This window comes from Dolichospermum planctonicum (genome assembly GCF_005402965.1).
Lineage (GTDB): Bacteria > Cyanobacteriota > Cyanobacteriia > Cyanobacteriales > Nostocaceae > Dolichospermum > Dolichospermum planctonicum.
In genome coordinates this window covers 1-57,671 of the sequence record NZ_BJCF01000019.1, presented here as the reverse complement: position 1 = coordinate 57,671, position 57,671 = coordinate 1, and the positions used below count along the sequence as shown (strand labels likewise).

Here is a 57,671-nt window from a genome sequence, read left to right as displayed (position 1 = left end):
GAGACGGAACAAGCATTATTGGCTTTTTTACCAGTTAGTTCACAACGACGGGACATAATAAATATCTCCTAGAGTTTTATTTTAAGACAACCCTTCTATTATATATACTCATAACCTGAATGGCTAAAATTGTTCCCCGAACAGGAAAACAAAATTTGCTATGCTGGTATAGCATTACAAATATCCCCTCAATATATCAGGAAAAGAGTTATTTACGCATCCATGACAAACCAAAAGAATTGAGAACAGATTTTTTCCGAATCAATATATAACCGTTAATTACTTTTCCCAAAACCGAAAATTGAAAGTTGCAGACTCCCGACGGAAACGCCGAATAGGTTTTTTCTTGCGTCTTTTAGCGGCTCTATCACTAGGCTGTTCTGTGTCTTCTTCCACAATTTCCTCAGATAATTGAGTTTGTAACGCTTCCTGACTGCGCCACCAAGCAATTATCCAGCCACCACCAACACCAGCAATACCGCCGAACAAAATACTCATGGGTGCTGAATAACCCAAGAAAAGACAACCCAGCATGAAAACTAACCAATATTTCAAACCAGCATCAATACCATCATTAGAGGCTACAGTAGTAGCCTGGGGGTTATTCTCATTTGCAAAAGTAATCCACCCCAAGGTGACACCACCCATGATACCTATAAATAAGCACAGAGGTACTGAAGCACCGGCAATTCTGGAGACAATGAATAAAAACAACCCGAATAGTAATTGAGACAGGAAGTTAGGTGAAGATGAGAAAATATCGCCGAGAAAATTATTTTTTGGTGCCATAAAATTAAGAGTCAGGAGTCAGGAGAAAGAATAATTATATCTCGTTATCTCATGTATATCGTACCCATACCCTGTATGGGTACAAAGAATGGGATAAGTGGGTTTTACTTGTGTAGACGCGGTTAAAAACCGCCCTTTTAATCTAGACAAAAATTAAATCAATCCTGATAATTGCGCTTCTAATGGTAGAGTTGTATCTACAACCGTTAGATAAGATTGTTCTTGATCTGTAAATGGTTGAGATTGGTTAATTTGGGATGTTAATAAATCAGCAGTAGCATCAGCAATATCACCAGTGCGGTTCAGCAGCCTTTGTGTTAGAACTTCTACTGGTGCGGTGCAATTGATGATATATAGAGGTAGTTGATGCTCTGTAGCTTGAAAAATAGCTTCTTCCCGTAAATCCTGACGATCATATTTAGCATCTAAAATTACAGACCAGCCTTGATTAGCTAGTATAATTCCCAGTGCTAACAATCGGCTATAGGTTTTTTGTGTCATTTCTGGTGTATAAATTTCATCCCCACCTCTTTCTAACAAAGAAATTCCCGCCAAATGCTTACGCACAGCATCAGAACGGAGATGAACTGCATTGAGTTTTCGGGCTAAATACTTAGCTGTGGTACTTTTTCCAGCACCGGACAACCCGGACATCAAAATCAGTTTTCCCCGTTGCGGTTTAGTATATTCCCAAGCTTGATGATAATATGCAGATGCAGTTTTTGCCGCTTCTTCCTTCACTGTATCAGGTACACTAGGATCATCTAACAAAAATGAATTTACCTTAGCCCGCACATAAGCCTGACGGCTTAAATATAAAGGTAAGACCTGTAAACCTTCCCAGTCTCCAGTTTGCTCTACATAAGCATTTAAAAAGGCATTTCCTAAATCCTTACGTCCTCTGGCCTCAATATCCATGACGGTAAAAGCTACATCATACATAACATCAACGAAGCGAAAAGGCTCGTTAAATTCTATACAGTCAAACAACATGATTTTATCATGCCAGAGAGCAATATTTCGCAGATGTAAATCCCCGTGACCTTCGCAAATATAATTATTGTCAATTCGGCTTTTAAATAATTCTGGATTTTGGACAAAGAAATTATCCGTATATTGTTTTGTTTCCTCAAACTGCGCTTGTGTCTGAGGTCCACCAATATATTTTTCAGCTTGCTGATAATTTTCATCAATAGCCAAACGCACTTGTGAGACTTCCCCAAAACTGCGAATGTAGTCATTAGTGTGTGCTTGAGCATGGTATTGAGCCACAACCCGTCCTAATTCTTCTAAGTTGCTTTCCTGTAAGTTCCCAGCAGCGAAAAGTTCACTAAATAGGGATTCTTGGGGAAATTGACGCATCTTAATAGCATATTCTACAGCTTCTCCTGTACTACCTAAATGGTATTCTTCACCCACGCAAGTTAAAGGTATCACTTCTAAATATAATTCACCAGCACCGCGTTGATTTAAGCGCAACTCCTCCTCACAAAAATGTTTTCTTTTTTCTAAAGTGGAAAAGTCTAAAAAACCGAAATTAGCTGGTTTTTTCAGCTTATAAGCATAATCTCCAGTTAAGAGGACATAAGAAATATGGGTTTGAATTAGTTGAATTGGTTCGGTTACACCATGAGGATAAAATCCAGGTTGTAACATTTGTTCAATTAAAGCGGGAAGATTTGTTTCTGTCATTGGTTTGTTGTCAGTGGTCAGTAGTCAGAGGGATTTTGATAGTCTTTTTCACAAAAAAACCAGGTTTAACCCTGGTCTTCTTAGTTATTATTACCTAAATTCTAGCCTTTAGTGCCAGCGAAAAAACTTAAATGGTAAGGTGTACCTTTAGCTGGGTGAATCTGAACTTCACGAATTACAGTTGTACCAGTCCATTCTAATTCAGGAATGCTTAATTCCACTTCGGTTTGATTAGGAGCAGCTTGCTTGAGTAAACGTTCTACAACTTTAGCGTCAAGAACTAAAGAAATTGATTCAGTTCCGTTGTGACCGTACAAATTAGCGGGAATTAAGCCAGAACGGCGCAAAGCTCTGGGTTTGCTACCTTCTGGACGGGTTTTAGATTCGAGTGTAATAGCCATACTATTTTTAGATGTTAGATGTTAGATGTTAGTTGTTAGATGTTAGTAGTCAATTATCAGTTATTTTACTACTGACCACTGACCACTGACCACTGACTAAACGGGAGTACCATTTGGATGCAACAGAGCGCGTTTTGGACCGTGAATAGGGTCTTCTACAATGATAGTCTGATCACGACTTGCTCCCAAAGAAACGATCGCAATGGGGACATCCATCAATTCTGCTAAGAATCTTAGATAGTCTAGTGCTTGCGGTGGTAACTCTTCGAGGGTACGACAGTGACTTGTTGACACTTGCCATCCTGGTAAGGTTTTATAAATAGGACGACAACGGGTGAACATCCGGGCGCTAGTGGGGAAGTGTTCGCAACGTTCACCATCAATTTCATAAGCTACACAAACATTAATTTCCTCTAATTCATCGAGAACATCAAGTTTAGTAATAGCAATACAATCCATGCCGTTAATGCGAACCGCATAGCGTCCAATTACCGCATCAAACCAACCACAACGACGTTTGCGCCCCGTAGTTGTGCCAAATTCCGCACCGCGATCGCCTAATAAGTCGCCAATTTCGCCATTTAGTTCCGTAGGGAATGGGCCTTCTCCTACCCTTGTAGTGTAGGCTTTGGATACACCAATCACCCGATCTATCATTGTCGGTCCTAACCCACTGCCAACGCAAGCCCCGCCAGCCACTGGATTAGAGGATGTAACATAGGGATAAGTCCCGTGATCCAAGTCAAGTAAAGTCCCCTGTGCGCCCTCAAACAAAATATTTCGTCGTCTTAAAACCGCATCATAGATTTGTAACGAAGTATCAACCACAAAAGGACGCAACCGTTCAGCATAACCTAAATACTCCTCAATTACCGCTTGCGGATCAAGGGGCGGCAGATTATACAGCTTTTCCAAAATGGTATTTTTATAGTTGATCGTCCACTCCAATTGCTCACGCAGTCCATCGGCATCCATCAAGTCTAACATCCTGATGCCTGTCCGTTCCGATTTATCAGCGTAGGTCGGTCCAATACCTCTACCAGTTGTCCCGATTTTATGATTCCCCCGCACTTCCTCCGAAGCCTTGTCAATCATCCGATGATAAGGCATGGTGACATGAGCCGTTTGTGAGATCAACAAGTTAGCCGTGGAAATATTTAATTGTTCTAGTTGATCCAGTTCTTTGATTAAAACCTGTGGGTCTATGACTGTTCCACAGCCAATAATACATTCGGTTTTTGGATATAAAATACCAGAGGGGATTAAGTGCAGCTTAAACGTCTGACCTTGGACTACGATTGTATGCCCAGCGTTAACTCCTCCTTGGTAACGTACCACCACATCTGCGGAGCGGCTGAGTAAGTCAGTTATTTTACCTTTTCCTTCATCGCCCCACTGGGCACCTATGACAATGACGTTAGCCAAGAGATTATATTAAAGGGTAAAGTTTCCACAAATTATCACTTGTAACAGATTTTTTATCTTTTGTCAAGGATTTAAAAAACTTTTGCTTTTCCCCGGACTATCCATAATTTAGGGGATAATGGCGGGTCACGCTGCGCTAACCCACCCTACTACTTTTTTGTGTCGGTTGTCGCTTAACCCTTTTCAGGAGCAACTCGCCTGTATTCACTCTTACAAGCGAGATGGCATAAATAGTCCAAAAATAAAAATCTGGAATTTAGGTTTTATCCAGCTTTAAAACAGCCATAAAAGCCTCCTGGGGTACATCAACTGTACCGACAGCCTTCATCCGTTTTTTACCTTTGGCTTGCTTTTGTAACAGTTTCTTTTTCCGGCTGATGTCGCCACCATAGCATTTAGCGAGGACATCTTTTCGCATAGCCGGGATATGTTCACTAGCAATGACTTTAGCACCAATGGATGCTTGAATGGGGACCTTGAATTGATGACGGGGAATGAGTTCTTTCAATTTTTCCGCCATTGCTCTCCCGACATTATAAGCTTTATCTCGGTGGACAATCATGGCTAAAGAATCTACTGGATCACCGTTAATCATAATATCCAATTTTACCAGGGGATTTTCCCGATAACCAATCAAATGATATTCCATACTGGCGTAACCGCGAGAACGGGATTTCATTTGATCAAAAAAGTCGGTGACAACTTCCGCTAAGGGCAATTCATAGGTAAGTGTAGTCCGTCCTTGGGTAAGATATTTCATATCTTTGAAGATTCCCCGACGGTTCTGTGACAACTCCATTAAAGAACCGACGTAGATTTCTGGAGTAATCATTTCTACCTGGACGTAGGGTTCTTCAATTCTCTCCCGTTCATTGGGGCTGGGTAAACGACTAGGATTATCAATGTATAATTCCTCACCTTTATTGGTGACGACTTTGTACACCACTGAAGGCGCGGTAATGATTAAATCTAGATTATACTCCCGTTCTAGGCGTTCCTGGACAATTTCCATGTGTAGTAATCCCAAAAACCCGCACCGGAAACCAAAACCCATGGCGCTAGAGGTTTCTGGTTCATACTGTAACGCAGCATCATTGAGTTCTAGTTTTTCTAAAGCTTCCCGTAGGTCTTCAAACTGATCTGCGTCTATGGGAAACATACCACAAAATACCATCGGGTTAGCTTCTGCATAACCGGGTAGAGCCTCTGCCGCTTTGTTCTTACATAGAGTAATAGTATCTCCTACTCTAGCATCAGCTACTGCTTTAATAGCCGCGCCTAAATACCCCACTTCTCCAGCGTGAAGCTCTTCTACTTGCTTTTGAGTCGGTGCCAGAATACCTAACTCATCAATGACATATTCTTTACCTGATGCCATTAAGTAAATGCGATCGCCTTTTTTCACAGTTCCATCCATAACCCGGAAGTAAACAATTACACCCCTGTAGCTATCGTAGTAACTATCAAAAATCAAGGCTCGGAGACTTTCATTGATAGTATTAGCTGGTGGGGGAACTCGTTCGACAATAGCTTCTAATATCTCAGGAATACCAATTCCCTCCTTAGCAGAAGCTAAAATTGCCCCACTACAGTCTAAACCAATAATTTCTTCAATTTCCCCAATTACTCGCTCTGGTTCAGCCCCTGGTAAATCAATTTTATTTAAAACCGGGATAATTTCTAGATTACTCTCTAGGGCTAAATAGACATTGGCTAAGGTTTGTGCTTCTACACCTTGGGACGCATCCACAACCAGTAATGCCCCTTCACAAGCAACAAGAGAACGGGACACTTCATAGGAAAAGTCCACGTGACCAGGGGTATCAATTAAATTGAGAACATACTGCTGACCATCCTTAGCAGTATAATTCATCCGGGCCGCTTGCAGCTTAATTGTAATGCCGCGCTCCCGTTCCAAATCCATGTTATCCAGAAACTGCTCCTTCATCTGTCTATCTTCTACAGTACCAGTGGCCTGTAGTAAACGATCAGCGAGAGTTGATTTCCCGTGGTCAATGTGAGCAATAATACAAAAATTGCGAATGCGATCTGCGGGAACGTCAGTCATATACCATTTTTGCCCTCAAGCAAACCAAAGTGAAACTATTTACTTCATGTATTTTAACTCAAGTTGCTAGTTATCTAGTCGAGACTGGTAATAGGTAATGGGTAATTGGTGATAAAATCCCTGTTTTCAGGCTGTTTAATCCTTAATTTTCGACATCTTAATTCTGACACCGCGCCTAACTAGCAACTTACGTTATTATGTTAAATCTATTTATAGCTCCTAGTGATGCTGACTTGGCAGCCTACAATTAAATAGGCACAGATTATAAATATCATAACTGATTGATCACGGTTTCGAGAAAAAAAATTCACAGTATTTAAGCCCATGAATATGCAAGAACAGCCTAGAAATACAGATACCGGACGCGCTGACAAAAAAGAAATCGCGCTCCATTTAGATTCTGAATTAATAGAACAAATTCAACATCTCACCAATGATCCCAGTAAAGTGATTGAGGTAGCTATCCGTCAATGGCTACGAGGAGATTTTAACAGAGATGATGAGTTAACACGTACCCCCGTCCGCACACCTATTCCCCCTCGCGGTGAATGGAATGATTAGAACTACTGGGTCAAATTTAACGCATTGAATGTCAGAAAACTCAAAAATCCACCATTCAAAAACGTAGAAAATGTCAAAGTTTATGGGAAAATACAAGTAGCTGTAGTATCAGCACAATGGAAAGCAGTTTGTAGCCCCTTGTCTATCCAACTCGGTTAATGACTATTATTGCCAATACCCAATTTCTGAACTTAATTCCGCCAAATCTGGAATTTACACCTCTGAGTACAGATGGTTTATTCCCAACTCTGGGAGCGGAGTTGGTGTACACACAAGATAGTTCTGGTCGTTATCTACATTTTCATTGGGATCACAGCGCATATTTAGGTTGTGATACTGAGAGAATAGTTGACTTCCTGAATGAGAATGATAGCTTTGCTCCGGTAGATAAAGTTGTTTATCTAGAACATTTACACCGGATTTTAAGCAGTTCTGTACCAGAAAGGGTGAAATGTTGGTTTAAATGCAATATTGAATTATTCGAGTTGGAATTGACAATTACCCCCATTTTACCCCAATTTGGTCAACCGATAACTACAGTTTTGGTGATGGGTAGATTGTTACCATCAAAAATTAACCCTCATCCAGTCAACCAGTCAGTAAAAACACTGACATTAATTGAGTCGTTTTTGCGATCGCAGCGACACCAAAAGTTATTAACTAAAATCAGCAAAAATATCCGCCAAATCCTAGATTTAGATGTTATTTGGCAAAAAACAGTTGATAGTTTAGGAAAAACACTCAAGCTAAAACACTGTATTATTTGTCCTTGTGAACCCACTAGTAAAAAAGTACAGGTAATTGCTGAATATCTTCAGCCGGAAGAAACTTCTATACTTGGTTCGGAAATAGACATATCTTCTGAACCAGCTTTTGCTCAGGCCTTAGCTACCTTAAAGCCTGTGGTCATGGTAATTGCAGATGATCATCAGTCTCAACAGTACAAAGTTATGGCTGTTGCTACTTATTATCAAAGTCAAGCTAATAGTTTACTTGTTCTCAGTTTTGCTCATGAATGCTACCAATTGCAACAAGCAGAATTAGAATTAGCTAAAGAAGTAGCAGAACAAATAGGAACAGCGATCGCTCATGCTAATTTATATAAAGTAGTAGAAAAATATCAGCAAAAAGCTGAAGCAGCCGAACGTTTAAAAAGTGAATTTCTATCCAATATCTCCCACGAAATTCGCACCCCCCTTAACGGCATAATTGGCTTTTTACAGCTAATTTTGGCAGGAATGACGGATCACCCAGAAGAACAAAATGAATTTATCACAGAAGCCCATCAATTGTCTTTACACCTTTTAAACATCCTGAATAACATTTTAGATGCCGCCAACATCGAAACAAGCAAAATAGAGTTAGACTTTTCACCAGTTAACCTCAAGGATTTATTTCAGCATATTGAACATCTTACCCGTCCTCAAGCTGAAATCAAAAATCTCAGTTTCCAGATGGAAATACTGACAATCTCTGATAAAATCCTTGTCCAAGGTAACTATCAAAGATTATTACAGGTAATGCTGAATTTGGTGGGTAATGCCATTAAATTTACTCATCAAGGTGGTATCACTGTCAGTGCAGATTTAATACCACACAAACACCCCGCAACAGTCAAAGTTACTGTTACTGACACAGGTATTGGGGTTTCTCCAGACAACCAAGATAAACTATTTCAATTATTCTCTCAGGTTGATGGTTCTCGGACTCGTCAATATGGTGGTACAGGTTTGGGACTGGTTATATCCCAAAGACTAATACAAGCCATGGGTGGTGAGGTACATTTTTATAGTCTTGGTGAAGGATTTGGATCAACTGTGACTTTTACTATACCAGTATATTAACCCCCAATTCCGAAAATCTATGGTTTTTAGGTTAAAAGCAGTTTAATTGCTGAAATTAATTGCTGTCAATGGAGTTAATTTCTTGTAAAGTTTGCCACCCAGCGTACCATTGGGAGTTATCTTGTAATAATTTAGCATTTAACCAAAAGCGGACTTGAGGATCACAGGCTGCCACCATTTCCGCATATACCCACTTACCCTGGTTTTTGCGGTTAACGACCTGAAAATGTCTCCAACCATCAACTTTCTGTTGTGCAGTCCATTTAGAACCAACTAAGTAAGGAAATTTTTGTCTTTTCGTCATTGGTCAGTTGTTAGTAGTCAGTTGTTAAGTTTTATATCAGATATTTCCCATATTTCCTAATTTAATAAATATTTACTAATCCAGGTTTAATTCTGACTCAGAAGGAAGTCACCCTTGTCAATATCTCTTCACTTTCAATTTTCTTCAGCTTTCAGATCCCCTAATTACCCTGATTTTAACATCCTCCTTTTATGGGCAACTTATTGCTGACCATAGGTTTTTCCTAGCATACACCCGAAATTTGTCGAATATGATCAATTGAGATCACAATCAGCAAACACTATGGAATCAATCAATTTTTACATAGGATATTTTTTTTGTCTTTTGAAACTATTTTTATAAAAATACTAAATAAAAATCTTATTTTTGATATTTTTAGAGCTTTTTAGGTAATTAGCAGCTAATTTTATCATAAAATCTTAAATTTTCATTATTAAAAGCCATATATCGACATTTTTTAAATTACAACCCCCTTTGCATTCTGGAGAATTTGCACAATAATGGCACTTACATACCTCACCCATTGCTGGAGCAGAATGGATGCGGGTAAATGTTTGATTTCAAAGTTTGTCAAAAAACTATAAGAGAGGCACAAAAGTGAAACTAGCAGTTTACGGAAAAGGTGGAATCGGCAAATCTACAACCAGTTGTAATATTTCTGTAGCCCTAGCTAAACGCGGTAAAAAAGTGCTACAAATTGGCTGTGATCCTAAACATGACAGCACCTTTACCTTGACAGGGTTTTTGATTCCCACCATTATTGACACCCTGCAAGAAAAAGATTATCACTACGAAGATGTCTGGCCTGAGGATGTAATTTATAAAGGCTATGGCGGTGTTGATTGCGTTGAAGCAGGTGGACCCCCAGCCGGTGCTGGTTGTGGTGGCTATGTAGTTGGGGAAACAGTTAAATTATTAAAAGAACTTAATGCTTTTGATGAGTACGATGTAATTTTATTTGACGTACTTGGTGACGTTGTTTGTGGTGGCTTTGCTGCACCTTTAAATTATGCAGATTACTGTTTAATTGTTACAGATAATGGCTTTGATGCCTTATTTGCCGCTAACCGGATTGCTGCCTCGGTACGGGAAAAAGCCCGCACTCATCCATTGCGTTTAGCCGGGTTAATTGGTAATCGGACTTCTAAGCGTGATTTAATTGAGAAATATATAGAAGCCGTACCCATGCCTGTTTTAGAGGTATTACCTTTAATTGAAGATATTCGGGTTTCCCGTGTTAAAGGTAAAACTCTGTTTGAAATGGCCGAGTCAGATCCTTCTCTTGCTTACGTTTGCGATTATTACCTGAATATAGCTGATCAAATTCTCGCCCGACCAGAAGGTGTTGTTCCCAATGACTCTCCTGACCGTGAACTGTTTTCCCTATTATCGGATTTTTATCTCAATCCTGTCAAAACACAAGCCGTAAATCCTGATGAGGAACTAGACTTGATGATTGTCTAAAACATTTTACCTCTCAGAATGGGCGTATGGCTTTTTTTGATAGTTTTACAGATTCACTCAAGCAAAAGTGGTTGCAATTCTTTCAAGCAAATCGTGAATGGATTACTGTGCTGATGACTGTTGAATCAGTTTACACCCCTGATGGCGGTCAACGACCGTCTTCTTATCTCATTCTAGGGGTGATCAATACTTTAGAACCGAAATTAGCCCAGCTAATGCTTCCCTTTGCTAAACTCAATCCAGATGTGGATAGTTTGATTGAAGTTCTGGGCTTGAATTTTGACTCAGATATTGTCCTTGGTAATCGTCTTAGTCCCAGTTTAGAACAAGAGATATATTCCCGTCACCCGGCTGTGGTCATGGAACATATCTCTGAACCGGAAATTGCTCAGGAGTCAGAAGCAGTATCCAGTGGAAAAACCATGGATAATTCCGGTCATGTCTCCCTTCCTCCTGGTTCTAATTTGACAGATACAAGCGATAACCCGGAAGTTACTGCTCCCGCTTCAGTTAATAGCAATGCTTTGAATGGGATGAATTTATCTGTAGATAATTCCTTTGATGAACTAAGTACATCAGCAAAAAATCGGTTTGATGATGTAGTATCGGACATCTGGGGTGATAAAAAATCCTTGCACCAGGGTGAAGAAAATAACAATTTGTTAATAGAAGAATTGCCATCCGAGGTATTTAATGAATCCGAAATGGCTCGTCTTTTTCCTGACAATTAATTATTGAAAGCGGGTGATAAAAGTCAAAAGTCAAAGTTTATTATTTAATAAATATAATAAATTTAATAAATTTAATAAATTTTGGCTTCTGCCTTTTGACTTAATTTTTCATCCTCAATTATCTGTTTGACAATCTGAAAAAATGAAAAGGAGAATATTAAAATGACCGTTGCTCAACAACCAGAAGCTTTAAATTTTGAATGTGAAACTGGAAATTATCACACTTTTTGTCCGATTAGTTGTGTGGCTTGGTTATATCAAAAAATTGAAGATAGTTTCTTTTTAGTTATTGGCACGAAAACCTGCGGTTACTTCCTGCAAAATGCCATGGGGGTGATGATTTTTGCTGAACCTCGTTATGCTATGGCTGAATTAGAAGAAGGGGATATTTCCGCACAATTGAATGATTATGAAGAATTAAAACGATTATGTCAGCAAATTAAACGCGATCGCAATCCCAGTGTAATTGTCTGGATTGGTACTTGCACTACGGAAATTATTAAAACCGATTTGGAAGGTTTAGCACCTAAATTAGAAGCAGAAATTGGTATTCCTATAGTTGTCGCTCGTGCTAACGGCCTCGACTACGCATTTACCCAAGGAGAGGACACTGTGTTAGCCGCTATGGCTCATCGTTGTCCTGAAAAGTCTCCCATATCCGAAACTGAAAAAGGCGAGCGTAACGCCATTCAGAAGTTGATGAATTTCGGTAAGAAAAAAGAAGATGTAGCCCAAGATGAATCTGAGTACGTAAATCATCCGCCCTTGGTACTTTTTGGCTCTTTACCTGACCCAGTAGTTACCCAATTAACCTTAGAACTGAAAAAACAAGGTATCAAAGTTTCTGGTTGGCTCCCCGCAAAAAGATTTACAGAATTACCTGTGATTGAAGAAGGGTATTATGTCGCTGGTGTCAATCCTTTCCTCAGTCGGACTGCGACAACTTTAATGCGTCGCCGCAAGTGTAAACTCATAGGCGCACCATTCCCCATTGGTCCTGACGGAACACGGGCATGGGTAGAAAAAATCTGCTCTGTATTTGGAATTACACCCCAGGGTTTAGATGCAAGAGAAGCGCAAATGTGGGAAAATTTAGAAGAATACGTGCAATTAATTCGCGGTAAATCTGTATTTTTCATGGGTGATAATTTATTAGAAATTTCCCTAGCCCGGTTCTTAGTTCGTTGTGGTATGACTGTTCAAGAAATCGGGATTCCTTACATGGATAAACGCTATCAAGCTGCGGAATTAGCTTTGTTAGAAAAGACTTGTCAGGAAATGGGTTCACCTTTACCAACTATTGTCGAAAAGCCAGATAATTACAATCAAGTCCAACGAATTTATGAGTTAAAACCAGATTTGGTAATTACTGGTATGGCTCATGCTAATCCTCTGGAAGCACGAGGTATTAATACTAAGTGGTCTGTGGAGTTTACCTTTGCTCAAATTCACGGTTTTGGTAATGCGCGTGATGTTTTGGAGTTGGTAACTCGTCCTTTAAGAAGGAATAATAATTTGAAGGATTTGGGTTGGGATAAGTTGGTAAGACAAGAAGCGAAGATTTAGGTTTTTTCGGAAATATTCAGGACGGGCTTTTGGGTTCGTCCTTTTTTTTGTTTTATTGAACCACGAAGACACGAAGAACACGAAGGAAGAGAAGATGAATGTTATAATTTTGGTAAGTTGTTTTTTAAGTGCAGTGGTTAGGAGTTGATTATGAATAAAACTATATCTTTTCAAGAGGTAATTGAATATGTGGAAAATCTTTCTCAAGAAGATCAGGATTTTTTAGTAGAATTAATTAAGAAAAGGAAGATTGAAAAACGTCGTTTAGAAATCGCTAAGAATGCAGAGCAAACTTTAGCCGCTTTGTCAGCAGGTACAGCTAAAAAAGGTACTGTGGCAGATTTATTAAAAACTAAAAAGCCTTTTCCAGTAACTAAATTGGAAGATGTAGCAGGTTGTTTGAAATATGATGGTGAACCTGCAACACTGGAAGATATGGAAGATGCTATTCGTCAAGGTGTTGAGGAAATACAGTTTTAACCAGGTAATTCTAAAGGTTGAGAAGGAATAATAAACATTAATTCTGCACCTTCTGGTTTTGGTTCTGTAGATGGTTTTAATTGCAACCATTCATGAAAACTAATTCCTAATTGAGATATTGCTTGTATTTCTGTTTGGTAAGATTCAAATCTGTTGTTAGTTTCAATCATTGATTCCATTACTTTAAATACTTGGGGAAGTCTTTGAAAAGCTTGTTTTTCAAATCTACCTGTTAATGGTGTAGGATTTCCTCCAAATAAACCCCAGCTTATCTCATGACGATCTACAATAGACGATGGTAAGGAAGACAACCATTCATTATTGTTTTGTGCTAACTTAAATATATTCTCACGCAGAATATCAAATACAGAATTTTCATCTAATGTAGGGTTAATCCATCGGTAAATTTTGGTTAATTTACACAAATCAATTTGTCCTTTAAATTGAGGGTGTAAATATGCTGCTGGATTAGAAGTAAGCATGATCTCAATGTAGTTATTAACCAGTAACCTTATAACTTTTGTTCCTTCTTGAAAACGACGAATTGCTGTTTCATGTTCTTCTAGTTCTAAATAACAACGAGCTTCGGCAATATAAGCTAAAGATAATGTGAGTATATATTTATCAATTATTTGGCTTTTTTGGGAAAGTTCATTAACGGTGTAATCTTTGTAAATATGTTCTGCTTCTAAGAAACGATTAATAGCTTGTAACGCGCTGCTTCTCCGGTTTTCAATTTTAGTCATTGTAAAGGCATTAATCGCTAATTCGACTCCAGCACGGAAGTTAGCATAAAAACTCATATCAATTTTGCGATTGATTTTATTTAACAATTCCTGCGCTTGCTTTAGTTGATTTTCTATCTCATTTAGGCGCTGTGCTATAACAGCAAAACCCATCACAGAAACACCAAGATTGAGAATACTAGCAGCAGTAGATACTTGCAAAATACTTTGAGAACCTTGTAAAGTTTGCCCAATTGAATCTATTTGATTCTCAACACCATCTAAACGCTGATTTACATCAGAAAAACTGTCTTGCAACACATCAGAAAAACTGTCTCGCAACAAAGTTACAATTTTCTTACTTATTACCTCTTGAATTACACCCCCAACCCGTTCAAAAGTTCCATCTTGTAAGCCTTTAACAACCCAACTTGCTAATGCAAAGGTAACTTGAATTGGTAAATTCATAATTTTTCCCTACTTGTAAAAACTTCAACAGCGTTATACAATAAGCTTGTATATTATTTGATATTGCAACACATAACCATGCTTAGTTAATTATCCTTGTAGTGTTGTATCTTGACAAGATAGCGAAATGTTTTTTAACATTTGCGTGGTGTGTTGGATAAATACCGCAAAAATGCAACAAGAGCGTTACCGATAACGAGCGAAGCGATCGCAATATGGACTCTATCTTGCCGGCGCAATTGGCTATAGAATAGATATTAATGGCGGTCAAATTCCTCTGCATGATGGTGAAATAAAAGTCACTGGAGATAAATATCATGTCATTCCCCTTTTAGCAGAACAGGCGGCTTAATTTATTCAAATAATAGAGTTAGAATAAAATAAGTACATCTGACTTTATCAGAGTAATTAAAAATTATGCTCAGTGGAATTAAACAAAAGGCTATTGTCGGTAAAGATGGCAAAATCGAACTATCTACCACTGAATTACCAGCAGGGACAGTTGTAGAAGTTATTATCCTAGTTGAATCACCTATTGAAGAAGATGAAACTACCTATCTTCTCAAATCAGAAGCTAACAAACAACATCTACTCAAAGCTATGGAAAATGTAGACAAAGGCAACCTAATTTATGTTGATTTAGATGAATATGAAAAAAGTAGCATTTGAACCAGAAGCTTTTGAACAATTGGGTGAGTGGGGAAAGGAAGATAAAAAAGTCTTTAAAAAAATCTTGGAATTAATTAAAGATATCCAAAGAGAACCATTTTCTCGGATAGGTAAACCAGAACCACTAAAATATGAATTGCAAGGTTACTGGTCAAGACGAATTACAAATGAACATAGATCAGTTTACAAGATAGAAGAAGATTTATTGATTATTCTCTCTTGTAAATATCATTATGATTGATAAAAGATGATTACTGAAATAATGAAAGGAAGTTGGTACAGTTCTATTACTGAACATCGCTTTAGAATTAAAAAAGATTTACAAGAAAATCCTTCTTTTAAAAATTATCTGCATGAGGTAATTTTTATCGCTTATGCTGATGCTAGAAAACTGGCAATTAAAGAAAGTAAAAATGCTAAGTTAGGAGTGAGAAAACCAGATGAATCAGAATATCCTCTTGATTTACCTTTTACTTTAGAACAGTTATTAGATGAGGATTTTTATGGAGATATGTTATAATATGTTATAATATTTAGTTTAAAATATTTATAAATTAGTTATGTCAACATCTATGAAACGTCTTTACTACGGTGATAACTTACAAGTCCTCAGAGAAAATATTCCTGATGAATGTATTGATTTAATCTATCTTGATCCACCTTTTAACTCTCAAGCTAATTATAATATTCTCTTCAAAAATTCTACTGGTGGAAGTTCTGAAGCTCAAATTACAGCTTTTGAAGATACTTGGACTTGCGGAATTGAATCAGAAAGATTTTTAGATGAAATTCAAGATATAAAAGGTGAATTGTATCAATTATTAGATTTATTAGTGAGAACTTTAGGTAAAAATTCTTTATCAGCTTATTTGGTAATGATGGCCATTCGATTAATAGAATTACATCGAGTTCTCAAATCTACAGGTAGTTTATATTTACATTGCGATCCTACAGCAAGTCATTATTTAAAAATGATTTTAGATTTGATTTTTGGAGCGGATAAATTTAGAAATGAAATTATCTGGAAAAGGACTGGTTCTCATGGAGGTGCTAAAAGGTGGGGACCTGTTCACGATACTATTTTGTTATACACAAAAACGAAAGATTATACATGGCATAAAGTTTATCAAGACTACGACGAAAACTATATTAAAGACTTTTATAGATTTGAAGATGATAAAGGGTTTTATCGGCTTGTAACATTAACAGCAGCAGGTATCAGAAAAGGTGATTCAGGTAAACCTTGGCGTGGTATTAACCCTACAGATGTTGGTCGTCACTGGGCATTACCTGTCAAAGCAATTGAAAGCTTAATTAATGGTAATTCTAAGTCACTATCAACACAAGAAAAACTAGATATTCTAGATGCTAATAATCTAATCTACTGGCCAGTGAAAGGGCAAGTACCACAATATAAGAGATATTTAGATGAAGCTCCAGGTACACAGATTCAAGATATAATTAGTGATATTAAACCTGTTTCTTCTCAAGCTAAAGAACGGTTAGCATATCCTACTCAAAAACCTTTATCTTTATTAAAAAGAATTATCCAAGCTAGTAGTAATAAAGATGATATTGTCCTTGATCCCTTTTGTGGATGTGGTACAGCAATACACGCAGCAGAAAATTTAGGTAGAAATTGGATCGGTATTGATATTACTCATTTAGCAATTGCTTTAATAGAAAAACGATTAAGAGATGCCTTTCCTAACAAATTTATTGAAGATGAAAATAAAAATCAAAAGTTAGTTCCAGGGATTGAATTTGAAGTAGAAGGTACACCCCAAGATTTAGCAGCAGCAGAGGATTTATTTACAAGAGATCCTTATCAGTTTGAATGGTGGGCTTGTTCTCTTGTGAATGCACAACCATATAAAGATAAAAAGAAAGGTGCAGATGGTGGTATTGATGGATTGATATTTTTTGAAGATGTTATTGATATCAAAAAATCAAATAAAACTGCTGTGAAAAAGATTATTGTCAGTGTTAAAGGTGGGAAAAATCTTAACCCAGCGATGATTAGAGATTTACGCGGTACAATGGAGACAAATAAGGCAGAAATAGGATTGTTTGTGACTCTCACACCTCCTAGTCAACCAATGATTAAAGAAGCAGCATCTTCAGGTTTTTATAAAGCTGGAAATGGCAGAAATTACGCGAAAGTGCAAATTTTAACTATTGAAGAATTATTAACAGCACAGAAGCGACCAGAGTTTTTTGATATGAAACAGGGAGAATTGACATTTAAGAAAGCACAAAGGGAAAATCAAGATATAGGAGAACAGGGGAATTTATTTCCCCATTCCTGAAAATTAAGGAAAATAAATGAATATGGAAAAAATTCCAGTTAACCCAGACCAGAATCTTTTCCACAAATTAAAACACAAATCAAAAATTTATTAACCCCCCTTTCCCAACAACTAAATTCAAAAAATAATTGCTTCTAACAACTAACAACTGACGCACTTCTTAAACCTTGCACAGTAGAAATTACCTGTTGGGCAACTTGATCAATTTCCTCAACTGTATTAAATCTGCCAATCCCAAATCGCACCGAAGCATAAGCTAACTTATCTGAATGTCCCAAGGCCTTCAAAACATAGGAAGGGGCAACATTATTAGAAGAACAAGCAGAACCAGAAGATACAGCTACTATTGATTGTAAACCTAAAGAAAGTGCAGCACCATCTACACCTTCAACACTAATATTTAAGTTTCCTGCTAATCGTTTTTGAGGATGTCCATTTAAGTAAATTCCTCCGACATTAGATAACTGTTTCCACAATCTTTCTCTTAATTCTATTAATCGTTGATTTTCTGTTTCCTGTTCGGCTATTGCAATTTCTACAGCTTGACCAAAACCGACAATTTGCGGTGTATATAAAGTCCCCGAACGCATTCCTCTTTCATGTCCTCCCCCATGTTGTTGAGAAGCAAGTTTAACTCTTGGGTTACGTCTGCGAACATATAAAGCCCCAATTCCCTTTGGTCCATAAACTTTATGGGCTGTGAGAGACATTAAATCAATATTCATTTCTTCCACATCTAAAGGTATTTTACCAATAGCTTGGGCTGCGTCTGTGTGCAAAATAATTTGCCGTTGACGACACATTTCCCCAATTTCAGCGATTGGTTGTAAAACCCCAATCTCATTATTGGCAGCCATTACAGATACTAAAATTGTATCATCACGCAAAGCTTTTTCTAACTGATTTAAGTCAATTAATCCATCTTTTTCTACTGGTAAAACGGTGAGATTAAAACCCAGATTTTTTAAATATTCACAAGGATCTAAAACGGCTTTATGTTCCGTGGCAATAGTTACAATATGTTGACCTTTTTGGAAATAAGCTTCAGCAATACCCTTAATAGCTAAATTATTCGCTTCCGTTGCACCACTGGTAAAAACAATTTCCTCTGGAGTTGCGTTAATTGCTGCTGCTAAAATTTCCCGTGTTTGTTTAACAGCAGCTTCTGATTCCCAACCGTAAATATGGCTAATACTAGCCGCATTTCCAAACTTTTCTGTAAAGTAGGGAATCATAGCAGCCATTACCCGTTCATCAACCGGGGTAGTAGCATGACAATCGAGGTAGATAGGACGACTGGACATAATTAATTCACAGTTAATTCAAAATTTGACCTAGTTTTTTTAAGATTTGGAAAACTTGATAAAGTTCGTTTTCTCGACGATACAAAGTGAATTTGTCTGATAAAGCATATCTAGCTTGATCTTTTTGCATAAGTTTGATAAATTGAAAATCTTCTCCATTGATTACTAATGAATATACAGGATAATCAGGATCAGGATTAGCCAGCATATAAGTAAGTGCTTGGGGTATGGCTTCTGCAAGAGAAAAAGCAGTTCTTTTAGATTCAATTACCAATAACCATAATTGTTGTTGGATAACTAAAACATCAATTTTACCTCTGATAACTTCGTCTTCATTTTCGACCGCAATTTCTATTGATGATTCACTTCTAATCAGGAAAGGTTCATCATAAAATCCAGCTAAACTGAGTAAGGGAGATAAAACTACTAACTTTACTGTTTCTTCCGATAAAGGAGGATATTTCACTAATCGGAGAAAATGCAATTTTACTTTGTCTAGATATTGTTTTTCTAAATCAGAGATTTCTGGTAAATTTTCCCACCATTCAGGAAAAAATGCGGCATTGTCGCTTTGTTCTAGACTAAACCTTGCTTCTAAATAGGCAATGCCTATATTTCGCGCTTGGATGAATTGAACCATAATACAAAGAATATAATTGATATTCCTATTGTATAAGGTGGGAATGGTTATATTATTTCATTAACATAATTCAGTAAAGTAAAGTTTAAATTAATTAACATTTGGAAAATCAAATGTCTAACGGTGAGAAATCACAGCTATATCAACAAAATCCGACGAATCAGACCATAAAACTTTAAATAGCTGCTAATTCCTTAATTTTTTTGAGTACAGATTCAGCATGACCTTTTGTTTTGACATTAGGCCAAACGTAGGCGATAATTTTATCAGGTGAAATTAGGAAAGTTGAACGGGCAACTCCCATATATTCTTTACCCATAAACTTCTTTAAACGCCATGCACCATAAGCTTCTATTAATTGATGTTCAGGATCAGTTAATAGGGTAATTGATAAATTGTGTTTGTCTATAAATTTACAATGAGATGCGGCAGAATCTGGACTAACACCGATGATTTTTGCCCCCGCTGCGGTAAATTTAGAGGATAATTCTGTAAAGTCTTGTGCTTCGGTGGTGCAGCCCGGTGTATTATCTTTAGGATAAAAATAGAGAACTATCCACTGATTTATATCAGCAAGATTGACTAGATGATTATTTTGGTCTGGGGTAGAAAAATCCGGTGCAGGTTGTCCAATTTGGGGAATATTGCTCATAATTAGTCTAGGAAAAATTAGGGATAATTGAAAATTATTGAATAATAGGGAAATTATTCACTGACATTTAAATCAATTTCTCGTCTACGAGGGACATCATAAACCATAAAATCATGAGCCATAATTGTTTTAGGAAAAATCGCCCTTGCTTCTTTTAGTAAGTCTTTTAATTCAATGCTATTTCCTGGAGCATAACGCGGACTAAAATGAGTCATAATTAGTTTATGAACTCCCGCACCATAAGCTGTTTGTGCAGCCATTGTAGTTGTAGAATGTAGTCTTTGAAATGCCATGTCTGAATCTTGATGGGCAAAGGTAGCTTCGTGAATTAATACATCTGCATCAATAGCTAGTTGCACTGCACCCTCACAATAAACTGTATCTGTACAATAGGCAATTTTTCGTCCAATTTCTATGGGTCCACATAGTTCACTACCATTAATTACTCTTCCGTCCTCTAGTGTAACTGTTTCACCGCGTTTAAGTTTACCATATATTGGACCAGAAGGAATTTCTAAGGCCTTGGCTTTGTCTATATCAAAGCGTCCGGTTCTATCTTTTTCTGCTACCCGGTAGCCAAAGGCGGGGATACGGTGATGTAAAAGACCACAAGTAACAGTAAATTCCTCATCCTCATAAATTACCCCTGGTTGAACAGTATGCACTTTAATGGGGTAAGAAAAGTGAGTGTGAGAGTAACGGGAAGCAGCTTGCAAATACTCGTTTAAGCCCGATGGACCATAGATATCAATTTTATCCACATTACCGGCTAAACCGCAACTAGCAAGTAATCCCATTAAGCCAAAAATATGATCACCGTGCATATGGGTGACGAAAATCCGGGATAGTTGGCTAATTTTTAACTCACTTCGCAAAATTTGATGCTGAGTTCCCTCTCCACAGTCAAATAACCACAATTCTGCCCGTTGTGGCAACCTCAGCGCCACGCTAGAAACATTGCGTGATTTTGTAGGTACACCAGAACTCGTCCCTAAGAATGTAATTTGCACGGCGTTTTTTAGCTTTCCTTTTGCTCAATATAGTTCTTAATTATCTATCTTGGCACAGTATTGGCAAGGTTAGCTATTGGAAAAATCAAAACATCAATATTTTCTAATTTTTCTAATTTTAGCAATGTTTATTGCCACCAAAAAGAACTTGGTAAAGGCCAAGATAACTCACAAAGAGTACCTTGAGGATAAAGAGAAACCCGTCTAAATTTACCTTTAAGTTGTTGTGCTAATTTTTTAAATTGTTTTGTTCCCCAACCTTCTCTTGATGAATAAGTTCCTAAACCATTATCCATAATGCTGAGGGTGTAACGTCCTTGAGATACAGAATAACTAACTTGTAAACAGGTGATTTCTGTGGCGTGTTTACCAACATTACACAAGGCTTCTTCTAAAAATCGGCAAAGTCCTCGCTTATTTTGAATACTTAAATTACTGTCATGGATAGGTTCAAAATTGTGCATTTTTAGTTTCAGGGTTTTAAAGCAGGGAAAATCTCTATCTAAGGTGTAGCTATAAACTTGATAGAGAATTTCATGTAAAGGGTTTCGCAAATCTATGACTAGATTATTTCCTAGATAAAGGCTGGTATCCTGGGTAAGACTTTCTTGTTGCCAAAATTCATACATTCCTCGTAATTCTTGATTTAATTCTTCAAGTTCTGTTTCTATTAAAGGTAGTAATTTATTAACTGGTAAATCTTGTCCTTTGACTATTTTTAAAACTTTAGCTAAACTTTGTAATGGTCCATTATGAATAGTTTCTATTTTTAGTTCAATTAGATTTTGACGAACTTTAACTATGGACTTCAACGCTTTGTTGTAATAAGATAAAGCTATAAGCATAATGCAATTTATAACTAGAATAAACATTGCTGAAATCAGAGAACCTGAGGAATCCCAAATTAAAAAAAAATAGCTAATGAACTCTAAACTAAAAATAGTAATGATAATTCCTGCTAACTTTCCTCCAGAAACAAAACAAAGTTTTTTTGGGAATTTTTTAAACATTTGGGTTTGCATAAGCTGATCTTCCAGTATTAATAACTTAATTATGGAAAACACCTGATTAATTTTACTAACTTTATTTATTAGTTAATCAATTAATCCTTCCGCTCTAGCTTTGATTTCTGTTTGAATACGGATGTTTTTACCTTCTTCTGGATAAATGCTTAAAGCGTCTTGTAACTTACTCCAATAATGGCGTACCATACGTTCAGATATACACATATTTTTAGCAATTACTTTATCTTGTAATCCTTGTTCAAAAGCTAAATTCAGCACTTGCAACCACTCTGGTTTTATCTCTAACCCTGAGTGTATTCCTTTAATATCTTTTGTGTGAGTTAATCCCTGTAATGCCCAATCAACTCTAGTTAACATTTCTGCGGTAGAAAGACTTTTATCAGCGACAGTAAAGCCTCCTTGATGATTATCAATATAAGGACGAATACGCACTAGTGTTTTCACGTGAGCGCTTTGAACAACAAGATTTAGATGAGAATAATTTTCCATCAAAACTTTCAGAAATTGAATACCTGTATCAACTCGCGCTGTCATTTCTAATTTTTCAGGTATGGAAAGATCCATAACTAGCAAATCAGGTTGAAAAATAGCAATTTCCTCTAAAGCATGACTAGCATTTGTAGCAATATTAAGTTCAGCACTAGGATAGTTTTTTCGTAGTATTTCAACTGTTCCATTTAAAACTGATTCGTGATCATCAATGACCATAAATTTTAAACTTGATTTTTTTGATAAAACTTGTTTCATATCTAATCATTGTCTCCATATTTACACACTTAACAAATTTCGATTGCTATCTACTACTATCAATTGCTTTTTACTAGATTCTATTACCTATAAATGATTTACTATGGGGGGTATGACCCCTCACCCCACAAAAAAATCTTGAAAAATGCTAAGATTACCAGATATATTTATGACAATAAAGATTATCTCTATTTAACAATAGATTAGTCTTAATAACAGTTTTGACAGATATAGTATCTGGTGCTATGCAAGCTATTAAGTAATTAGATTGTGATCAATAAATTTAACTATATGAAGAAACGTAAACCACATAAAACCATCACTAAAACTGTGATTCCTGTTCTTAATATTTCCTTGTATACAAAGAAGAATTTATGGGAAACTGTTGTAAAATCATAATCGCTGATATATTTTATCCATCAAGTAAAACCTGTTCTCATTGTGGACACAAAAAAGAACATCTTTCTTGATCTGAAAAAACTTATCACGGTGAAAACTGTGGTTTTGAAATGGCTGTAGCTATAAATACAGAAATTAACCTATCGCGTTTGGCTACAGCGTGTAAGTCTACTGTAGCTTCCCTAAGGGTGGGACACATCCCAAACACTCCTGTTGAAGTAGAAAGTAAAGTCTGGTTTTGTTTAGGTTTTATATAGCAGTCTCATAACAAGAGTCGTCTCAAGACGACTGGAAAACGCTTTCAGTCCACTTTAGTGGACTTGAACTATTAGACTGGGAATTCATTCCCAGGCGGGTTAGGATACTAATTGATCACTAAGTTTCCGCTATAATGAAACCAAGAGAGTAAATATGTTTTTATATTTGTCTAAATTATTACCACTATTTTTTTACCCTTTGGGATTAGCTAGTGTGAGTTTAATTGTAGCTTTGGTGACTTTGGGGAAACGTCCCCGCATTGCGACTATAGCCATTTCTCTATCTTTAGCTATCTTACTGCTCTGCGGTAATGCTTGGGTGGCAAAATACATGGTACGCAGTCTAGAATGGCAAAATATCCCCTCGTCCCAAATTCCCAAGGCTGAAGCTATAGTGGTCTTGGGTGGAGGAACTAAATCAGCAACTTGGCCGCGTCCAACGGTAGATTTAAGTGAAGCTGGCGATCGCATTATTTATGCTGCTCAACTCTATTTTCAGAAAAAAGCCCCTATAATTATCCTCAGCGCGGGTCGTATTGACTGGCGTGGTAGTGGTTCTCCAGAATCAGCAGATATGGCAACTATTCTTACATCTATTGGTGTCCCCTCTGAGGTAATTATCCAAGAGCCAGATTCTCTGAATACATATCAAAATGCGGTTAATGTCCGTAAAATATTAGCAGAGCGTCAGATTAAAAAGGTATTATTAATAACCTCTGCAATGCACACTCCACGAGCTTTGAAAATTTTTCACCGTCAAGGTATTGATGTCATTCCCACACCCACGGACTTTCTTGTTAGTCAAGATGATTTACAAGAATTTACTAGCACACCCAAATCTGCTATTCTCAAATTATTACCAGATACTGATAATTTGCACGAATTTACAGTTGCTTTCAAAGAGTATCTGGGTATTTTTATTTATTGGCTACGCGGCTGGATTTAATAATTACTTATCCCCCATTACCTTATGAGTAAAGAATTACCACACATTTTTCCCTCCCCTCAACCCGAAGTTGAGGAAATATTTGCTGTTCATCAAACAGCGCGGGAATTTTATTATGAAGTTAATACCCGTTCTGACTTTAAAAAGCATTGTGAATGGTATTATCTAACCGCAAACCAAAACCGTCAAGACTTAGCTAAGATGCGCGGCGAACTAAATATTATGGCCTGGTTTTGTCGCCGCTAATTGGTGACTTAGATAATTTCTAGTTCAGCATCGCGTAAATGAGCTTTGAATTTTTTACTAAACTGCACCAAAATCGGGAAGTTAGCACTGACAGGTCTCCCATTCCATTGGGTGACAATGGCGGCTACTTCCCCTTCTGTACCCCGGATATCAACGGACTGACCTTTATGTTCAGGATGATGATAAACCACTACTGATTCTTTAACACGCACGCGATCGCCTACTTTCATAGTATCATTTATTTGTATCTAACTTTTGTTTTTCCACAACCATCTCCATAGCTATCTTGGCTGAATTTACTTTTCAGCTATAGATGACTAAGACAAATCCACCATGATTTCATAACAAATCTAATTTTACAACACATTCAGTTATTATTCTCATTTTGAACAAAATTACCCCAGATTTGTATTTGAGTCTGGGTTTTGTCAGTTCTTAACCTGAAATATTTGTAGTGCTTGATAATATAAAGCTTAAATCAAGTTAATTCCTCCTTAGGTATATCATTATCTACGGATGTTTATAGCTAAATTCAGAATATGTAATGTAAGTTATGGTATCCAAATAAATCTATTTTACATTCCTTTACACAGTTTGGTTTTTTCATGCCAACTTACTTAGTCAAGTTTTTCCTTGACATTTGTTACACAGTCCAAAAAACTCTAGGGTGTGATAAAAAACTTTAAATTGATGACTGGTTTGCAATTGTCTTTCTAGTTCGTGGACAGGACATTGATGAATGGGTATGGAAATACCGCATTGTAAGCAAGTTAGGTAATGTTTATCCTGTTGTACTAAGCTATAAATGGCTTCACCATTTGCCAAAGTTCGCGCCTGTACTAAGCCTTCTAGTTTCAGAGCTTCTAGGGAACGGTAAACGGTTGCTAAACCTATACTTTGATGATCGTTACGTAATTCTACGTAAATATCCTGAGCGGAAATGCTGTGTTTAATATTTTTTAACAGGTTTAAAATCCTTTCTTGACTACGGGTGCGAATGTTTCTCATGGGTATTTATAAATTTGTATCTATAGTAGGGGTAATTGATGAATTACCCCTACATTGCTAAATCCTAATTATATTTTCACTCAGTTGCAACATAAAAGTTATAGTATAGTGATCGCAGCTTTTAGCAAAGGCCTCATGCAAAGAAAATATTTAGCTAAAATTTTTGTTACCCTGAGAAATTCAGTATTAGATCCCGCCGGTGTGGCTGTACAATCTGGCCTCACACAAATGGGATATGATAATGTGGAACAGGTGAGAATTGGTAAATACATTGAGTTAATTATTGTCGCACCAGATGAAATGAAAGCGCGTCGAGACTTAAATCAAATTTGTTACGAAATGCTATCAAATCCCGTGATTGAAAATTATCGCTTTGATTTGATTGAAGTCGAATCACAAACGGGAGCATTTTGAAATTTTAATTTGGTAATTATTTCACTAATTATTTCACTACTGACCACTGACTAATTATGAAATTCGGTATTTTAGTTTTTCCAGGTTCTAATTGTGATCGTGATGTCGCCTATGTTACCAGAGAATTGCTAGGGCAACCAACTCGTATGATTTGGCACCAAGAAACAGACATTACTGATGTAGATGTGGTAATTGTTCCTGGTGGCTTTAGTTACGGTGATTATTTACGTTGTGGTGCGATTGCTCGCTTCTCTCCAGTTATGCAGCAAGTGATTGCTCATGCACAACAAGGTAAATTTGTCATCGGTATTTGTAACGGGTTTCAAATATTAACTGAGTCTGGTTTGTTACCTGGGGCATTGACGAGAAATCAAGACCTGCACTTCATTTGCGATCGCTCTCCCCTGAAGGTAGAGCGTAATAATTTACCTTGGACTCATGGTTATACGCAAGGAGAAGTGATAACTTTACCCATTGCCCACGGAGAGGGGCGATTTTACAGTGACGAAACCACTTTAGCAGAAATTGAAACCAACGGGCAAGTTTTATTTCGTTATCAAGAAAATCCCAACGGTTCACTTAACAATATTGCGGGGATTTGCAATCTTCAAGGTAATGTATTAGGAATGATGCCACATCCAGAAAGAGCAGCAGATCAAGTCTTAGGTAATAGCGACGGTTTACGCTTATTTCAGGGTTTGTTGGGGAAGGTAGCAGCTTTGGTGTAACAGATACCCGACCTCTCACCGAAGTCGGGGATTTTTCTTGGTATTATGTATTGACTTGACAAGACTTAAAGGTTTATAATTTAATAAGTGTAATTTTGATGGCGAAACCAGGGGGCATAAATGAATAGAATCATCACAAATTCAGACTTAGCTAATGTTGATTATACTGATTTATTGGACAAGATTTTAAAAGTGTTAAAAGAACAGCAAATCTTTACCATTTCTGAGGATAATCAACGGTTACTAATTGATGTTAATCAAGTAGTTAATGAAGTAATTAAATTAAACCCAACTAATCCATTAGGAAACGAAAGAGCAGTACGCGCTGCTACTCTGAATTTTAGCGCCAATTCCCAAGATTTATTTATTGAGAGAATTAAAGAAATTACTGATTATATTCAGCAACATCTAACAGCAGCAATTCAGAAAAATCCAGCAAATCAATTAATAAATAGATTTCAATTTATTCAACAATTACTAACAGATTTACAGACATTTAAAGGACAATATAATAAACATGAAAAAACCAAAGAAACCCTTTTAAACTTTACCTATCCATTTCTTCCTGCGAAAAATCTCCAAAAACAAAGATTAACAGTCAAGAGAACCGAAAATAGTCCAAATAAACAACTATTAAAAGCACATAAAGTCAAAATTTCTGTAGATAAACCTCGTGATTTTTCTGCAACATTATTAACAGGAATCAATAATTATCTTGATGTCAACTTTGCTGATATAAATTCACAAGATAGAGAAGAACTAGAAGATATTATTGACAACTTAGCCAAAAATCCCAACTCAGATATTTACAGTGTACAAAATCTAGTCAACCAAGAAACATTAGGGAAATTAAAAAAATTAGCTAAAATTAAATATTTAGAATTTCTCCTAGAAAATATTGATGAAAATGCTAGTGATGACAACTTTAAAGGTAAGATATATTTACAGGATTTAATTAGAAGACTGTACTTATTAGAAGACTATATTAACGATAGTAATAAAGCAGATGGAGAATATGAAGTTAATTATGCAGGAAAATCAGTTAATTATCAAAGTATGTTTTCTCGCAGTGAAGCGTATGATATATTACCAATTATTCCCAAGATTGAAGGTTTTTTAGGAGAAACAGAAGATCCTGGTAAAGAGAAAATAGAATTTACCTTTGGGTTAAAGTTGAAATTTGATGGTAAAGTACAAACTTATGGTGGTAGAACAGTTTTTGATTATAACCTGAATCTTTTAAATCCTAAAGAACATCAACAAGCAGTTGGGAATGAATCAGAAAACAGCGGTTTTGCGTATCAAGTCCTGAAGATTGCATTTTTATATTATTTCATATTTGCATCTCGTCAAGATCCTACCGCAGTAGATTATGATCCTCGAAAAGAATTAGAATATGATCCTTTAGCAAAAGTAAATATTATCTTATCAACTTTACAAGGTAATGATGAAGAAGCAAAAAAGAAATTATTAATAAATTTGCGTAAAGGATTTAATGATTATAAAATTCAACATAAAATTGATGTTCTCAAAAAAGTTCTCAGGAATTTAATTAAACGAGAAACTTCATTTCCCAGTGGAAACTATCCTGTACATATTTCCGTAAAAAACAGTATTTTAGAAAATGACATTGATAGGATCAATGACAGAGAAACAATATTTAAAGAAGCATTGAGAAAAAACTTTAAAGACTGTTTAAAATATATCAATGTAGGAAATGCAACCACACAAGCCAACTTACTTATTACACTTCGCGCAAATATCAATATTAGTGAACTTCATTTTTTAGAAACAGAAGATAAAGAAACATTCACAATGGAATATGATATTCCTCGATCTGTGAAAGTTTTACCAGCGATATTTTTAGGGATGCAAGATAAAAGATGTCAAGATTTTTATAACAAAAACTTACAACATCGTAAACTACTAATTTTTCCCCATCGTTTGGAAACTGAAAAACTAGAAAATCATCAACAAATAATTTACAAAATTACCTACAGTTTACTAGCGTATATTTGTCTTCATGTCATTTTAGAAAAACAAACTAAGATATTTATTCCTTTGTTAAGAATACATCTCAAACAAAAAACAGATGAAAATGTGATTATTGAGAAATTTATAGTTTCCTTAACTAAGGTATTATCCCACTTATTTAATGATGGATATCGCAGTAATGAACAGGGAATAGTAATTACTGATAGTCAAAAGCAAATTAACTTTAAAATTCCTAATGTTCTCAGTTCATTATATTCAGTTATTCCCAAAAAATTCATTTTCTCTTCAACTGATAACTGTTCATTTAAGGAACTAGATAAACTTGCAATTATCATAGTTTCCAGTCGAGAAAGTGATAGTAAATGGGGAATAAAAGAGAAAAAATCTAATTTAATGGGAGAAATTCTTACCTTACAAATGGAAGCTAAAAGTGTAAGATTTCAACTTTTTAAAACCTTTTCAGAAAATTTTAATGATCATGAAAATATGTTTGAATATCCTACCGTAATAGTTGATAATGTCAACAAACTTTATCAAAAAGGGTACAGACATTTTGTTTATATAGCAAAAGTTCCCTATAGCAGTACATTACATATTACCCAAACTGTCAAAGATGAAGAATTATTTTTCATGTCCAAAAATGTGATTACCGCATTCATAAAAGACAAACCTGATATTAAAATTTATCCCATGTTTTTTGAAAAATACTATGTTGTGAAAATGAAAAGTAAGGTAACATCTACATCATTATATATTCAAGATACCCTAGAACTGACTAGTTTAGAAGAGGATAGAAATAAACAATCTGTGATATTTTTTAATTTGTTTAATGGTTTACAAGTTGCGAATGATGTAAATTATCATGGAGTGATGTCTTATGCGACATTATTAAATATGTATGATGGGATTTTAGATGATGAAGATATCAGAAAGGGATTAATCTATGATGACGATAATAATAATCAATTAAAAAATGAAATTTTGCAATGTTTAACTTTATTTCATTTTTCTCGCTATGAAAAATCAGGTACTATTCAATTAAAATTAGATCCTTATCAAAATTTAATTGGGGATGAATCAGTAAGTCAAGCTGCGTTATTTTCCCATACTAGTAATAGAGGAAATTTTAACTCCCTGGCATTTTTAACTCACATTAAGGAAATATTAAATAAACCAAATGAATAAAAAAGCGTAATGTACACAATTATTGACCAAAGGTAAAATCATGACAGCAAAAATAGGAGATAATTTAGGAAGGTTATTTGAAGTAGGATTTAATATTGGTATTTTATCCTATATTCAACAAAATAATATTTATCATCATTTTGGTAATTTATACCGTGAAGAATTAGAACATCTGAAATTTTCTCAAATCAAAAAACTTATTACTAATAAAGTTGTTAATGAAGTATCACGAAAAATAGCAGAAAATTGGTGTCAATTTTTCCTCCAAAAAGGGTTTTTATGTGGTTTAAACTTTTTTAGGGAATATCTGAAATCTCTGGGATGTGATGAAAAGCAGAAATTCAAAAATTTAGAAATTTTATATTATCAATGTTGCTTTAATGGTGATAATAGTATTGGTACTCATCAAGTTAGTGATCAACAATGGTTTAAAAATGTTCTGTCTCAATTTGGAAATTTAGAAATTACTGCTAAGGATATCAATTTCTATAAAGAAAAAGGTGAATTTCTAAATGCTGATACTTTAGTTTTCTTAAAATATAAACGTCAATATCGGGTTTTATGTCTTGACTTATCAGTATTTTCTATTCACACAGATGAAGATATGGAAGATATTGACTATGTGCAAATTATTCGAGAATTATTACTCAGAGATGTGAATTATATTCGTTTTAAAAGTGTATTTTCTAATTTACGCATTGATACAGAATCTTTAAATCTTGATTTTTCTCCCAGTTTAAAAGAGTATTTTACTGCTTTTAAATACCATGATAAAGAAAGTGCGAAATTAATTCAAGCTGCTGGTTATATTTATAGTTTTTGTCAATTTCTTCAAGAAAATACGATAATTCCAGATATATCCAGATTAGTATGTAATGCTGTAGGATATAGCGATCGCTCATTTAATACTATCTCAATTACAGCACAAAACCTGCAAATTTTTCAAACTTGTTATCAAATCTATACAAAAGAAAATAGAACAGAAGAACTTATTTCCGCACGTCGTCGAGTTTTAGATAAAATTAAACGTAACGCTTTCTATAGTTTTCAGGAAGGAAGACAACTAGTTAAATCACTTTTAGAAATTACTCCCGATAAAATTAACATTTTACCACCACATACAGAAACAATCACAGATTTTTATAACTCCGTTGCTAAGGTACCTCCAGAACTAATTACTAGTTTAAATTTAACCGAAAATTGCAACTTTAGACAAGCACATAACCAACTAATTAAAAAGTATTTACTTTCCGAAAATACCTACATCTTCCTCACAGGAAACCCAGGAATTGGAAAAACCACCGCAATAGTAGATTTTCTCAAACAACATCAAGATGATGGTTTTTTATTATTCTATGTCAGTCCTCGGAAACAAGTCAATTTAGATATTATTGAAAAATTCAAAGATAAACACACAGGAAAATTAGCTGATGATAGAATTTTTGCTATTAACAGTGATAGTAATTTGATTAAAGATAATTCTGGTGAATATTCTGTATCATATACATCTAATATCCACGAAAATGATTTTACTTTAGGGACAGTTCATTTTCTCAACATGGAAAATATTCAAAGAACCTCAAAACGAAAAAATAGACTAGAACATATTACCGATGATACCTTTCAAGATATTGGACAAAAAACTAAAGGAGTTTTAAATAGTGTTTGTGAAGGTTTATATTATCTAATTAAGAGTGAAAAACATAATCAAATTATTGCAACTGCTTCTACTCAGTCCTTGAAAAAAACCGACTATGGAGATACTTTAAAACATTTAGAAAAAATCTTTCGTGACGCATATAACAGTAAAAATAATACGGTTTTTCCTGAGAAAATGCAGAATATTTCTCGTCGGATGAAACATCTATTTATTATGATAGATGAAATTACTGGGGATGAAGGAGGAGTAGAATTTTTAGCAGGCATTCACAAAATAGTTAAAGACTATAAACTCACACATCCTGAAAATGGTTTCAATACTAAAATCATTGTTGCTGATGCTTCTATTGTGGATAAAAATGTGATTTGTCAACATTTAGAAGACAGTACCCCCGAACCAAATAAAATCTTTTTTCGCAAAACAGAGTCAAATATTCAACCTTTATCTGTGGAGTCTTTTACATTTAATAATTTACCATCTATCATCATTAATACTAATACCTATCCTGCAAAAAGTTTAACTATCAATTATCAAATCATTATTGAATCTCGTAAATTTATCAATAAAACCAAACTCAAAGATAAATCTCCATTAGAGGAAAAAGTCAAAGAACAAATTATTAAAGATATTGAAACTTTATTCCGAAATTCTGAAATAGAACAAATTATAGTTTACATCCAAAATAAACCCAAATTAGCGGAAATAATTGATAAAATTCAACAAAAATTAAAACCAGAGAACTTTGTTAAAAATACCCATTATTTAGAAATACACGCGAATATTTCTGAACAAGAAAAACAGGAAATTAAACAATATCAAGAAAAAGTCAAAGTTGTATTTATGACTGCTTCAGGAAGTCGTGGTTTATCATTTCCTAAAGCAACCCACATTTTAGTAGAAATTCCTAAGTTTGAAATTGAAAAAAACCTCATGGAAATTATTCAAGTTATGTACCGAGGACGGGGAAATGATATCATAGACAATCAAGATAAATATCTAAATTTCTATTTAGCTGAACGTGCAACTTATCATGAAGATGAACCGCAAATTTCTGTACAAGAAAGTGCTTTAAGTTTATTAAATATTCTCTTAATTCTCAAAGCATCTATGATGACGAGAATCCAAGGTTATGGTATGATTGGAAGAAAAGAATATATTTTAATTCCTATTGGGGGAAAGTCGGTTTTTGCTGCGGGAGAAAGTTTTTCTAGTCAAATTGAAAATCTCATTTCTCAACTGAAAAAGGAATATCAAAGAAATAAAAGTCATGTATCTTTAAAACAAGCATATACCAGTTTAGAATCATTAATGAAAGATGGTGATTTTGTAGTAGAAAAAAATACAGAAGCAAGTTATTTAACTATTAGGGAAAGTTTTAATAACAACTTTTTAGAACTTGCAAAAACTTTTGATAAATTACTAGATTTTAAACCTTTGGAATTAGGTTATATTAGTGGAGGTTTATTAATAGTACCTACTAAAGACATTGAAGAGTATTATCAAATGCGGTTATTAGATATTGAGAAATATGCTAATTCTCAATTATGGGAAAATTTGCAAAATATTAGTAGAAGTAAGATTTATCCCGAAAGTTTGACTTATGCAGTGAGAGATGCTATAGAATTAGTAGCAAGATTGAGAAATGCACCTCCAAAAACTCAGAATTTCGTTCAGAAAAGTCAACATCATGATCAATATTATGCTTTACCATTATTTGCGTTTATTAGTGGTAAAGTGATGAAAGAATATTTTGAAAACGAAACTCAAGAACCAGAAGATCAACGTTTTAAAGATATTTTATCTACCTATGTTCGCTTATTATATCCTGTGGGAAACATTTTACCAATAGGTCATAATTATCAAGAATTTCCATTTGTTGTGTTTAGAAGTTATAGTTTACAAGAAATCAGAAATAAAGTTTTTACAGAAAAGTACCTGTTAAATTCCCATGAATTAAACGTTCTTAATTTAATTCTTTCCCTCTAACCTCAATTAATCAAGAAAATAGTTTCACGGTTTAAGAGTAAGAAGTATTGACAAGCATCGAAAAATCTGGTATGCTAGATACCGACGAGGAAGAACTATCCTCGTTGTATAAGCACGACAAAACTGGACAAGACGAATTAGGAACTGCTCTCGGTGTCTCCGCGAGAGAAAAAACTCCCCTAACTCAAGAAAATAGTTTCACGGTTTAAGAGTAAGAAGTATTGACAAGCATCGAAAAATCTGGTATGCTAAATACCGACGAGGAAGAACTATCCTCGTTGTATAAGCACGACAAAACTGGACAAGACGAATTAGGAACTGCTCTCGGTGTCTCCGCGAGAGAAAAAATGATTAAACAATAAACTCATCGTAAACAACGAATGGCTTCCAACATCCCCCTCGCTTTATTCAGAGTTTCCTCATATTCCCTTTCCGGTTCTGAGTCAGCTACCAAACCCGCACCCGCTTGGACAGTTACAGTCTGATTATGTAATACCATAGTTCTAATAGCGATCGCAGTATTCAATTGTCCTTCAAAATCATAATAGCCATATACACCAGAATATACACCTCTGCGACTCGGTTCTAACTGATTAATAATTTCCATAGCGCGGATTTTGGGCGCACCGCTGACAGTTCCCGCAGGAAAACACGCTTTAAGTAAATCCCAGGCGGTTTTACCAGGTGCTAACTTACCCACCACATTACTGACAATGTGCATCACATGAGAGTAGCGTTCAATGATCATTAATTCATCAACTTTCACACTACCGCTGCTGCATACCCGCCCTAAATCATTGCGTCCTAAATCTATTAACATCACGTGTTCGGCGATTTCCTTGGGGTCTTGAAGTAAATCTTCCGCAAAGGTCGCATCTTCTTGGCTATTCTTCCCTCTAGGTCGAGTTCCCGCAATGGGTCGCACTGTAGCGATAATTTCTCCTTGATCATCGCGTTCAGCTTTCACCATGATTTCGGGACTAGAACCGATAATTTGCCAGTTCTGGAAGTTAAAATAGGCCATGTAAGGTGAGGGATTGATTTGACGTAAAGAACGATACAAAGCAAAGGGATCACCTGTATATTCTGTGGATAAGCGTTGAGAAATGACTACTTGAAAAATATCACCAGCTTTAATGTATGCTTTCGCTTTTTCCACACTAGCGCAAAATTCTGGGCGGGTAAAGTTACTGCTATATTCCTCTATTCCCCCTTTACCCCTGTTTCTAGGTGCTGTCCAGGATAATTTGGTCTTTTCAGGTGATAGAGGTAAAGATAGCTTTCTGACCATTTCCTGAATGCGATCGCTCGCCTCTTGATATGCTACCTTTAAATCAATTGAATTACGTAAATCTGCGTAGGCGATCGCCCAAATTTTCCGTTTTACCTGGTCAAAAATCAATAACTGATCGACCTGCATCCATAATCCATCAGGGATATTTCGCTCATCTTGGGCATGAATTGGTACACGCTGCTCAATCCAATTTATTAATTCATAACCCCAAAACCCAAATAAACCGCCAATTCCTGAAGGTAGCTCCGGTAATTTTACTGGTTGATAAGGTGCTAAACATTCAGATAAAACTGCAAACGGATCACCTATAAAAACTTGTTGAGAACCATCTCGATGTATTTGCGTAGTTTGATCACCCCTTGCTTCCAAAATCCACAAAGGATCACAACCCAATAAACTATAACGTCCTAACTTTTCCCCACCTTCCACCGATTCCAGCAAAAAGCTATAAGGTTGATCCGCACATACTTTATACCAAGCAGATACAGGCGTATCTAAGTCGGCTATCCATTCCTGATACAAGGGGACAAAATTACCTTGGCTAGTAAGCTTCTGAAACTGCTCGAAATCGGGGAATATCATAAATAAATAATTAGAAATTAACAATTAAAAATTCGCCAACAAGTTTTTTGTCATGGGTAAGGGGGCAAAGTTTTCTCCCCATTACCCATTACCTATCACCTACTCACGATTAAACATCGTGAGTAGCTTTACCGCTGAACTTGATTTGTGCGGGATTGGGGTTTTGACCGATTCTGCGGGGTACGTGACGAACCATAGAACGTCCAGCATTTACCTTTTCAGGGAAGACACCATCAGCAGGGTGAATCATAGTGGTTTCGCCACTTGGTAAAATGCGGTAAACCTTGTAATCGGTGATTTTGAACTTGCGAAGTTGCGCGCCTAAAGCAATACCGTACTCTTTGCGAGCAATGTAAAGTAGGTTTTCGCCTTTAACCATCTTAGCCGCGCCACCAGTGGGCATTTCAAACACTTGCTCTTTGGGGCTAGTCCAGGTGATAGCGTACTTTTCTTCTACTTCGGCTTTTGTGAGTAGACCACCAGTGCTGCCACCAAAGATTGGGGTTTTGCCAGTCAGAGTTGCCATAATCTATCTCTTGTAGGTTTTTAGGGCATACTAACATCGGATCTCGACTTATGTTGCGATCGCGTTATAGACTGTAACAGTTTTTAGTAATTAGCAATTAATTCAGTGGATAACTTATTTGCCTCTTACCTCTTCCCTAGCTACCCTGGACAATGGGAATTGTAAAATGTAAGTGACTACCTTGGTCTTTACCTGCGGACTGAGCCCAAATTTTTCCGCCCCAGCCATTGACAATTTGCCGACAAATTGCTAAACCCAATCCAGTTCCACCTGTCGTCCGCCGCAATGCCCCTTCCTCCTGGTAAAAGCGGTCAAAAACGATTTCTAGACAATTTGGTTCAATTCCCCTCCCTGTATCCGATATGATGACTTCTAGAGTCTCCTGAACACTGCTAATGGCTTTAATAGTAATCTTCCCTGAAACCGGAGTAAATTTACAAGCATTATCTATAAGTTTGGCTAATACTTCCACCAACCAATCACCATCAGCCCTCACTAAAGGTAAGTTTTGGGGAATTTGGATTTTAATTTGCGGTAGCTGTTCTTGGTTAGAGCGCGTCCGTAAGCGACTCAGTGCTAAATCTACACATTCTTGGATGGTTAATGATTCAGGATGCCATTCTACTCGGCCACTTTCTAAGTTAGAAAGGGTTAAAAAGTCTTGTACCAGTTTCCGCATTCTTTCTGAATCAGAAAGTGCTGTATTCAACATCACTTGTTGCAATTCCCGAGGCATATCTGGTTCTGTTGCCAAGCTTTCTAAACAAACTTGAATGGTAGATAGAGGGGTGCGAAGTTCATGGCCAGTAATAGCAATTAAATTTCTCCGGGTTCGGTCTAAAGCTTCTAGTTGTTGGTTGAGTTCTTCTAAATTGGCAAAAGATTCCGCTTGAATCAACGCTGCACCAATTTGAGTCGCTATGGCTTGTACTAAGTCTACTTCCCCTGATTGCCACTCATGGGCAGGAAAATAGCAATGATGTAACTCCACAATTCCCAAAAGTCGTCCTTGATATAATACAGGTTCTATTAACCAAGAACGCACCCCAAAGCGCCGGACAATTTTGGATAAAGTCGGTGATTTCTTGACTTGACTATCTGTTTGCGTATCAACTACACATACTCCCTCCCCCCGCTTTACTATCTGCTGAAATAGAGGATTATGTTGTAACTCCCAACTTTGCCCCAGTACAGATGTGACATCAGAATTTAAAAATTCATGTTCAATTACGGCTTTACCATCTGTGGATTGAGCTCGATAAATTAGACACCGACAGGTTTGTAAGTGTTGACCCAACTCTTGAGCCGCAGCTTCGAGAATTTCCCGTGGATCAAGCGATCGCCTAATTGCTGTACTAATGGAATTTACTAACCTTTCTTTCCGAGCTTGAGCCGCAATTGAACGGTAAGCTTTATGTAGTTTATACTGACTAGCTTGCAGATATGTTACCAACCTTTGCACAAAGGGATCTGTATCAATATCACAAGCATATTCATGGCTAGAATTAACTCCTGACTTGTTTATTAATTCACCAATTCCAAACCGCTGCTTAACTTTATCAACCTTTACCGCTAAATCCGGCCGATAAACCTTAATTCTATCTAATAACAATTGGGCAGCCTTTAGACACGCTCCTTTTTCCGATGTCCAAATTCCCTCAAATCTTCGCGCTGTATCCATATCCAAACTAGGAGTCATCTCTGGGATATGTTGATTTTTGGACAGAGAACCAAGACTTTCACGGCAGATCAAACAGCTAGAATAGTTATCAGCAACTACTACTAAATGCCATTCTTGAGTTAACCCATCATCAGGCTCAAAAGCTATTTTTTCATAGTCATCAGCAGCTTGAGCAAACTCGGTCTCTGGTGCAGATAATACATATATTTGATTACTTTTTTCCCCAAGTCGTTGATAACGATGGGCTTCTTGACGATAGAATCGCTCTTTCTGGAAACTAGCAATGATCAAGGGTTGGTCTAAATTAGCTGCCAAAACCTGATCTTCTATGGCATGGGAGAGCGCCGTTAGTGAAGCCTTAAAATATAACTGGGGTCGCAGATAGGGAAGTGACTTGAGTAAATCACTCAGTATGGAAGTCGAAATGCTCATGAATATATTTAAACGCCCAATCTAGACAAGATTCACGTTACTGGTCAGTGGTCAGTGGTCAGTGGTCAGTGATCATTGGTTAATTAATACCAAAAATGCTAAAATCCTCAAAACAGGCGATCGCGCAAGCAGTTCGCTTTTTGAGTTCCCAACTTGCGGACACCATTTGAAATATAACATAGTCTGTATTAAATCCCCCCTCTATTTCACAATCAAGGGGGTGATTAAGTGGGATTAAGCCGTAAAATACTTCGCTGCTGGGTGATAAGCAATAATCGCCGTTGTAGACTGTTCAGGATAAAGTTGTTCACTTTCATCCATGTACATCTTCATTCTCTCAACCTCCAACAACCGTAACTGCTTAAACTGGTCCTGAATATTCGGACAAGCCGGATAGCCGAAACTATACCGAGAACCTTGATAACGCTGCGCCAGAATATCCCGAATATTATCCGGTTCAGAATCACCAAAACCCAACTCCCGGCGGATTCTAGCGTGAGTCCATTCGGCTAAAGCCTCCGCCACCTGCACGGCAATACCATGAAAATACAAATAATCAGTATATTGATTATTAGCAAACAGCTTTTGAGCAAATTCCGTGGCCACTTCTCCCACAGTCACCGCTTGCATAGGGAAAACATCCACAATTCCCAACTCCTTTGGTGCAAAGAAATCTGCAATACATAACCTATTCAAAGACTTCTGACGCGGAAACTCAAAACTAACTCTTACCTCCGTGTCCTCTGTGCCTCGGTGGTTTGTCGTTTCATAAATCAATAAACTATTCCCCACAGACTGACAAGGAAAATACCCATAAATCACGTGAGGGTGCAATAAATTTTCCTCAATAATTCGCCGTTTCCACTCCTCTAAAACCGGGTAAACTTTATCAGCTAAAAACCCTTGATATTCTTCCTTAGATTGTTCCTTGGGTTTACGGAATTGCCATTGTCCAGCCACCAAAGCTTGCAAATCCAAATACCAAAATAATTCCTCCACAGAAATATCATCAGGTTGTAAAAACTGCGTTCCCCAAAAAGGTGGTTGAGGACGTGCAATATCTACAGCCACAAAATCAGAACGCCGCGTATCAACCTCTTTTTTAATGTCAGTATTATCTATTGTGGGGTGGGAATTTTGCCCACCTTTTTCCTCAACTGATTCATGTCCATTTTCCGCAGCTTCATCCAAAAACCCTTGTAAATCATCCCAATTGCCTCCTATTTTGGCCGGCATTAATTTATCCATAAAATGCAAATCAGAAAAGGCATCCTTACCGTAAATAACCTTACCTTGGTAAGTATTTTGGCAATCTTGATAAACAAACTTAGGAGTTAAAGCCGCACCACCTAAAATCACGGGAACAGTAATACCCTTTTCATTGAAAGTCTGTAAATTCTCCTTCATAAAAGCGGTGGATTTTACTAATAATCCACTCATGGCAATACAATCAGGTTGATACTGTTCGTAAGCTTGAATGATGTTTTCTACAGATTGCTTAATGCCCAGGTTAATCACTTTATAACCATTGTTAGATAAAATGATATCCACCAGGTTTTTACCAATATCATGTACATCACCTTTGACAGTAGCAATTACAAAAGTTCCTTTGGCATTATTACCAGATTCCGACTTTTCCATAAACGGTTCTAAATAAGCAACCGCAGCTTTCATGGTTTCCGCTGATTGTAACACAAAAGGTAATTGCATTTGTCCAGAACCGAACAATTCCCCCACAACTTTCATCCCGTCTAATAAGAAAGTATTGATGATTTCTAGGGGAGGATATTGTTCTAAAGCTTTTGTCAATTGGGTTTCTAAACCAATGCGTTCACCGTCAATAATATGCCGTTTTAAACGTTCTTCAATTGGTAAATTTTCATCAATTCCAGTATTACGTTTAGTTTTGACTCCTGCAAAAATTGTTGTTAATTCTCCTAAAGGATCATAAACGCAGACATTACCATCAAATCTGCGTTCATCGTAAATTAACTGTCGACAAACTTCTTGATGTTGAGGTTCGATTTTAGTAAGTGGTAAAATTTTACTCGCGCTGACAATTGCTGCATCCATGCCCGCATTCATAGCTTCATGCAAAAACATGGAATTTAGTACCATCCGCGCTGCTGGATTTAAGCCAAAGGAAATATTAGAAACACCCAACACGACATGACTCCCGGGCAATTCTTGGCGAATACGACGAATTGATTCTATTGTCGCCTTACCATTTTCCCGATCTTCTTCAATGCCAGTAGAAATAGGTAGAGCTAAAGTATCAAAGAATATTTCTGTAGGAGCAATACCATATTCTACAGCTTGACGGTAAGCACGTTGGGCAATTTGAAATTTTTTGTCCGCAGTCCGGGCCATGCCATCTTCATCAATTGTCCCAATAATTACACCAGCACCGTATTTTTTAGCTAATTCTAGGACTTTCAAAAATCGTGGTTCACCATCTTCGTAATTAGTAGAATTGAGCAAACACTTACCACCAGCGACTTTTAACCCCGCCTCCATTTTTTCCCACTCGGTGGAATCAAGCATTAAAGGTAGTGTAACATTATTAACTATTCTAGAAACCAACTCGTGCATATCACGCACGCCGTCCCGTCCCACATAGTCAACGTTAACATCTAGGATATGTGCGCCTTCTTTGACTTGACTCCGCGCCATTGATACTAAACCATCCCAGTCTTCAGTATTCAGTAAATCACGGCATTTTTTAGAACCACTGGCGTTGAGACGTTCACCAATAATCAAGAAAGAATTATCTTGGTTGTAGGCTTGAGTAGTATAAATTGATGCCGCTGCTGGTTCTAAACTCGGCTGTCTAACTTTCGGTTTTAACTCCTTGGCAATTTCCGCCAATTGTTGAATGTGTGCTGGCCGTGTCCCACAGCAACCCCCAATCACTTGGACACCTAAGTCTTCGATAAAGTGCATCAACGACATCCGTAATTCAACGGGTGTTAATCTGTAATGTGCTTGACCACCAACGTTTTCCGGTAAACCCGCATTGGGAATACAAGAAACTACGAATGGGGAATGTTCTGATAAATACTTGATATGTGGTTTCATCAAGTCAGGACCAGTGGCGCAATTTAAGCCCAGAATATCAATGGGGTAAGGTTCTAAAATTGTGAGAACAGCGTTGATTTCTGTACCTACTAGCATTGTCCCCATGCTTTCCATGGTGACAGACACCATTAATGGTCTTCTTTCCCCTTTTTTACCAAAAACTTCCTCAATTCCATTCAATGCAGCTTTAATTTGCAGCACGTCTTGGCAGGTTTCTACCAGGAATAAATCCACACCACCATCAAACAGGGCTTCTGCGTGTTCTGCAAAAGAGGCTTTCATTGTGTCAAAATCAATATGTCCCAAGGTGGGGAGTTTGGTTGTAGGTCCAATAGAACCAGCGACAAATCTAGGTTTTTCGGGGGTGGAAAATTCCGCAGCGACGCTTTTGGCTAGTTCTGCGGCGGTTTTGGTCAGATAATAAGCCTGGTCTGCTAGGTCGTATTCTGCTAGGACTATGGACATAGAACCAAAGGTATCAGTTTCAATGACATCAGCACCAGCCGCCAGAAAATCACGGTGAACTTTGGCGACGGCTTCCGGCTTACTATGAACTAGGTATTCGTTACAACCTTCATATTGCGCACCTCCAAAGTCTTCAGCCGTGAGGTTCTGACTTTGTAGGTTTGTTCCCATAGCACCGTCAAAAACGATAACGGGACGTTCTGGACTATGTAGATGTTTGAGAAAGGGATGGGTCATAATTGTGTTAAAAAAATAGTGTTGGTTTTGTTATCTTAGACTTATTTTATGATCTTCTCAGATTTTGATGGCTATGTTTCGCGCAAAGGCGCAACTAAGCAAAGGCGCAAAACTACCAGAAGTGATATTAGCTATATTATCAGTATTGAAAAATATGAAATTTAGAGATTGGGCGACTAGAGTTTTACTGATTTTTCTTATGTTGGCTGCGTTAATTTTGGCACTATTTATTGGTGGTGCAAGAAATCCACAAGATCAGACAAATTCACGAAATTCGACAGACAAATCCTGGAATCAATATCTACCACCGCAGTTACAGTCAGTATTAAATATTAGGGAAAGGAAAAGAACACCATCTCCAGTCAACAATCATCAAATTAATCTTGTATACACAACTACTAATGAATTTAGCGAATATAAACCGGATCTTAGACAGTTTAAGGTTGATCCTAGCAATTATGGCGATCGCTATACCGCAGATATTCATGGTCTACCTCTCAATAATCAAGCTATTATAGTCCTTCATGAAACCAGTAATTCAACTTCTAGCGCCATTAATTTTTTTCAAACTCCTCATGATGATGAAAGTGTTCAAGCTAGTTATCACGCTATAATTACTTTACAAGGAACGGTTGTTTATTTAGTTCCTCCAGAAAAACGCGCTTTTGGGGCTGGTAATTCAGTATTTAAAGGTGTTAATGGCGTGGAAACTGTCCAAACTAATCCTAGTTTACCACCATCTGTGAATAATTTTGCTTATCATGTCTCTCTAGAAACCCCTCCTGATGCTTGGGGGAAGAATAATATCGATCAACATAGCGGTTATACTGAGGCTCAATATGATTCTTTGGCTTGGTTAATTGCTCAAAGTCAAGTTCCAGATGATAGAATTACTACTCATCGTGCTGTAGATGTGGCAGGTAAAAAAGTTGATCCTTTAAGTTTTGATAGTGATAAGTTTTTTAAAAAATTACATTCTTTTCGCCAATTAAAAACTTTTAACAATGCGAAAAATAACGTTAGTGAGTAAAAACATAAATTTTTCTCCCTCAAAGGCACGAATTCACCACGAATAAGAGTGTAAAGCATAATTTTCTGATTTTTATACTTCAATATGGCTATGATCAGATAGATTATCAGCAGCATTCAAAAAATTAACGATTTATTAATTGTTGTTAAAGATTGCTGTAAAAATTAACTATATTGTAACTATTACAATTCTTCTGTATCGCAATCAAGAAAGATTGTTGACTACTCTCAAAATTTTGGTAAAAACCAAAAATCTTTCAGAATTTACTACAGAAGTATTCTTACAAAAACTAAAAAGACTAAATATTAATCTTGTTTTATTATCAGATATTTTTAAAACATCGCAATAATAAACAGAAGCACTGAATAATAATACATAAAAGCAATTATACATCGTAATTACAAAACATTACAAAAATAAAATCATAAAACTATTGACTTATAATTGAATATATGTTATAATAAAGCTAACAACAAAAAACTATTTTAAATTTTAGCTAAATAGTAGAACGTGTTAACGTTAGCGTAATGCACTTAAATAGTAAAGTGTGTTATGACTAGTTTTTAATCTTTCAAACTCCCAAATTATTTTATAGCAATAACACACTTTACTTAATATTTACTATTTAGTTCTGACTTACGCACGAGTTACAGAATAAACTAACCACTCCAAACACAAAAAACACAAAAAAATAAGGGTTTGAGGAATATTTTGCGTAAGTCATGAGTTATAAATAGCCTAAAAGTAAAATATTTATCAATAAATAATATTCAGTCAAGAAAACTATGCAAAAATAAATAAACGTTTTACAAAAAAATCAGAATATAATGCTGAACTATTATCATTAAATCAAAAAAGATTGCAACAACAAACAAAAGCATCAGATCACAATACATAAAGACAAATTAGTGAACAAAAAATAATTATATAAAAAATATAAATAAAAGATTGTCAAAATAAACATCGTATAGTAGACTAATAGAATTATTTATAACAACAAAATTAATATGCCAGCCCCAGATACAACCCGTCGGATTACACCTAACACAATTCAGCAAGATATAGACTCCTATAATGGACTCACAGCCGTTATTGGTTATGCCACTGGTCGCGTAGAAGCTACACCAGAAGCATTACAGAAAGCATACACAGAAATGGTAACAAAACAACAAGAAGAAACTGAAAAACAAGCATTATTTAAAGCCGCCGCAGATGCAGCAAAACAAGCAGAATGGGAGTTCCATAAAGCCGTTTTAGCTATGAAAGAAGCAGTAAAAGGTCAATTTGGGTCAGATAGTGATGCAGCCCAAGCAGTAGGCTTTAAAAAAAAATCAGAAAGGAAACGCCCCACCAAAAAGAAAATGGATTAAATGAACCACAAAGACGCAAAGGACGCAAAGGAAGAAAAAAGAACAAAGATATGGGTAAGATATAAAACACAATTTTATCTCTGCTCCTCTGCGTCTCTGCGTGAGAAAAAACTAAATCTTATATATCTGAAGATGCTTCTATTAACTTCATAGTGTTTTGAGTCGCTGTCACCTTCACAGGCTGTTTTTTATGAAAAGTTAAACCAGTTTCACCCATATCAATCAAGATGGTATCACCAGAAATAAAAGTATTCTCCAGTAATTTGGTGGCTAGAGGATTTTCGACCTCTCGTTGAATTGACCGTTTTAACGGACGTGCGCCATAAACCGGATCATAGCCAGCTTCTACAAGATGATCACAAGCGGCTTGTGATATCTCAAAGGAGATTTTTTGTTCTTTAAGTAGATTTTCCACCCGTTTGAGTTGAATACGGATAATATGACCCATCTCTGAACGATTAAGAGTATGAAAGAGAATAATGTCATCAACGCGGTTCAGAAATTCAGGACGGAAGTGACTTCGCAAACTTTCCATGACTTTATTCCGCATCAAATCATACTGGGAATCATCGCCGGAGACATCTAAAATATGTTCACTCCCAATGTTGCTAGTCATGACTATGACAGTATTTCGGAAATCTACAGCCCGTCCTTGGGAATCAGTAACTCTACCATCATCCAAGACTTGCAATAAAATATTAAATACATCGCGATGGGCTTTTTCCACTTCATCGAACAGTACCACCGAATAAGGATGTCTGCGAATTGCTTCGGAAAGTTGTCCCCCTTCTTCATAACCCACATATCCTGGAGGCGCACCGACTAAACGAGAAACTGAGTGTTTTTCCATGTACTCGGACATATCCAAACGCACCAAAGCATCCTCTGAATCAAAGAGAAATTGAGCTAAAGCGCGAGCCAGTTCAGTTTTACCCACGCCAGTTGGTCCCATAAACAAAAATGACCCAATAGGTCGAGAGGGGTCTTTCATCCCCGCGCGGGCGCGGCGAATCGCCGCAGAGACGGCGGAAACGGCTTCTTCTTGACCTATTACCCTTTCATGTAAATGACTTTCTAATTTGAGTAATTTTTGTCTTTCCGATTCTAAAAGCCGATTTACGGGGATTCCTGTCCATTTTGCCACAATTTCGGCAATATCGGCTTCGGTGACTTGTTCGCGCAGCAGGGTAGAACCTTGGGTTTGAATTTCTGATAGTTGGGTTTCTTTGCTTTCCCGTTCCCTTTGTACGCCCTCTAATTTACCATACTTGAGTTGGGCAGCTTTATTTAAATCATAATCTCGTTCTGCTTGTTCAATTTGTATCCTTAGCGTATCCTCTTCTTTTTTTAAAACGCTAATTGCTTCTAATAACTGCTTTTCTCCTTGCCATTTTTGATTAAATACTTCCTGTTTAACTGTTAAACTGGCAATTTCTGCCTGAATTCGTTCTAATCGTTCTCTAGTTGGGGAAATACTCTGTTCTTCTCTCGATAATGACAGCTTTTCCATTTCTAGCTGCATTAATCTTCTATCAATGGTTTCTAATTCCGCAGGTTTAGAAGTAATCTCCATTTTTAATTTCGCTGCTGCTTCGTCAACTAAGTCTATGGCTTTGTCTGGTAGAAATCTATCCGCAATATAACGCGCTGACAAGGTTGCAGCAGCCACTAAAGCAGAATCAGAAATTTTGACGTTATGATGCACTTCATAACGCTCTTTTAAACCTCGCAAAATAGAAATTGTGTTTTCTACTGTTGGTTGGTCTACATATACCTGTTGAAAACGTCTTTCTAATGCTGCATCTTTTTCAATAAATTTGCGATATTCATCTAAAGTGGTTGCACCAATACAACGCAATTCACCACGGGCTAACATGGGTTTAAGTAAATTACCAGCATCCATAGATCCTTGTTGATTAGAACCAGTACCGACAACGGTATGGAGTTCATCAATAAATAAAACTACTTGCCCATTGGATTCCGTAACTTCACGTAGGACGTTTTTTAAACGGTCTTCAAATTCACCTCTATATTTGGCACCAGCAATCAAACTACCGATATCTAAAGAGATTAGTTGGCGATTCTTTAAAGACTCAGGAACGTCACCATTCACCATTCTTTGGGCTAAGGCTTCAGCGATCGCAGTTTTACCGACTCCTGGCTCACCAATTAATACAGGGTTATTTTTGCTACGACGAGATAAAACCTGAATTACCCGACGAATTTCATCATCTCTACCGATAACCGGATCTAACTTTCCGGCTTTGGCTTGTTCTGTCAAATCTCGTCCAAATCTTTTTAAAGCTTCATCAGGTACATCTACTTCTGCTTTAGGAGATGATTTTAGTTTTTGACTATTGCGAGTAGATTTAACTCCCAGTTCTACTTGAGCGATATCTATATTTAAGCTTTTAAATAAGCGTTTACCAATCCGTTCATCATCAGCAAAGGCCAAAATTATATGTCCTTCCGAGATTTCCTCCTCCTTCATTTTGGCTCTAATTTCATTAGCTTTATCTAAAAGCAAATCCAAATTACGCCCCAGGTAAAGTTGATCACTTTTCCCCACCTTAGGTTGACGTTGAGTAAAAGCCTCTAATTGTTGTTTAAATCGGACAGAATCAACCTCCGCGCGGGTGAGAATGGCTGTAGCTAGGCTAGTTGGTTCTTCTAAAAGAGCAATAATTAAATGTTCAACTTCTAATTGTTGTTGTTTATAAGCGCGAACCACGTCTTGGGATTTTGTTACTGCTTCCCAGGCTGTATCAGTAAATTTATTAGGATCTGTAGGCTGCATCTTGAGAATTTTAGATTTTAGATTTGTGACTTAAGTTTATAGCTAGAATGGGTAAAGGGTAAAGAAGTTTTTATCTTCCTACCCCCCTACCTTAAATTATTCTGGAATTTTTAACTGAATCAATTCAACTTTATAACCATCTGGGTCTTCGACAAAAGCAATTACCGTTGAACCATGTTTCATAGGTCCTGGTTCTCGAACTACTTTACCACCCAATTGGCCAATGGCTTCACAGGTAGCATAAATATCATGCACACCTAAAGCGATATGACCATAAGCATTTCCTAAATCATACTTTTCTACGCCCCAATTGTGGGTGAGTTCTATGACTGAGTGGTCACTTTCTTCCCCATAACCGACAAAAGCCAGGGTAAACTCTCCCCCTGGGTAATCTTTGCGTCGGAGTAACTTCATTCCCAGGATATCACAGTAAAATTTCAAGGACTCGTCTAAATTACCTACTCGGAGCATGGTGTGTAGTAATCGCATATTCACCCTTTGTTCAATTCTTATATTTTATATCTAATCAGGAATTTTCAGGAAACTTGCGTTTAATTCTGTTTTTAATTGCTCAATTGGTAATAATTATGTATTAACTAATTTCAGCAACGGTTTGTGGTAAATGTGGTAAAATTGATGTTAATTTTAGATGGAAGAAATAATTATGATTTCATCACCTTTGATATTACATTTTCCCTCATCAATGCAAATGACAGATGAACAATTCTTTCAATTCTGTCAAGAAAACCGTGATTTACGCATTGAGAGAAATAAATTTCGAGAAATATCAATTATGCCACCAGCAGGTTCAGAAACAGGAAACCGTAATTTTAACTTAGCTGGACAATTATATGTGTGGTCAGAAAAAGATAACACAGGAATTTGTTTCGATTCTAGCACGGGATTTACACTTTCTACAGGTGCAAAACGTTCTCCTGATGCTGCTTGGATCAAATTAGAAAGATGGAATCAACTTACACCAAAACAGCAGAAAAAATTTGCACCTATTTGTCCTGATTTTGTGATTGAATTAAGGTCAGATTCTGATCAATTGCAGCCGTTAAAAGATAAAATGAATGAATATATGCAAGAACCAGAAATAAAATTAGGTTTATTAATTGACCGTAAAAATCGCCGAGTTTATATTTATCATCCTGGACAAATAGAAGAGTGTTTAGAAAATCCTGATACTGTTAGTTGTGATCCTGTTTTATCAGGATTTGTTTTGAATATGAATAAAATTTGGTAAACCAAATAAATAGAAGGAAATTATCATGCTTTCATCTCCTTTAATGTTGCAAATGCCATCATCAATGACAGATGATCAATTTTTTGAATTTTGTCAACTAAACCGTGATTTACGGATTGAGAGAAATCAATTTGGAGAAATATCAATTATGCCACCCGCAGGTTCAGAAACAGGAAACCGAGAGTTTAATATTGCTGTACAGTTAGGAATTTGGTCAGAAAAAGATGGTACAGGAATTGGTTTTTCTTCCAGTACAGGATTTACACTTTCTACAGGTGCAAAACGTTCTCCTGATGCTGCTTGGATCAAATTAGAAAGATGGAATCAACTTACACCAAAACAGCAGAAAAAATTTGCACCTATTTGTCCTGATTTTGTCATTGAATTAAGGTCAGCTTCTGATAATTTGCCACCTTTAAAAGATAAAATGCAGGAATATATGCAAGAACCAGGAATCCAATTAGGTTTATTAATTGACCGTAAAAATCGCCGAGTTTATATTTATCGTCCTGGACAAATAGAAGAGTGTTTAGAAAATCCTGATACTGTTAGTTGTGATCCTGTTTTATCAGGATTTGTTTTGAATATGAGTAAAATTTGGTAGTGATAAAATAAATAATAATTGATATTTATAAGCTGTTTTATATTTAAAAACTTTGGTTGATATTATTTGATAATATCTGAAATAGAAAGCAAAAAAAACCTCCGAACTTCATAAAAAAACTCAGAGATTCCTGGCAATTATTACTTGTGAAAAAAGAAAAAAAAAGAAAAATAGTTAAGGTGCTGGATTAGGATAACGAGTGTGAATTGCATCTATTTCCTCTAAAACTTGTTTATCCAAAACTACATTCACACTATCTATATTTTCTTGCAATTGTTGTAAATTGGTTGCTCCAATAATTGTGCTTTTAACAAACCAGCGACTCTTCACAAAAGATATAGCTAATTGTGACGGTGTGAGATTATGCTTTTTAGCAATTTCTACATAAGCAATTATAGCTTCTTGAACATTAGGTTTTAGATAACGTTGTCCAAAACCTGGAAATAGAGATATTCTCGTATTTTCTATTGCTTGATTTTCTATGTACTTACCACTTAAAAAACCAAAAGCTAGAGGACTATAAGCCAGTAAACCAACATCTGTATAGCGAGAAACTTCTGCTAGACCTGTATCAAAGTCGCGATTTAGTAAATTGTAAGCATTTTGAATTGAAACAACTTGAGGTAGTCCCAATTGGTTAGCAATGCGAATAAACTCACTTACCCCCCAAGGAGTCTCATTGCTTAAACCCAAATAGCGAATTTTTCCCGCTTGAATAATATCAGCAAATGCTGTTAACTGTTCAGCAATGGGAACTGTTTCCCGCTCAAATTCTGGATTATAAATTGTCTGTCCAAAGGTGGGAACATAACGATCTGGCCAATGAATCTGATACAAATCTATGTAATCTGTTTGTAACCTCTGCAAACTATCATTTACTGCTTGTGAAATATTATCATAGTTAATTTTATTATTTCCACCTCTTAACCATGAAAAATGACGACCAGGACCTGATATTTTGGTAGCAACTATGATTTGATCTCGTTGCTGTTTCTGCAACCATTCACCAATATAAGTTTCTGTTTTTCCTTGAGTTTCTCCACGAGGAGGTGCGGGATACATTTCCGCAGCATCTAGAAAATTTATTCCTTGATTAATAGCGTAATCTAGTTGTTGATGTGCATCCTCAATGGTATTTTGACTTCCATAGGTCATAGTTCCTAAACAAATTTCTGAAACTTTGAGGTCGCTTGCACCGAGTTGGTTGTATTTCATAATTTTTGAATAATTCTCATCAATTCTATTGTACTATAAAAACACAGTTTACCGCCCTACTTGCAACAAGCGGTGAATTGTTTAATATTTTCTTCCTATCTCTGCTCTGCTTCCTCCGCACCTCTGCGGAAAGGGGAGCAACTGGGGAATTATTGGAATTAGCAGTAGGAAAGGATGATATTGTTTTAGGGTTTATTCGTCCTGAGTATCGGCCGTTTACAGATTTTTCTGTAGCTTAAAACAAAGTATAAAATAGAATAATAAGTTCTGGGAATAATAATTATGATAAATACTTATTCACAAATTCTTGAGGACTTAAACATTCAAACTCTTTTGTTTCTTGAACTAAACAACGAATTAGTTTATAATTAGCAGAAACAAAACATTGAGTTTCACCCTTACTAGCAGTTAAATAAACTCCAATATCTTCACGAGTAATTAATCCTAAATCTTCTATTTTGAGCCATTCCTCAGAAGTAAAATTGACATAAATAACTTGTAATTATTGCCAAATACGCGCTACAATTTGACTACCCCAATCTTTATTATACAAACGTTTAGATAATCGTAAAATTTGATCTAATAACTCTTCTGAAACGATAGCTTCTACAGAAGAAGGTTGTAAAAAACCAACTGATTCTAATATTTTTCTTTCATAACTATTCTGATTAGCCACACCAATAATATAAATATTAGTGTCTAAAAATAGACGTTGAGGGATATCATAACTCATTGTCATGCTCTGCTTTTAATAAATGTTCTTCAGCCATTTCTCTTTTTACATCTTGAACTAAATCAATAATTTGCTCATGGGAATGATATCCTTGATTATCCAAGGACTCTTTTACCTGTGCTGCTAATATTTCTAGGGGAATTAATGTTTGTTCCTGAGAGTTTTCTCGGACATTTTTGGTAACAGCTTGTGTTAAAATTAGTTTTAACTCAGTCTCTAGAGTCCGTCCATGTTGTTCTGCTTGATATCTGAGATTTTCGACTAGGTTGGGTTCTAAGTTATCTAGAATTATTTTCATATTTCATACATAGCTTGGGATTGGTTTATATTATAGCATTTTTCAGGGTTATATATCAACGCGATAGGGGTTTAGCAATGCTAAACCCCTATCTTAAAAATCAATGCACCTTACACGACTACTCTACTCAAGTGAAGCTTTTCTTTGAGTATACTCTTGTTCATTAATTAAACCACGCTCAAAGGCAATTTTCAAACTATACAATTTCTCAAAATTGTTGACTTTTTTATTTAATTTAACTTGAGCAATTTCAAACTCCTCATCATCAATAACTTCTAAAGATTTAAGTTCCTCTAACTTCTTCAATTCTGCTTCGACTTCTTTTTTTATTCTTAACAAATCCTCTGCTTTATCTTGTTCAGCTTGTTTAGCTTTTAATTCTTTGATTTTTTCTAAAATCTCTATTTTTTCTGCATCTAATTTTCTAATCGGATTGAATAATTTGGCTACAGCTTCTTTACTGATTGATTCAGCTTTACGCAGATTATCTGCTTCTAATTGACCTAGTAAAGTATATTGTTTTTCCAGCTTAATTTCAATTTCTTTGATTTGAGTTTCTAATTTATTAATTTCGCTTTGTCTCTGAGAATCAACCGAGCTTTTAGTTGAAGCTTCAGCTATTCCTTCACCAAAAGATTGAGTAAGATTTTTAAAAAAGTTAGCCATGATTAGAGTCTCCTGATAATTGAATTTTTTTGATATTTGCTAGATAGATTCAAGAATTTTCTGTTTCTGAAGTTTAAATTCTTCGTCAGAAATTTCATTCGCTTCATATCTTTCCTTCAGTTCTTTAAGCAATTTAACTGCTTTATCATCGGTTTTATAACTTAAAGAAGATGAAGAAGATAGAACTGAATTCTGAAAATTAGAACTTGGTACAGATGTTGTTTTTCCTCCTAGTCTCTGACGTGCAGACCTGACAGTAATTACTTGTTCTGCTGTAATCGCACTTATACCTAAAAGAGAGATAAAATTCGTAGAATTTTCTTCAGGGTTTGAAGATGAACCCATCTTAACTAAAACACTCAAAATAATGGTATAACCAAAAATTTTCAGTGGATTAATTGCTCTATTTAAATAAATTAATCCAGCAGGAAAGAAGATAAAACTTAGCACTCCTGTAAGAATTTCATTTTTTTGAGCTAATTCACTGGTACGATTTATATCTCTTTTGCTGGGTACAAATGGATTCCAAACAGATAAATTTTCCTTGTTCATACAATTAATAGGTTTGGACTATATAAGATTAACTCATGAAATTTTAGGAGTTATCAGATAGTGAAATTATCAGATATCTCTAAAAGTCAAATTTGCATTCTTGAGAAAATATGTTTATTTGTGTACTCAAAATCTGACATATTTTACTACGATTTCTTAATTATAACAAAACATTAAATAATCAGTGATCTAAAAATATCTTATTTTATCTTTAATTCAATTAATGCAATTTAAAATAAAATGTTATGAAATGTATGATTTTATCTAAAAAGTCTGATATAATAAATAACATTAGTTAGTAATCATAGCTATTTCTTATGGATATCATAGAAGTTTTACAAATAGCTGATAATTTGGTATTCGCGGATACAGGAAAGCACTTAGATGATATTCAGGAAACGGTCATTAAGGGAGTATGGGAGGGTAAAACCTATGATAAAATTGCTGATGACTCTCATTGTAGTGAAAGTCATATTAGGAATATAGGATATAAACTTTGGCGAACTTTTTCTAATCATTTGGAACAAGATATTCATAAAAGTAATTTTCGTTCTACTCTATCACGATTAAAGTTAACATCCTCACCTATAGTTATTCAGCAAAATAATAATATTAGGTTTAATTTTTGTCCATCATATCCTCAATTGAATAAAAATGAAACCCCAAACAATAATAATCAAAATCAACAATCATTTAAACATGATTTAAAATCATCTCCTCAAATTATTCGTTTTTACGAAAGAAAAAAAGAACTAGAAAACCTAGATAATTGGATATTAAATAAAAATACGCGTCTAGTCTCAGTATTAGGATTAAATGGAATTGGTAAAACTACTTTAGTTAAAAGATTTATTGATTTAAATTTACAACAATTTGAGGTAATTATCTGGAGAAGTTTAAAATTTCCTAAGTCTCTAGATTTACTAATTGATGATTTATTAAAGATTGCTGAACAAGAAAGTCAAGAAAATACAGATAATAAGTTAAGACAATTATTAGATTTTCTGACGGAAAAAAGATGTTTGATTATTATTGATGATCTGGAAAATATTTTTGCTAGTGGTCAATTTGCAGGAAGCTATCAAAATGAATATAAAAATTATCAAACCCTTTTGACAATGATAACAGAAGTTGAACATCAAAGTAGTTTAATTTTAATCAGTCAAGAAAAATGTACAGATATGGACTTTGGAGATGAAGAATTATCTCACACTCAATATTTAGAATTATCCAGGTTACAGAATGTTGAAATTTTAAAAAATCTGGGGTTGAAAAATGAGAATAGCTGGTTAAAATTGATTGATTTATATGAAGGTAATCCTCTTTATCTAAAAGATATTGCTGTTTTAATTAAAGATATTTTTAATGGTTATGTTGATGATTTTATGGCTGAAAATAACTTAATTATTACCAAAAATATGCAATTTAACTTGAGTCAAGTATTTAATAGATTATCATCTATAGAACAGCAAATTGTTCTAGCATTAAGTAAATTTAATCAACCTGCACAGAGAGAAGATATAAAACAAAACTTAGACTTATCATCAATGCAATTGATTAATGGTTTACAATCTTTAAAACAACGGTATTTACTGAAAACAGTTGTCCAAGAAAAAGTTTTATTTAATTTATCTGCTGTATTTAAAGAGTATTTACAAATGAGATAAGTTACGGTGGGAAGGGACGAATATTTATTGCAGCTACTCATAAACTCTACTTCGATGTGCAATCAGCAAAATAGTTACCAGCACCGTATAGTTAATATTTTCGTTTAAGTTGCTCAACAGAAATTACCTTACCTTCTTTAACATTTTCTTTCGCTTTAGCAAAATCTTCTTTAAATCCTTGAATTTTCAATAACTCTTCAGTAGCATCATTATCTTGTCTATCTGCCAAATACGCCAAAAAATCAACAGCCACTAATAATCTTTCTGGTGACAGTTTATCAACATATTCTTGAATTTGTTGACGAATTTCTACTGTATTCATAAATAATCTTTGCTATTTTCTGAAAATTATAACATACAAAAATGTAGAAATATCTGTCAGAATCAGGATATCCAGGATTTGAGGATTGTCAGGATTTTGTACCTAAATATTAAAAATAGCAACTAATTTCTTCAGAAACAGTCAAGCCGTATAAATAATCCTGTACATCCTTTAATCCTGAGCATCCTGATTCTGACAAATTCCGTGTTTCTTTCCATACTCAGCGAGCATTACCACCTGTCGTGATTGGAAATCTTCTTTAATCTCAGGCAAAAAATTCTGTTATCGGCATAAGCTAACGATTGGGTTATTAGTAAACTGTAAAGGTTAAACCCACAGCGCACACCGAGAATTAAGGATAAATCAGAAATGACGAAATTCCTAGATACTGCTATTGAAGCCATTGTCGCCCGCGAAATCCTCGACTCACGCGGTAGACCAACCATTGAAGCCGAGGTACATTTAGCTAATGGCGCTATCGGACTGGCACAAGTTCCTAGCGGGGCTTCTACGGGTTCATTTGAGGCTCATGAATTGCGTGATGGTGATAAAAGCCGTTATGGGGGTAAAGGCGTACTCAAGGCTGTCCAGAATGCCAATGAGGTACTAGCTCCCAAGTTACTAGGTTTGGATGCTCTCAACCAAGAAGCCCTAGATAAATTGATGATTTCCCTAGATGGTTCACCCAATAAGGCCAATTTGGGAGCAAATGCAATTTTGGGCATTTCCTTGGCTGCTGCAAAGGCTGGTGCGGAGTCTTTAGGTATTCCTCTCTATCGCTATTTAGGTGGACCTTTGGCGAATTTATTACCTGTCCCTTTAATGAATGTGATCAATGGTGGAGCGCACGCAGCTAATAATGTAGACTTTCAAGAGTTTATGATTGTCCCCATTGGCGCTCCTTCTTTTAAGGAAGCTTTGCGTTGGGGAGCGGAAGTATTTGCTACTCTCAGCAAGGTGTTAGATGATCAAGGTTTGCTGACGGGTGTGGGTGATGAAGGTGGTTTTGCACCTAATCTAGAATCTAACCAAGTAGCTTTAGAATTGTTGGTAGCAGCGATTAAACAAGCTGGTTATAAGCCTGGGGAAGAAGTAGCCTTGGCTTTAGATGTGGCTGCAAGTGAATTTTACAAAAACGGCCAGTATGTTTATGATGGTAAACCCCATGCACCAACTGAGTTTATTGATTATTTAGCGGAATTAGTTGATCAATATCCTATTGTATCTATTGAAGATGGTTTACATGAGGAAGATTGGCAAAGTTGGCAATTACTGACTGAGAAATTAGGCTCAAAGGTGCAATTGGTGGGTGATGATTTATTTGTTACCAATGCAACCCGCTTACAAAAGGGTATTGAACAAAAAGCAGGTAATTCGATTTTGATTAAATTGAATCAAATCGGTTCACTCACTGAAACTTTGGAAACCATTGATTTAGCAACTCGCAACGGTTTCCGCTCAGTAATTAGCCATCGGTCTGGGGAAACAGAAGATACAACTATTGCTGATTTAGCTGTAGCTACTCGCGCTGGTCAAATTAAAACCGGTTCTCTGTGTCGCAGTGAACGGGTAGCTAAGTACAATCGCTTGCTCCGTATTGAGCATGAATTAGGCGATCGCGCCATCTATGCTGGTACTATTGGTTTAGGACCAAAATAGGTTACAGGTGACAGGTTACAGGTGACAGGTTACAGTAAAAAAAACGTAAGAGGTTTAATAAATATCTTTCTGTTCCCTGTTCCCTGTTCCCTTGTCAGTTGTCAATTGTCAATTGTCAGTTGTCAGTTGTCAATTGTCAGTTGTCAGTTGTCAGTTGTCAGTTGTAAAACGTGAATTACCAATTACCAATTACCCATTACCAATTACCCATTACCCATTACCCATTACCCATTAAGGATAAAACCCAATTTTAGGTAGTCCCAAGGTTTCATCCCAGCCTAGCATCAGGTTCATACATTGAATTGCTTGTCCCGCTTGACCTTTAATCAAGTTATCAATCGCTGACATAACAATCACCCGGCCGGTGCGGCGATCAACTTCTATACCAATGTAGCAGGAATTACTTCCACACGCCCATTTGGTTTGGGGATAAGTACCACTGTTACAGATTTTTACCCAGGGAGAATTGCGATAAAAGGCGTTATAGATGGTAATTAAATCATCACGGACTAAACCGGGATCACGCATGGTAGCATAGACAGTGGCTAAAATCCCCCGCACCATGGGGATTAAATGGGGTGTAAATTGAATTTTAACTTCATGTCCGGCTAATTCGCTACAAATTTGCTCGATTTCTGGGGTGTGGCGGTGTCTAGCAACGTTATAAGCACCCAGGGAGTTATCAGCTTCCGCTAACAGCAGGTTAACTTTGGCTTGTCTTCCGCCCCCAGATGTGCCAGATTTAGCATCAATGATAGCTGTTTCGGGAACTATTAAACCTTGTTTTAACAGAGGAGACAATGCCAGTAAACTGGCTGTAGGATAGCAACCAGGACAGCCGACCAGATTCGCGTCAGCAATGCGCGAGCGGTATAATTCTGGTAGACCATAAACTGCTGTTGCTGCTGTAGTGCGATCGCTTCTTTCTGTCCCATACCAAGTAGTATAAGTCTTCAAATCACTAAAGCGATAATCGGCACTCAGATCCAGTACCTTAGAACCTTTTTCTATAAGTTTAGGAGCGATTTGGCAAGCGAGTCCATTGGGTAAAGATAAAAATACCACTTGACAACGACTAGCAATGATGTCCGGTTCTACAGCTTCAATAGGTAATTCTACTATATTACCAAAATGTGGGTAAAGGTCAGCAAAGGATTTACCTGCACTGCTTTCACCACCTAAATAAACTAGTTCTACTTCAGGATGATCCATTAGTAGTCGCACTAGTTGTACTCCGCCATACCCTGACGCGCCAACAATTCCCACTGGTACGCGTCTTAAATTTACCATGATCTTAAATCCTTATCCACTTTTAGTTATCTATTATCAATCATTAGCAGTCAAGCTACTAGCTAATTACTGATGACTTGTTATTGAACTTTCGCTGCATTATATCCCACATTCCGCACCCCAAACTGTCACAGAGGTAAATTACGTAGAGAAAAAATTAAAGAGAGCATCAAAACAAACATATAAAGTGAAAAAAGGCATTTGAGAAACAGTAAATCACCAAAAA

The 57,671-nt window shown here is 36.2% G+C and carries 54 protein-coding genes and 1 pseudogene (1 of these 55 running past the window's edge); 26 read left to right on the top strand and 29 right to left on the bottom strand.

From position 1 onward, the window contains the following. From rpmB to lepA, 6 genes are all read right to left on the bottom strand, one after another. Positions 1 to 56, bottom strand: partial view of a 50S ribosomal protein L28 gene (rpmB, locus tag FFO06_RS10365; protein WP_137907966.1) — the 5' end (the start) only. Its footprint begins 181 nt before the window's first position; 56 of the gene's 237 nt are visible here — the first part of the coding sequence; the start codon lies at positions 54 to 56; its stop codon lies off the left edge, out of view. A gap of 223 nt (positions 57 to 279) precedes the next feature. After that, positions 280 to 789, bottom strand: coding sequence for a hypothetical protein (locus FFO06_RS10360; RefSeq protein ID WP_137907965.1), 510 nt, complete (start codon positions 787 to 789; stop codon positions 280 to 282). A 153-nt stretch (positions 790 to 942) separates the two neighbouring features. Continuing rightward, positions 943 to 2,481: a bifunctional aminoglycoside phosphotransferase/ATP-binding protein gene (locus FFO06_RS10355; protein WP_137907964.1), complete on the bottom strand. Its 1,539-nt coding sequence runs from the start codon at positions 2,479 to 2,481 to the stop codon at positions 943 to 945. A 101-nt stretch (positions 2,482 to 2,582) separates the two neighbouring features. Beyond that, positions 2,583 to 2,882, bottom strand: coding sequence for a 50S ribosomal protein L25 (gene rplY / locus FFO06_RS10350; protein ID WP_028083776.1), 300 nt, complete (start codon positions 2,880 to 2,882; stop codon positions 2,583 to 2,585). Between the two features lie 96 nt (positions 2,883 to 2,978). Further along, a complete protein-coding gene (locus tag FFO06_RS10345; protein WP_137907963.1) occupies positions 2,979 to 4,307 on the bottom strand; it encodes an adenylosuccinate synthase in 1,329 nt (442 codons plus the stop codon). Positions 4,308 to 4,563: 256 nt separating this feature from the next. Next, positions 4,564 to 6,375 (bottom strand): translation elongation factor 4, encoded by a 1,812-nt coding sequence (gene lepA, locus FFO06_RS10340; protein WP_137907962.1) that lies wholly within the window; start codon positions 6,373 to 6,375, stop codon positions 4,564 to 4,566. 324 nt (positions 6,376 to 6,699) lie between these two features. Between lepA and FFO06_RS10335 the strand changes: the two genes are divergently transcribed. Genes FFO06_RS10335 through FFO06_RS10330 form a run of 3 tightly spaced genes read left to right on the top strand, consistent with a single transcriptional unit; the run spans position 6,700 to position 8,780 of the window. Further along, positions 6,700 to 6,936 (top strand): hypothetical protein, encoded by a 237-nt coding sequence (locus tag FFO06_RS10335; RefSeq protein WP_028082969.1) that lies wholly within the window; start codon positions 6,700 to 6,702, stop codon positions 6,934 to 6,936. A 24-nt stretch (positions 6,937 to 6,960) separates the two neighbouring features. Continuing rightward, positions 6,961 to 7,095, top strand: coding sequence for a hypothetical protein (locus FFO06_RS22305; protein WP_265584153.1), 135 nt, complete (start codon positions 6,961 to 6,963; stop codon positions 7,093 to 7,095). Next, positions 7,095 to 8,780: an ATP-binding protein gene (locus FFO06_RS10330; protein WP_137907961.1), complete on the top strand. Its 1,686-nt coding sequence runs from the start codon at positions 7,095 to 7,097 to the stop codon at positions 8,778 to 8,780. Before FFO06_RS22305 ends, FFO06_RS10330 begins: the two co-directional genes overlap by 1 nt. Before the next feature lie 55 nt (positions 8,781 to 8,835). On the opposite strand, the gene FFO06_RS10325 is transcribed toward FFO06_RS10330, so the two are convergent. Further along, positions 8,836 to 9,084, bottom strand: a complete 249-nt coding sequence (locus FFO06_RS10325; RefSeq protein ID WP_137907960.1) for a TIGR02450 family Trp-rich protein — start codon at positions 9,082 to 9,084, stop codon at positions 8,836 to 8,838. 597 nt (positions 9,085 to 9,681) lie between these two features. Between FFO06_RS10325 and bchL the strand changes: the two genes are divergently transcribed. The 4 genes from bchL to FFO06_RS21950 all read left to right on the top strand — a co-directional run bounded on the left by bchL (position 9,682) and on the right by FFO06_RS21950 (position 13,325). Next, the gene (gene bchL / locus FFO06_RS10320; protein WP_236097119.1) at positions 9,682 to 10,548 is read left to right on the top strand and encodes a ferredoxin:protochlorophyllide reductase (ATP-dependent) iron-sulfur ATP-binding protein; all 867 of its coding nucleotides are present in this window, start codon (positions 9,682 to 9,684) and stop codon (positions 10,546 to 10,548) included. Between the two features lie 26 nt (positions 10,549 to 10,574). Then, complete coding sequence (locus FFO06_RS10315; protein ID WP_137907958.1) at positions 10,575 to 11,279, top strand: DUF5331 domain-containing protein; 705 nt, start codon at positions 10,575 to 10,577, stop codon at positions 11,277 to 11,279. Between the two features lie 162 nt (positions 11,280 to 11,441). Beyond that, a complete protein-coding gene (locus FFO06_RS10310; protein WP_137907957.1) occupies positions 11,442 to 12,845 on the top strand; it encodes a ferredoxin:protochlorophyllide reductase (ATP-dependent) subunit N in 1,404 nt (467 codons plus the stop codon). Positions 12,846 to 12,995: 150 nt separating this feature from the next. After that, the gene (locus FFO06_RS21950; protein WP_137907956.1) at positions 12,996 to 13,325 is read left to right on the top strand and encodes a hypothetical protein; all 330 of its coding nucleotides are present in this window, start codon (positions 12,996 to 12,998) and stop codon (positions 13,323 to 13,325) included. On the opposite strand, the gene FFO06_RS10300 is transcribed toward FFO06_RS21950, so the two are convergent. Beyond that, the gene (locus FFO06_RS10300; RefSeq protein ID WP_137907955.1) at positions 13,322 to 14,518 is read right to left on the bottom strand and encodes a hypothetical protein; all 1,197 of its coding nucleotides are present in this window, start codon (positions 14,516 to 14,518) and stop codon (positions 13,322 to 13,324) included. The two genes, FFO06_RS21950 and FFO06_RS10300, sit on opposite strands and share 4 nt — an antisense overlap. Before the next feature lie 220 nt (positions 14,519 to 14,738). Here FFO06_RS10300 and FFO06_RS22570 point away from each other — a divergent pair. The 5 genes and pseudogenes from FFO06_RS22570 to FFO06_RS10280 form a co-directional block, all read left to right on the top strand. Further along, positions 14,739 to 14,870 (top strand): annotated as a pseudogene (locus tag FFO06_RS22570) (DUF6972 family protein); the annotation flags it as partial. A gap of 65 nt (positions 14,871 to 14,935) precedes the next feature. After that, positions 14,936 to 15,187, top strand: a complete 252-nt coding sequence (locus FFO06_RS10295; protein WP_028091509.1) for a type II toxin-antitoxin system Phd/YefM family antitoxin — start codon at positions 14,936 to 14,938, stop codon at positions 15,185 to 15,187. Continuing rightward, a complete protein-coding gene (locus FFO06_RS10290; protein WP_137907954.1) occupies positions 15,168 to 15,428 on the top strand; it encodes a Txe/YoeB family addiction module toxin in 261 nt (86 codons plus the stop codon). Before FFO06_RS10295 ends, FFO06_RS10290 begins: the two co-directional genes overlap by 20 nt. Positions 15,429 to 15,434: 6 nt before the next feature. Continuing rightward, entirely contained in the window at positions 15,435 to 15,707 is a 273-nt protein-coding gene (locus FFO06_RS10285) for a DUF29 domain-containing protein (protein ID WP_236097118.1), read from the top strand. Between the two features lie 40 nt (positions 15,708 to 15,747). Next, a complete protein-coding gene (locus tag FFO06_RS10280; RefSeq protein ID WP_236097117.1) occupies positions 15,748 to 17,496 on the top strand; it encodes a DNA methyltransferase in 1,749 nt (582 codons plus the stop codon). 134 nt (positions 17,497 to 17,630) lie between these two features. Here the strand turns inward: FFO06_RS10280 and FFO06_RS10275 are convergent, their stop codons facing one another. The 6 genes from FFO06_RS10275 to FFO06_RS10250 all read right to left on the bottom strand — a co-directional run bounded on the left by FFO06_RS10275 (position 17,631) and on the right by FFO06_RS10250 (position 22,874). Beyond that, positions 17,631 to 18,800 (bottom strand): IscS subfamily cysteine desulfurase, encoded by a 1,170-nt coding sequence (locus FFO06_RS10275; RefSeq protein ID WP_137907953.1) that lies wholly within the window; start codon positions 18,798 to 18,800, stop codon positions 17,631 to 17,633. Between the two features lie 13 nt (positions 18,801 to 18,813). After that, positions 18,814 to 19,440, bottom strand: coding sequence for a restriction endonuclease subunit R (locus FFO06_RS10270; protein WP_137907952.1), 627 nt, complete (start codon positions 19,438 to 19,440; stop codon positions 18,814 to 18,816). Positions 19,441 to 19,615: 175 nt separating this feature from the next. After that, positions 19,616 to 20,092: a thioredoxin-dependent thiol peroxidase gene (gene bcp / locus FFO06_RS10265; protein ID WP_137907951.1), complete on the bottom strand. Its 477-nt coding sequence runs from the start codon at positions 20,090 to 20,092 to the stop codon at positions 19,616 to 19,618. Between the two features lie 53 nt (positions 20,093 to 20,145). Next, positions 20,146 to 21,102 carry a ribonuclease Z gene (locus tag FFO06_RS10260; protein WP_137907950.1) on the bottom strand — a complete coding sequence of 319 codons (957 nt, stop codon included), beginning with the start codon at positions 21,100 to 21,102 and terminating at the stop codon, positions 20,146 to 20,148. 128 nt (positions 21,103 to 21,230) lie between these two features. Then, on the bottom strand, positions 21,231 to 21,947 hold the full coding sequence (locus tag FFO06_RS10255) for a sensor histidine kinase (RefSeq protein ID WP_137907949.1): 717 nt from the start codon (positions 21,945 to 21,947) through the stop codon (positions 21,231 to 21,233). A gap of 249 nt (positions 21,948 to 22,196) precedes the next feature. Further along, a complete protein-coding gene (locus tag FFO06_RS10250) occupies positions 22,197 to 22,874 on the bottom strand; it encodes a response regulator (RefSeq protein WP_137907948.1) in 678 nt (225 codons plus the stop codon). A gap of 810 nt (positions 22,875 to 23,684) precedes the next feature. Here FFO06_RS10250 and FFO06_RS10240 point away from each other — a divergent pair. Both FFO06_RS10240 and FFO06_RS10235 read left to right on the top strand, forming a co-directional pair. After that, positions 23,685 to 24,476 (top strand): YdcF family protein, encoded by a 792-nt coding sequence (locus FFO06_RS10240; RefSeq protein ID WP_137907947.1) that lies wholly within the window; start codon positions 23,685 to 23,687, stop codon positions 24,474 to 24,476. A gap of 24 nt (positions 24,477 to 24,500) precedes the next feature. Further along, entirely contained in the window at positions 24,501 to 24,722 is a 222-nt protein-coding gene (locus tag FFO06_RS10235; RefSeq protein WP_137907946.1) for a hypothetical protein, read from the top strand. A gap of 8 nt (positions 24,723 to 24,730) precedes the next feature. Here the strand turns inward: FFO06_RS10235 and FFO06_RS10230 are convergent, their stop codons facing one another. Then, the gene (locus tag FFO06_RS10230; protein ID WP_137907945.1) at positions 24,731 to 24,952 is read right to left on the bottom strand and encodes a ferredoxin-thioredoxin reductase variable chain; all 222 of its coding nucleotides are present in this window, start codon (positions 24,950 to 24,952) and stop codon (positions 24,731 to 24,733) included. Positions 24,953 to 25,343: 391 nt separating this feature from the next. Beyond that, positions 25,344 to 25,730, bottom strand: coding sequence for a Fur family transcriptional regulator (locus FFO06_RS10225; RefSeq protein ID WP_137907944.1), 387 nt, complete (start codon positions 25,728 to 25,730; stop codon positions 25,344 to 25,346). Between the two features lie 135 nt (positions 25,731 to 25,865). Here FFO06_RS10225 and purS point away from each other — a divergent pair, with 135 nt between their 5' ends. The 5 genes from purS (at position 25,866) to FFO06_RS21175 (ending at position 33,907) form a co-directional block, all read left to right on the top strand. Next, positions 25,866 to 26,144, top strand: coding sequence for a phosphoribosylformylglycinamidine synthase subunit PurS (gene purS / locus FFO06_RS10220; RefSeq protein ID WP_028083786.1), 279 nt, complete (start codon positions 25,866 to 25,868; stop codon positions 26,142 to 26,144). A gap of 56 nt (positions 26,145 to 26,200) precedes the next feature. Next, complete coding sequence (gene purQ / locus FFO06_RS10215) at positions 26,201 to 26,872, top strand: phosphoribosylformylglycinamidine synthase subunit PurQ (protein ID WP_137907943.1); 672 nt, start codon at positions 26,201 to 26,203, stop codon at positions 26,870 to 26,872. A 120-nt stretch (positions 26,873 to 26,992) separates the two neighbouring features. Then, positions 26,993 to 30,052 (top strand): hypothetical protein, encoded by a 3,060-nt coding sequence (locus FFO06_RS10210; protein WP_137907942.1) that lies wholly within the window; start codon positions 26,993 to 26,995, stop codon positions 30,050 to 30,052. 40 nt (positions 30,053 to 30,092) lie between these two features. Continuing rightward, the gene (locus FFO06_RS10205) at positions 30,093 to 33,698 is read left to right on the top strand and encodes a helicase-related protein (RefSeq protein WP_137907941.1); all 3,606 of its coding nucleotides are present in this window, start codon (positions 30,093 to 30,095) and stop codon (positions 33,696 to 33,698) included. A 47-nt stretch (positions 33,699 to 33,745) separates the two neighbouring features. Then, positions 33,746 to 33,907 (top strand): hypothetical protein, encoded by a 162-nt coding sequence (locus FFO06_RS21175; protein WP_162501192.1) that lies wholly within the window; start codon positions 33,746 to 33,748, stop codon positions 33,905 to 33,907. Between the two features lie 155 nt (positions 33,908 to 34,062). Here FFO06_RS21175 and trpE read toward each other — a convergent pair whose 3' ends face one another. From trpE to metH, 4 genes are all read right to left on the bottom strand, one after another. Continuing rightward, complete coding sequence (gene trpE / locus FFO06_RS10200; protein WP_137907940.1) at positions 34,063 to 35,574, bottom strand: anthranilate synthase component I; 1,512 nt, start codon at positions 35,572 to 35,574, stop codon at positions 34,063 to 34,065. Between the two features lie 109 nt (positions 35,575 to 35,683). Further along, the gene (locus FFO06_RS10195; RefSeq protein ID WP_137907939.1) at positions 35,684 to 36,103 is read right to left on the bottom strand and encodes a photosystem I reaction center subunit II PsaD; all 420 of its coding nucleotides are present in this window, start codon (positions 36,101 to 36,103) and stop codon (positions 35,684 to 35,686) included. Between the two features lie 133 nt (positions 36,104 to 36,236). Next, entirely contained in the window at positions 36,237 to 38,213 is a 1,977-nt protein-coding gene (locus tag FFO06_RS10190; RefSeq protein ID WP_137907938.1) for a DICT sensory domain-containing protein, read from the bottom strand. 234 nt (positions 38,214 to 38,447) lie between these two features. Next, positions 38,448 to 41,993, bottom strand: a complete 3,546-nt coding sequence (metH, locus tag FFO06_RS10185) for a methionine synthase (protein WP_137907937.1) — start codon at positions 41,991 to 41,993, stop codon at positions 38,448 to 38,450. Positions 41,994 to 42,147: 154 nt separating this feature from the next. Here metH and FFO06_RS10180 point away from each other — a divergent pair, with 154 nt between their 5' ends. Beyond that, positions 42,148 to 43,023 carry a peptidoglycan recognition protein family protein gene (locus FFO06_RS10180; RefSeq protein ID WP_137907985.1) on the top strand — a complete coding sequence of 292 codons (876 nt, stop codon included), beginning with the start codon at positions 42,148 to 42,150 and terminating at the stop codon, positions 43,021 to 43,023. A 1,007-nt stretch (positions 43,024 to 44,030) separates the two neighbouring features. Continuing rightward, the gene (locus tag FFO06_RS10175; protein WP_028090685.1) at positions 44,031 to 44,393 is read left to right on the top strand and encodes a hypothetical protein; all 363 of its coding nucleotides are present in this window, start codon (positions 44,031 to 44,033) and stop codon (positions 44,391 to 44,393) included. A gap of 118 nt (positions 44,394 to 44,511) precedes the next feature. Here the strand turns inward: FFO06_RS10175 and clpB are convergent, their stop codons facing one another. Both clpB and gloA read right to left on the bottom strand, forming a co-directional pair. Further along, positions 44,512 to 47,190, bottom strand: coding sequence for an ATP-dependent chaperone ClpB (clpB, locus tag FFO06_RS10170; protein ID WP_137907936.1), 2,679 nt, complete (start codon positions 47,188 to 47,190; stop codon positions 44,512 to 44,514). Positions 47,191 to 47,286: 96 nt separating this feature from the next. Further along, positions 47,287 to 47,679: a lactoylglutathione lyase gene (gloA, locus tag FFO06_RS10165; protein WP_137907935.1), complete on the bottom strand. Its 393-nt coding sequence runs from the start codon at positions 47,677 to 47,679 to the stop codon at positions 47,287 to 47,289. A 175-nt stretch (positions 47,680 to 47,854) separates the two neighbouring features. Here gloA and FFO06_RS10160 point away from each other — a divergent pair, with 175 nt between their 5' ends. Both FFO06_RS10160 and FFO06_RS10155 read left to right on the top strand, forming a co-directional pair. Further along, a complete protein-coding gene (locus tag FFO06_RS10160; RefSeq protein ID WP_137907934.1) occupies positions 47,855 to 48,439 on the top strand; it encodes a Uma2 family endonuclease in 585 nt (194 codons plus the stop codon). A gap of 25 nt (positions 48,440 to 48,464) precedes the next feature. Further along, positions 48,465 to 49,043: a Uma2 family endonuclease gene (locus FFO06_RS10155; protein ID WP_137907933.1), complete on the top strand. Its 579-nt coding sequence runs from the start codon at positions 48,465 to 48,467 to the stop codon at positions 49,041 to 49,043. A gap of 174 nt (positions 49,044 to 49,217) precedes the next feature. Here the strand turns inward: FFO06_RS10155 and FFO06_RS10150 are convergent, their stop codons facing one another. Continuing rightward, entirely contained in the window at positions 49,218 to 50,258 is a 1,041-nt protein-coding gene (locus FFO06_RS10150) for an NADP(H)-dependent aldo-keto reductase (RefSeq protein WP_137907932.1), read from the bottom strand. A 5-nt stretch (positions 50,259 to 50,263) separates the two neighbouring features. On the opposite strand from FFO06_RS10150, the gene FFO06_RS21945 reads away from it, so the two are divergent. Next, entirely contained in the window at positions 50,264 to 50,497 is a 234-nt protein-coding gene (locus FFO06_RS21945; protein WP_236097116.1) for an element excision factor XisI family protein, read from the top strand. A 263-nt stretch (positions 50,498 to 50,760) separates the two neighbouring features. Here the strand turns inward: FFO06_RS21945 and FFO06_RS21505 are convergent, their stop codons facing one another. The 4 genes from FFO06_RS21505 to FFO06_RS10125 all read right to left on the bottom strand — a co-directional run bounded on the left by FFO06_RS21505 (position 50,761) and on the right by FFO06_RS10125 (position 52,507). After that, the gene (locus tag FFO06_RS21505; RefSeq protein ID WP_201275444.1) at positions 50,761 to 50,991 is read right to left on the bottom strand and encodes a PIN domain-containing protein; all 231 of its coding nucleotides are present in this window, start codon (positions 50,989 to 50,991) and stop codon (positions 50,761 to 50,763) included. Continuing rightward, a complete protein-coding gene (locus FFO06_RS10135) occupies positions 50,981 to 51,289 on the bottom strand; it encodes a FitA-like ribbon-helix-helix domain-containing protein (protein ID WP_137907931.1) in 309 nt (102 codons plus the stop codon). Before FFO06_RS10135 ends, FFO06_RS21505 begins: the two co-directional genes overlap by 11 nt. Positions 51,290 to 51,412: 123 nt before the next feature. Next, the gene (locus FFO06_RS10130; protein ID WP_137907930.1) at positions 51,413 to 51,955 is read right to left on the bottom strand and encodes a hypothetical protein; all 543 of its coding nucleotides are present in this window, start codon (positions 51,953 to 51,955) and stop codon (positions 51,413 to 51,415) included. Between the two features lie 39 nt (positions 51,956 to 51,994). Continuing rightward, complete coding sequence (locus tag FFO06_RS10125; protein WP_137907929.1) at positions 51,995 to 52,507, bottom strand: SHOCT domain-containing protein; 513 nt, start codon at positions 52,505 to 52,507, stop codon at positions 51,995 to 51,997. A gap of 317 nt (positions 52,508 to 52,824) precedes the next feature. Between FFO06_RS10125 and FFO06_RS10120 the strand changes: the two genes are divergently transcribed. Further along, entirely contained in the window at positions 52,825 to 54,174 is a 1,350-nt protein-coding gene (locus FFO06_RS10120) for a helix-turn-helix domain-containing protein (RefSeq protein WP_137907928.1), read from the top strand. Between the two features lie 91 nt (positions 54,175 to 54,265). On the opposite strand, the gene FFO06_RS10115 is transcribed toward FFO06_RS10120, so the two are convergent. Further along, entirely contained in the window at positions 54,266 to 54,496 is a 231-nt protein-coding gene (locus FFO06_RS10115; protein WP_027400762.1) for a hypothetical protein, read from the bottom strand. A 369-nt stretch (positions 54,497 to 54,865) separates the two neighbouring features. Here FFO06_RS10115 and eno point away from each other — a divergent pair, with 369 nt between their 5' ends. Beyond that, positions 54,866 to 56,155 carry a phosphopyruvate hydratase gene (gene eno / locus FFO06_RS10110; protein ID WP_137907927.1) on the top strand — a complete coding sequence of 430 codons (1,290 nt, stop codon included), beginning with the start codon at positions 54,866 to 54,868 and terminating at the stop codon, positions 56,153 to 56,155. Between the two features lie 231 nt (positions 56,156 to 56,386). Here the strand turns inward: eno and argC are convergent, their stop codons facing one another. After that, positions 56,387 to 57,445: an N-acetyl-gamma-glutamyl-phosphate reductase gene (gene argC / locus FFO06_RS10100; RefSeq protein WP_137907925.1), complete on the bottom strand. Its 1,059-nt coding sequence runs from the start codon at positions 57,443 to 57,445 to the stop codon at positions 56,387 to 56,389. Positions 57,446 to 57,671: the final 226 nt, after the last annotated feature.

What these genes read in the sequence shown, in the direction of transcription:
- FFO06_RS10330 (WP_137907961.1), top strand. Translation starts at nt 7,095, where the DNA reads ATGACTATTATTGCCAATACCCAATTTCTGAACTTAATTCCGCCAAAT.
- FFO06_RS10270 (WP_137907952.1), bottom strand. Translation starts at nt 19,440, where the DNA reads ATGGTTCAATTCATCCAAGCGCGAAATATAGGCATTGCCTATTTAGAA.
- FFO06_RS10210 (WP_137907942.1), top strand. Translation starts at nt 26,993, where the DNA reads ATGAATAGAATCATCACAAATTCAGACTTAGCTAATGTTGATTATACT.
- bcp (WP_137907951.1), bottom strand. Translation starts at nt 20,092, where the DNA reads ATGAGCAATATTCCCCAAATTGGACAACCTGCACCGGATTTTTCTACC.
- purS (WP_028083786.1), top strand. Translation starts at nt 25,866, where the DNA reads ATGCAAAGAAAATATTTAGCTAAAATTTTTGTTACCCTGAGAAATTCA.
- FFO06_RS10335 (WP_028082969.1), top strand. Translation starts at nt 6,700, where the DNA reads ATGAATATGCAAGAACAGCCTAGAAATACAGATACCGGACGCGCTGAC.
- FFO06_RS10255 (WP_137907949.1), bottom strand. Translation starts at nt 21,947, where the DNA reads ATGCTTATAGCTTTATCTTATTACAACAAAGCGTTGAAGTCCATAGTT.
- eno (WP_137907927.1), top strand. Translation starts at nt 54,866, where the DNA reads ATGACGAAATTCCTAGATACTGCTATTGAAGCCATTGTCGCCCGCGAA.
- FFO06_RS10240 (WP_137907947.1), top strand. Translation starts at nt 23,685, where the DNA reads ATGTTTTTATATTTGTCTAAATTATTACCACTATTTTTTTACCCTTTG.
- FFO06_RS10310 (WP_137907957.1), top strand. Translation starts at nt 11,442, where the DNA reads ATGACCGTTGCTCAACAACCAGAAGCTTTAAATTTTGAATGTGAAACT.
- FFO06_RS10355 (WP_137907964.1), bottom strand. Translation starts at nt 2,481, where the DNA reads ATGACAGAAACAAATCTTCCCGCTTTAATTGAACAAATGTTACAACCT.
- FFO06_RS10130 (WP_137907930.1), bottom strand. Translation starts at nt 51,955, where the DNA reads ATGGCTAACTTTTTTAAAAATCTTACTCAATCTTTTGGTGAAGGAATA.
- FFO06_RS10225 (WP_137907944.1), bottom strand. Translation starts at nt 25,730, where the DNA reads ATGAGAAACATTCGCACCCGTAGTCAAGAAAGGATTTTAAACCTGTTA.
- FFO06_RS10180 (WP_137907985.1), top strand. Translation starts at nt 42,148, where the DNA reads ATGAAATTTAGAGATTGGGCGACTAGAGTTTTACTGATTTTTCTTATG.
- FFO06_RS10275 (WP_137907953.1), bottom strand. Translation starts at nt 18,800, where the DNA reads ATGTCCAGTCGTCCTATCTACCTCGATTGTCATGCTACTACCCCGGTT.
- FFO06_RS10115 (WP_027400762.1), bottom strand. Translation starts at nt 54,496, where the DNA reads ATGAATACAGTAGAAATTCGTCAACAAATTCAAGAATATGTTGATAAA.
- FFO06_RS10125 (WP_137907929.1), bottom strand. Translation starts at nt 52,507, where the DNA reads ATGAACAAGGAAAATTTATCTGTTTGGAATCCATTTGTACCCAGCAAA.
- lepA (WP_137907962.1), bottom strand. Translation starts at nt 6,375, where the DNA reads ATGACTGACGTTCCCGCAGATCGCATTCGCAATTTTTGTATTATTGCT.
- FFO06_RS10360 (WP_137907965.1), bottom strand. Translation starts at nt 789, where the DNA reads ATGGCACCAAAAAATAATTTTCTCGGCGATATTTTCTCATCTTCACCT.
- FFO06_RS10160 (WP_137907934.1), top strand. Translation starts at nt 47,855, where the DNA reads ATGATTTCATCACCTTTGATATTACATTTTCCCTCATCAATGCAAATG.
- FFO06_RS10280 (WP_236097117.1), top strand. Translation starts at nt 15,748, where the DNA reads ATGTCAACATCTATGAAACGTCTTTACTACGGTGATAACTTACAAGTC.
- clpB (WP_137907936.1), bottom strand. Translation starts at nt 47,190, where the DNA reads ATGCAGCCTACAGATCCTAATAAATTTACTGATACAGCCTGGGAAGCA.
- trpE (WP_137907940.1), bottom strand. Translation starts at nt 35,574, where the DNA reads ATGATATTCCCCGATTTCGAGCAGTTTCAGAAGCTTACTAGCCAAGGT.
- purQ (WP_137907943.1), top strand. Translation starts at nt 26,201, where the DNA reads ATGAAATTCGGTATTTTAGTTTTTCCAGGTTCTAATTGTGATCGTGAT.
- FFO06_RS10190 (WP_137907938.1), bottom strand. Translation starts at nt 38,213, where the DNA reads ATGAGCATTTCGACTTCCATACTGAGTGATTTACTCAAGTCACTTCCC.
- FFO06_RS10290 (WP_137907954.1), top strand. Translation starts at nt 15,168, where the DNA reads ATGAAAAAAGTAGCATTTGAACCAGAAGCTTTTGAACAATTGGGTGAG.
- metH (WP_137907937.1), bottom strand. Translation starts at nt 41,993, where the DNA reads ATGACCCATCCCTTTCTCAAACATCTACATAGTCCAGAACGTCCCGTT.
- FFO06_RS10325 (WP_137907960.1), bottom strand. Translation starts at nt 9,084, where the DNA reads ATGACGAAAAGACAAAAATTTCCTTACTTAGTTGGTTCTAAATGGACT.
- FFO06_RS21950 (WP_137907956.1), top strand. Translation starts at nt 12,996, where the DNA reads ATGAATAAAACTATATCTTTTCAAGAGGTAATTGAATATGTGGAAAAT.
- FFO06_RS10315 (WP_137907958.1), top strand. Translation starts at nt 10,575, where the DNA reads ATGGCTTTTTTTGATAGTTTTACAGATTCACTCAAGCAAAAGTGGTTG.
- FFO06_RS10155 (WP_137907933.1), top strand. Translation starts at nt 48,465, where the DNA reads ATGCTTTCATCTCCTTTAATGTTGCAAATGCCATCATCAATGACAGAT.
- FFO06_RS10175 (WP_028090685.1), top strand. Translation starts at nt 44,031, where the DNA reads ATGCCAGCCCCAGATACAACCCGTCGGATTACACCTAACACAATTCAG.
- FFO06_RS10150 (WP_137907932.1), bottom strand. Translation starts at nt 50,258, where the DNA reads ATGAAATACAACCAACTCGGTGCAAGCGACCTCAAAGTTTCAGAAATT.
- FFO06_RS10235 (WP_137907946.1), top strand. Translation starts at nt 24,501, where the DNA reads ATGAGTAAAGAATTACCACACATTTTTCCCTCCCCTCAACCCGAAGTT.
- FFO06_RS10230 (WP_137907945.1), bottom strand. Translation starts at nt 24,952, where the DNA reads ATGAAAGTAGGCGATCGCGTGCGTGTTAAAGAATCAGTAGTGGTTTAT.
- FFO06_RS10135 (WP_137907931.1), bottom strand. Translation starts at nt 51,289, where the DNA reads ATGAAAATAATTCTAGATAACTTAGAACCCAACCTAGTCGAAAATCTC.
- FFO06_RS10120 (WP_137907928.1), top strand. Translation starts at nt 52,825, where the DNA reads ATGGATATCATAGAAGTTTTACAAATAGCTGATAATTTGGTATTCGCG.
- FFO06_RS10250 (WP_137907948.1), bottom strand. Translation starts at nt 22,874, where the DNA reads ATGAAACAAGTTTTATCAAAAAAATCAAGTTTAAAATTTATGGTCATT.
- rplY (WP_028083776.1), bottom strand. Translation starts at nt 2,882, where the DNA reads ATGGCTATTACACTCGAATCTAAAACCCGTCCAGAAGGTAGCAAACCC.
- FFO06_RS10295 (WP_028091509.1), top strand. Translation starts at nt 14,936, where the DNA reads ATGCTCAGTGGAATTAAACAAAAGGCTATTGTCGGTAAAGATGGCAAA.
- FFO06_RS21505 (WP_201275444.1), bottom strand. Translation starts at nt 50,991, where the DNA reads ATGAGTTATGATATCCCTCAACGTCTATTTTTAGACACTAATATTTAT.
- FFO06_RS10300 (WP_137907955.1), bottom strand. Translation starts at nt 14,518, where the DNA reads ATGAATTTACCAATTCAAGTTACCTTTGCATTAGCAAGTTGGGTTGTT.
- argC (WP_137907925.1), bottom strand. Translation starts at nt 57,445, where the DNA reads ATGGTAAATTTAAGACGCGTACCAGTGGGAATTGTTGGCGCGTCAGGG.
- FFO06_RS10205 (WP_137907941.1), top strand. Translation starts at nt 30,093, where the DNA reads ATGACAGCAAAAATAGGAGATAATTTAGGAAGGTTATTTGAAGTAGGA.
- FFO06_RS10285 (WP_236097118.1), top strand. Translation starts at nt 15,435, where the DNA reads ATGATTACTGAAATAATGAAAGGAAGTTGGTACAGTTCTATTACTGAA.
- gloA (WP_137907935.1), bottom strand. Translation starts at nt 47,679, where the DNA reads ATGCGATTACTACACACCATGCTCCGAGTAGGTAATTTAGACGAGTCC.